The sequence below is a fragment of the Pseudomonas batumici genome (assembly GCF_036585405.1).
GTDB classification, from domain to species: Bacteria; Pseudomonadota; Gammaproteobacteria; order Pseudomonadales; family Pseudomonadaceae; genus Aquipseudomonas; species Aquipseudomonas batumici.
Genome location: NZ_CP144470.1, coordinates 2,507,972 through 2,563,984, shown reverse-complemented (window position 1 = coordinate 2,563,984; position 56,013 = coordinate 2,507,972). Strand labels below are relative to the sequence as shown.

General features: G+C 62.4%; 54 protein-coding genes and 3 pseudogenes (2 of these 57 only partly in view). 42 read left to right on the top strand and 15 right to left on the bottom strand.

Going from position 1 to position 56,013, the window contains the following annotated elements; genetic code table 11:
* Both NUH87_RS11605 and map read right to left on the bottom strand, forming a co-directional pair.
* Positions 1–29 carry the 5' portion of a [protein-PII] uridylyltransferase gene (locus NUH87_RS11605; protein WP_338526038.1) on the bottom strand. It extends 2,674 nt beyond the left edge of the window, so only the first 29 of its 2,703 coding nucleotides appear in the window; its start codon is at positions 27–29; its stop codon lies beyond the left edge, outside the window.
* A 57-nt stretch (positions 30–86) separates the two neighbouring features.
* Positions 87–868: pseudogene (gene map / locus NUH87_RS11600) on the bottom strand (type I methionyl aminopeptidase).
* A 395-nt stretch (positions 869–1,263) separates the two neighbouring features.
* Between map and rpsB the strand changes: the two are divergent.
* The 23 genes and pseudogenes from rpsB to ispD all read left to right on the top strand — a co-directional run bounded on the left by rpsB (position 1,264) and on the right by ispD (position 27,316).
* Positions 1,264–2,004 (top strand): 30S ribosomal protein S2, encoded by a 741-nt coding sequence (gene rpsB, locus NUH87_RS11595; RefSeq protein WP_040064754.1) that lies wholly within the window; start codon positions 1,264–1,266, stop codon positions 2,002–2,004.
* Positions 2,005–2,193: 189 nt separating this feature from the next.
* Complete coding sequence (tsf, locus tag NUH87_RS11590; RefSeq protein WP_338526037.1) at positions 2,194–3,057, top strand: translation elongation factor Ts; 864 nt, start codon at positions 2,194–2,196, stop codon at positions 3,055–3,057.
* A gap of 204 nt (positions 3,058–3,261) precedes the next feature.
* The gene (gene pyrH / locus NUH87_RS11585; RefSeq protein ID WP_338526036.1) at positions 3,262–4,005 is read left to right on the top strand and encodes a UMP kinase; all 744 of its coding nucleotides are present in this window, start codon (positions 3,262–3,264) and stop codon (positions 4,003–4,005) included.
* On the top strand, positions 4,002–4,559 hold the full coding sequence (gene frr / locus NUH87_RS11580) for a ribosome recycling factor (protein WP_040064758.1): 558 nt from the start codon (positions 4,002–4,004) through the stop codon (positions 4,557–4,559). Before pyrH ends, frr begins: the two co-directional genes overlap by 4 nt.
* Positions 4,560–4,575: 16 nt before the next feature.
* Positions 4,576–5,331, top strand: coding sequence for a polyprenyl diphosphate synthase (gene uppS, locus NUH87_RS11575; protein WP_338526035.1), 756 nt, complete (start codon positions 4,576–4,578; stop codon positions 5,329–5,331).
* Entirely contained in the window at positions 5,331–6,137 is an 807-nt protein-coding gene (locus NUH87_RS11570; RefSeq protein ID WP_040064760.1) for a phosphatidate cytidylyltransferase, read from the top strand. Before uppS ends, NUH87_RS11570 begins: the two co-directional genes overlap by 1 nt.
* Positions 6,134–7,324, top strand: coding sequence for a 1-deoxy-D-xylulose-5-phosphate reductoisomerase (ispC, locus tag NUH87_RS11565; RefSeq protein ID WP_338526034.1), 1,191 nt, complete (start codon positions 6,134–6,136; stop codon positions 7,322–7,324). The genes NUH87_RS11570 and ispC overlap by 4 nt, the downstream gene beginning before the upstream one ends.
* A gap of 45 nt (positions 7,325–7,369) precedes the next feature.
* Positions 7,370–8,722, top strand: a complete 1,353-nt coding sequence (gene rseP, locus NUH87_RS11560) for a sigma E protease regulator RseP (RefSeq protein WP_338526033.1) — start codon at positions 7,370–7,372, stop codon at positions 8,720–8,722.
* Positions 8,723–8,799: 77 nt separating this feature from the next.
* On the top strand, positions 8,800–11,187 hold the full coding sequence (bamA, locus tag NUH87_RS11555; RefSeq protein WP_338526032.1) for an outer membrane protein assembly factor BamA: 2,388 nt from the start codon (positions 8,800–8,802) through the stop codon (positions 11,185–11,187).
* Between the two features lie 45 nt (positions 11,188–11,232).
* Positions 11,233–11,736: an OmpH family outer membrane protein gene (locus NUH87_RS11550; RefSeq protein ID WP_338526031.1), complete on the top strand. Its 504-nt coding sequence runs from the start codon at positions 11,233–11,235 to the stop codon at positions 11,734–11,736.
* 3 nt (positions 11,737–11,739) lie between these two features.
* Positions 11,740–12,795: a UDP-3-O-(3-hydroxymyristoyl)glucosamine N-acyltransferase gene (lpxD, locus tag NUH87_RS11545; RefSeq protein ID WP_338526030.1), complete on the top strand. Its 1,056-nt coding sequence runs from the start codon at positions 11,740–11,742 to the stop codon at positions 12,793–12,795.
* Between the two features lie 105 nt (positions 12,796–12,900).
* Positions 12,901–13,341 carry a 3-hydroxyacyl-ACP dehydratase FabZ gene (gene fabZ, locus NUH87_RS11540; RefSeq protein WP_338526029.1) on the top strand — a complete coding sequence of 147 codons (441 nt, stop codon included), beginning with the start codon at positions 12,901–12,903 and terminating at the stop codon, positions 13,339–13,341.
* Positions 13,338–14,114 (top strand): acyl-ACP--UDP-N-acetylglucosamine O-acyltransferase, encoded by a 777-nt coding sequence (gene lpxA / locus NUH87_RS11535; RefSeq protein WP_338526028.1) that lies wholly within the window; start codon positions 13,338–13,340, stop codon positions 14,112–14,114. The genes fabZ and lpxA overlap by 4 nt, the downstream gene beginning before the upstream one ends.
* A 2-nt stretch (positions 14,115–14,116) precedes the next feature.
* Positions 14,117–15,246: pseudogene (gene lpxB, locus NUH87_RS11530) on the top strand (lipid-A-disaccharide synthase).
* 11 nt (positions 15,247–15,257) lie between these two features.
* Positions 15,258–15,872: a ribonuclease HII gene (rnhB, locus tag NUH87_RS11525; protein WP_338526800.1), complete on the top strand. Its 615-nt coding sequence runs from the start codon at positions 15,258–15,260 to the stop codon at positions 15,870–15,872.
* Between the two features lie 84 nt (positions 15,873–15,956).
* Positions 15,957–19,478: a DNA polymerase III subunit alpha gene (gene dnaE / locus NUH87_RS11520; RefSeq protein ID WP_338526027.1), complete on the top strand. Its 3,522-nt coding sequence runs from the start codon at positions 15,957–15,959 to the stop codon at positions 19,476–19,478.
* Between the two features lie 146 nt (positions 19,479–19,624).
* Positions 19,625–20,572 (top strand): acetyl-CoA carboxylase carboxyltransferase subunit alpha, encoded by a 948-nt coding sequence (locus NUH87_RS11515; protein ID WP_040064775.1) that lies wholly within the window; start codon positions 19,625–19,627, stop codon positions 20,570–20,572.
* Positions 20,573–20,614: 42 nt separating this feature from the next.
* The gene (gene tilS / locus NUH87_RS11510) at positions 20,615–21,943 is read left to right on the top strand and encodes a tRNA lysidine(34) synthetase TilS (protein WP_040064777.1); all 1,329 of its coding nucleotides are present in this window, start codon (positions 20,615–20,617) and stop codon (positions 21,941–21,943) included.
* A gap of 274 nt (positions 21,944–22,217) precedes the next feature.
* Positions 22,218–23,849, top strand: coding sequence for a CTP synthase (locus NUH87_RS11505; RefSeq protein ID WP_040064778.1), 1,632 nt, complete (start codon positions 22,218–22,220; stop codon positions 23,847–23,849).
* An 18-nt stretch (positions 23,850–23,867) separates the two neighbouring features.
* Entirely contained in the window at positions 23,868–24,713 is an 846-nt protein-coding gene (kdsA, locus tag NUH87_RS11500) for a 3-deoxy-8-phosphooctulonate synthase (protein WP_040064779.1), read from the top strand.
* A 156-nt stretch (positions 24,714–24,869) separates the two neighbouring features.
* Complete coding sequence (eno, locus tag NUH87_RS11495; protein WP_338526026.1) at positions 24,870–26,159, top strand: phosphopyruvate hydratase; 1,290 nt, start codon at positions 24,870–24,872, stop codon at positions 26,157–26,159.
* 171 nt (positions 26,160–26,330) lie between these two features.
* Positions 26,331–26,609, top strand: a complete 279-nt coding sequence (gene ftsB / locus NUH87_RS11490) for a cell division protein FtsB (protein ID WP_017127138.1) — start codon at positions 26,331–26,333, stop codon at positions 26,607–26,609.
* Positions 26,606–27,316 carry a 2-C-methyl-D-erythritol 4-phosphate cytidylyltransferase gene (gene ispD, locus NUH87_RS11485; protein WP_338526025.1) on the top strand — a complete coding sequence of 237 codons (711 nt, stop codon included), beginning with the start codon at positions 26,606–26,608 and terminating at the stop codon, positions 27,314–27,316. Before ftsB ends, ispD begins: the two co-directional genes overlap by 4 nt.
* A 21-nt stretch (positions 27,317–27,337) precedes the next feature.
* Here the strand turns inward: ispD and NUH87_RS11480 are convergent, their stop codons facing one another.
* Positions 27,338–28,234: a LysR substrate-binding domain-containing protein gene (locus tag NUH87_RS11480; RefSeq protein ID WP_338526024.1), complete on the bottom strand. Its 897-nt coding sequence runs from the start codon at positions 28,232–28,234 to the stop codon at positions 27,338–27,340.
* Positions 28,235–28,341: 107 nt separating this feature from the next.
* Between NUH87_RS11480 and NUH87_RS11475 the strand changes: the two genes are divergently transcribed.
* From NUH87_RS11475 to rpoS, 8 genes are all read left to right on the top strand, one after another.
* Positions 28,342–29,454: an S-(hydroxymethyl)glutathione dehydrogenase/class III alcohol dehydrogenase gene (locus tag NUH87_RS11475; RefSeq protein ID WP_040064787.1), complete on the top strand. Its 1,113-nt coding sequence runs from the start codon at positions 28,342–28,344 to the stop codon at positions 29,452–29,454.
* A gap of 8 nt (positions 29,455–29,462) precedes the next feature.
* Complete coding sequence (gene fghA, locus NUH87_RS11470) at positions 29,463–30,308, top strand: S-formylglutathione hydrolase (RefSeq protein WP_338526023.1); 846 nt, start codon at positions 29,463–29,465, stop codon at positions 30,306–30,308.
* Between the two features lie 53 nt (positions 30,309–30,361).
* On the top strand, positions 30,362–30,835 hold the full coding sequence (gene ispF / locus NUH87_RS11465; RefSeq protein ID WP_338526022.1) for a 2-C-methyl-D-erythritol 2,4-cyclodiphosphate synthase: 474 nt from the start codon (positions 30,362–30,364) through the stop codon (positions 30,833–30,835).
* The gene (gene truD, locus NUH87_RS11460) at positions 30,832–31,890 is read left to right on the top strand and encodes a tRNA pseudouridine(13) synthase TruD (protein ID WP_338526021.1); all 1,059 of its coding nucleotides are present in this window, start codon (positions 30,832–30,834) and stop codon (positions 31,888–31,890) included. Before ispF ends, truD begins: the two co-directional genes overlap by 4 nt.
* On the top strand, positions 31,878–32,627 hold the full coding sequence (gene surE / locus NUH87_RS11455) for a 5'/3'-nucleotidase SurE (protein ID WP_338526020.1): 750 nt from the start codon (positions 31,878–31,880) through the stop codon (positions 32,625–32,627). Before truD ends, surE begins: the two co-directional genes overlap by 13 nt.
* Positions 32,628–32,668: 41 nt before the next feature.
* The gene (locus NUH87_RS11450; RefSeq protein ID WP_338526798.1) at positions 32,669–33,304 is read left to right on the top strand and encodes a protein-L-isoaspartate(D-aspartate) O-methyltransferase; all 636 of its coding nucleotides are present in this window, start codon (positions 32,669–32,671) and stop codon (positions 33,302–33,304) included.
* Positions 33,305–33,502: 198 nt separating this feature from the next.
* Positions 33,503–34,399 carry a peptidoglycan DD-metalloendopeptidase family protein gene (locus NUH87_RS11445; RefSeq protein WP_338526797.1) on the top strand — a complete coding sequence of 299 codons (897 nt, stop codon included), beginning with the start codon at positions 33,503–33,505 and terminating at the stop codon, positions 34,397–34,399.
* 185 nt (positions 34,400–34,584) lie between these two features.
* Positions 34,585–35,511 (top strand): RNA polymerase sigma factor RpoS, encoded by a 927-nt coding sequence (gene rpoS, locus NUH87_RS11440; protein ID WP_422393936.1) that lies wholly within the window; start codon positions 34,585–34,587, stop codon positions 35,509–35,511.
* Positions 35,512–35,646: 135 nt separating this feature from the next.
* Here the strand turns inward: rpoS and NUH87_RS11435 are convergent, their stop codons facing one another.
* The gene (locus tag NUH87_RS11435; protein ID WP_040064798.1) at positions 35,647–35,847 is read right to left on the bottom strand and encodes an SEC-C metal-binding domain-containing protein; all 201 of its coding nucleotides are present in this window, start codon (positions 35,845–35,847) and stop codon (positions 35,647–35,649) included.
* 7 nt (positions 35,848–35,854) lie between these two features.
* Positions 35,855–36,334: an LEA type 2 family protein gene (locus NUH87_RS11430; protein WP_422393915.1), complete on the bottom strand. Its 480-nt coding sequence runs from the start codon at positions 36,332–36,334 to the stop codon at positions 35,855–35,857.
* A 134-nt stretch (positions 36,335–36,468) separates the two neighbouring features.
* Between NUH87_RS11430 and NUH87_RS11425 the strand changes: the two genes are divergently transcribed.
* Positions 36,469–36,972, top strand: coding sequence for a hypothetical protein (locus NUH87_RS11425; protein ID WP_040064800.1), 504 nt, complete (start codon positions 36,469–36,471; stop codon positions 36,970–36,972).
* On the opposite strand, the gene NUH87_RS11420 is transcribed toward NUH87_RS11425, so the two are convergent.
* Entirely contained in the window at positions 36,965–37,441 is a 477-nt protein-coding gene (locus tag NUH87_RS11420) for a YchJ family protein (RefSeq protein WP_338526018.1), read from the bottom strand. The two genes, NUH87_RS11425 and NUH87_RS11420, sit on opposite strands and share 8 nt — an antisense overlap.
* Positions 37,442–37,446: 5 nt before the next feature.
* On the bottom strand, positions 37,447–37,944 hold the full coding sequence (locus tag NUH87_RS11415) for a DUF6231 family protein (RefSeq protein ID WP_338526017.1): 498 nt from the start codon (positions 37,942–37,944) through the stop codon (positions 37,447–37,449).
* 109 nt (positions 37,945–38,053) lie between these two features.
* On the opposite strand from NUH87_RS11415, the gene NUH87_RS11410 reads away from it, so the two are divergent.
* Together NUH87_RS11410 and NUH87_RS11405 are read left to right on the top strand one after the other, a co-directional pair.
* A complete protein-coding gene (locus NUH87_RS11410) occupies positions 38,054–38,332 on the top strand; it encodes a DUF1145 domain-containing protein (RefSeq protein ID WP_338526016.1) in 279 nt (92 codons plus the stop codon).
* Positions 38,325–39,083, top strand: a complete 759-nt coding sequence (locus NUH87_RS11405) for a collagen-like protein (protein ID WP_338526015.1) — start codon at positions 38,325–38,327, stop codon at positions 39,081–39,083. The genes NUH87_RS11410 and NUH87_RS11405 overlap by 8 nt, the downstream gene beginning before the upstream one ends.
* Positions 39,084–39,253: 170 nt before the next feature.
* Here NUH87_RS11405 and NUH87_RS11400 read toward each other — a convergent pair whose 3' ends face one another.
* The gene (locus NUH87_RS11400; protein WP_338526014.1) at positions 39,254–39,718 is read right to left on the bottom strand and encodes a CopD family protein; all 465 of its coding nucleotides are present in this window, start codon (positions 39,716–39,718) and stop codon (positions 39,254–39,256) included.
* Positions 39,719–39,817: 99 nt separating this feature from the next.
* On the opposite strand from NUH87_RS11400, the gene dinG reads away from it, so the two are divergent.
* From dinG to pdxH, 5 genes are all read left to right on the top strand, one after another.
* Positions 39,818–41,962, top strand: a complete 2,145-nt coding sequence (dinG, locus tag NUH87_RS11395) for an ATP-dependent DNA helicase DinG (RefSeq protein WP_338526013.1) — start codon at positions 39,818–39,820, stop codon at positions 41,960–41,962.
* A 97-nt stretch (positions 41,963–42,059) separates the two neighbouring features.
* The gene (locus NUH87_RS11390; RefSeq protein WP_338526012.1) at positions 42,060–44,426 is read left to right on the top strand and encodes a beta-galactosidase; all 2,367 of its coding nucleotides are present in this window, start codon (positions 42,060–42,062) and stop codon (positions 44,424–44,426) included.
* Positions 44,427–44,601: 175 nt separating this feature from the next.
* Positions 44,602–45,747, top strand: a complete 1,146-nt coding sequence (locus tag NUH87_RS11385) for a serine hydrolase domain-containing protein (RefSeq protein WP_338526796.1) — start codon at positions 44,602–44,604, stop codon at positions 45,745–45,747.
* Positions 45,748–45,859: 112 nt separating this feature from the next.
* Positions 45,860–46,828, top strand: a complete 969-nt coding sequence (locus NUH87_RS11380) for an OmpA family protein (protein ID WP_338526011.1) — start codon at positions 45,860–45,862, stop codon at positions 46,826–46,828.
* A gap of 25 nt (positions 46,829–46,853) precedes the next feature.
* A complete protein-coding gene (pdxH, locus tag NUH87_RS11375; RefSeq protein ID WP_338526010.1) occupies positions 46,854–47,501 on the top strand; it encodes a pyridoxamine 5'-phosphate oxidase in 648 nt (215 codons plus the stop codon).
* Positions 47,502–47,584: 83 nt separating this feature from the next.
* On the opposite strand, the pseudogene NUH87_RS11370 reads toward pdxH, so the two are convergent.
* A pseudogene (locus NUH87_RS11370) lies at positions 47,585–47,818 on the bottom strand (hypothetical protein); the annotation flags it as partial.
* Positions 47,819–48,052: 234 nt separating this feature from the next.
* Here NUH87_RS11370 and NUH87_RS11365 point away from each other — a divergent pair.
* A complete protein-coding gene (locus tag NUH87_RS11365) occupies positions 48,053–48,517 on the top strand; it encodes a glycine zipper 2TM domain-containing protein (protein ID WP_040064810.1) in 465 nt (154 codons plus the stop codon).
* A gap of 108 nt (positions 48,518–48,625) precedes the next feature.
* Here the strand turns inward: NUH87_RS11365 and nhaA are convergent, their stop codons facing one another.
* The gene (gene nhaA, locus NUH87_RS11360; protein WP_338526009.1) at positions 48,626–49,807 is read right to left on the bottom strand and encodes a Na+/H+ antiporter NhaA; all 1,182 of its coding nucleotides are present in this window, start codon (positions 49,805–49,807) and stop codon (positions 48,626–48,628) included.
* Positions 49,808–50,124: 317 nt separating this feature from the next.
* On the opposite strand from nhaA, the gene NUH87_RS11355 reads away from it, so the two are divergent.
* Positions 50,125–51,222 (top strand): PLP-dependent cysteine synthase family protein, encoded by a 1,098-nt coding sequence (locus NUH87_RS11355; protein ID WP_338526795.1) that lies wholly within the window; start codon positions 50,125–50,127, stop codon positions 51,220–51,222.
* 77 nt (positions 51,223–51,299) lie between these two features.
* On the opposite strand, the gene NUH87_RS11350 is transcribed toward NUH87_RS11355, so the two are convergent.
* The 5 genes from NUH87_RS11350 to rimO form a co-directional block, all read right to left on the bottom strand.
* Positions 51,300–52,070: an SDR family oxidoreductase gene (locus NUH87_RS11350; protein WP_338526008.1), complete on the bottom strand. Its 771-nt coding sequence runs from the start codon at positions 52,068–52,070 to the stop codon at positions 51,300–51,302.
* A gap of 103 nt (positions 52,071–52,173) precedes the next feature.
* The gene (locus NUH87_RS11345; RefSeq protein ID WP_040064814.1) at positions 52,174–52,635 is read right to left on the bottom strand and encodes a DUF1456 family protein; all 462 of its coding nucleotides are present in this window, start codon (positions 52,633–52,635) and stop codon (positions 52,174–52,176) included.
* Between the two features lie 54 nt (positions 52,636–52,689).
* Positions 52,690–53,400, bottom strand: a complete 711-nt coding sequence (locus NUH87_RS11340) for an rRNA pseudouridine synthase (RefSeq protein WP_040064815.1) — start codon at positions 53,398–53,400, stop codon at positions 52,690–52,692.
* A 75-nt stretch (positions 53,401–53,475) separates the two neighbouring features.
* Entirely contained in the window at positions 53,476–53,925 is a 450-nt protein-coding gene (locus tag NUH87_RS11335; protein ID WP_338526007.1) for a GNAT family N-acetyltransferase, read from the bottom strand.
* 109 nt (positions 53,926–54,034) lie between these two features.
* The gene (gene rimO, locus NUH87_RS11330) at positions 54,035–55,372 is read right to left on the bottom strand and encodes a 30S ribosomal protein S12 methylthiotransferase RimO (RefSeq protein ID WP_338526006.1); all 1,338 of its coding nucleotides are present in this window, start codon (positions 55,370–55,372) and stop codon (positions 54,035–54,037) included.
* A gap of 301 nt (positions 55,373–55,673) precedes the next feature.
* Here rimO and NUH87_RS11325 point away from each other — a divergent pair, with 301 nt between their 5' ends.
* Positions 55,674–56,013, top strand: partial view of a potassium transporter Kup gene (locus NUH87_RS11325; protein ID WP_338526005.1) — the start only. The gene runs 1,559 nt beyond the window's last position; only the first 340 of its 1,899 coding nucleotides appear in the window; its start codon is at positions 55,674–55,676; the stop codon falls past the right edge of the window.

The following is a 56,013-nucleotide window of genomic DNA, read 5'->3' as shown; positions in this document are numbered from 1 at the left end:
TCGAAGAGTTCGGGGTCCACCTGCGGCATCGATTGGCTTTCCTTGAGGTCTATAGGCGTTCTATATAAAGCGGCAGGTGCAAGGGATCAGGCCGAGACGCGGGGGATGGTTTCATCGCTGCGCAGGGTGAAGATCTCGTAGCCGGTGTCGGTGACCAGCAGGGTGTGCTCCCACTGGGCCGACAGCTTGCGGTCCTTGGTGATCGCGGTCCAGCCGTCACCCAGCACCTTGGTGTCGGCCTTGCCCTGGTTGATCATCGGCTCGATGGTGAAGGTCATGCCGGCCTTGAGTTCCATGCCGGTGCCGGCGCGGCCGTAGTGGAGGATCTGCGGTTCTTCGTGGAACACCTTGCCGATGCCGTGGCCACAGAACTCGCGAACCACCGAGAAACCGTTCTTTTCCGCGTGCTTCTGGATGATTTCGCCGATGTCGCCCAGGCGGCAGCCGGGCTTGACGATCTCGATGGCCTTGTACATGCATTCCTGGGTGACCTGCGACAGGCGTTCGGCCCAGACCGGCACGTTGCCGACGTGGAACATCTTGCTGGTGTCGCCGTGGTAGCCGTCCTTGATCACGGTCACGTCGATGTTCACGGTGTCGCCGTCCTTGAGCGCCTTGTCGCTCGGGATGCCGTGGCAGACCACGTGGTTGACCGAGGTGCAGATCGACTTCGGGAAACCCTTGTAGTTGAGCGGGGCGGGAATGGCCTGCTGCACGTTGACGATGTAGTCGTGGCAGATACGGTCCAGTTCCTCGGTGGTGACGCCGGGCTTGACGTATTCACCGATCATTTCCAGCACATCGGCAGCCAGGCGGCCAGCGACACGCATTTTTGCGATGTCCTCGGGGTTTTGAGGGTGACGGTCATACAGGCTCTCTTTCTACGCGCCGGGCGCGAATAAACACGAAGTGGGACTGAAATGGCGGTGCCGCGACGGCCGGCCGGGGTTTTCAGCCCCTTGATAGCGCGATTCTACCAGACGGACGGGGTAAACCATGAGCGTCCGGCCATCGCTTCTCTCTATGGGGTGGGGCCATTCTGGCCTGAATCCGGGGCGCGCGCAAAAGCCCGGAGCGGGAAATGCGAATGCGGGTTTCGTTTTGGGCGTTGCTGTGGTATAAAATGCGCCGCTTTCCGGGGATAGCCCCGTGAAGCTTAAATCCACACACGTGTCGACACGATGACCTGGGTGCCTTCAGCTGATGCTGCTGGTTGGTCATTGGGATACGTGGAGGCCAAACCCGACTTATCAAGGAACTATCATGTCCCAAGTCAACATGCGCGATATGCTGAAGGCCGGTGTGCACTTCGGTCACCAGACCCGTTACTGGAACCCGAAAATGGGCAAGTACATTTTCGGCGCGCGTAACAAGATCCACATCATCAACCTTGAAAAAACCCTGCCGATGTTCAACGAAGCTCTGACCTTCGTAGAGCGCCTGGCCCAGGGTAAAAACAAGATTCTGTTCGTCGGCACCAAGCGTTCCGCCGGCAAGATCGTTGCTGAAGAAGCAGCACGTTGCGGTTCGCCGTACGTCGATCACCGCTGGTTGGGCGGCATGCTCACCAACTTCAAGACCATCCGTGCTTCCATCAAGCGTCTGCGTGACCTTGAAGTACAAGCCGAAGACGGTACTTTCGCCAAGCTGACCAAGAAAGAGGCGCTGATGCGCACTCGCGATCTGGAAAAGCTGGATCGTTCGCTGGGTGGTATCAAGGACATGGGCGGTCTGCCTGACGCACTGTTCGTGATCGACGTTGACCACGAGCGCATCGCGATCACCGAAGCCAACAAGCTGGGCATCCCGGTCATCGGCGTAGTCGATACCAACAGCAGCCCGGAAGGCGTTGACTACATCATCCCAGGCAACGATGACGCCATTCGCGCCATCCAGCTGTACATGGGTTCGATGGCTGACGCTGTGATCCGCGGTCGCAACAACGTTGCCGGTGGCACCGTCGAGTTCGCTGCTGAAGAAGCACCGGTCGCTGCAGCTGAGTAATTGACGCCCTGGCGTTGACTCAGTAAGCAAAAAGGGGGCTTGGCCCCCTTTTTGCCACCTCGAAAACCGTTTGTCGGTGGTGCCGCTACAGCCTTTGTAATGTGCAGCCGCTACAACGGGGTCGGGAAGAATTGAACGCCCGTTCGATCGGGTGGAATGGTTGATAACCTATCCAAGAGGAATTTTGAAATGGCAGAGATTACTGCAGCGTTGGTCAAAGAACTGCGCGAGCGTACCGGCGAAGGCATGATGGACTGCAAGAAAGCCTTGACCAAGGCTGGCGGCGACATCGAGAAAGCCATTGATGACATGCGTGCTTCGGGTGCCATCAAGGCCGCCAAGAAAGCCGGCAACATTGCCGCTGAAGGCGCGATCGCCATCAAGGGCGACGGCACGGCTGCCGTGATCCTGGAAGTGAACTCGCAGACCGACTTCCTGGCTCTGCAGGACGACTTCAAGGCTTTCGTTGCTGCCAGCGTTGAAAAAGCTTTCGCTGACAAACTGACCGACGCAGCTCCGCTGATCGCGGCTCAAGAGCCGGCGCGTGAAGCCCTGGTTGCCAAAGTAGGCGAAAACGTCAACATCCGTCGCCTGGCTCGTATCGAAGGTGACGTGGTCGGCGCTTACCTGCACGGCAACAAGATCGGTGTGGTTGTGGCCCTCAAAGGCGGCAACGAAGAGCTGGCCAAAGACGTTGCCATGCACGTTGCGGCGACCAACCCTGAGTTCCTGCTGCCATCGCAGGTTTCCGCTGAAGCCATCGAACGCGAAAAAGGCGTTTTCCTGAGCCTCAACGAAGACAAGATCAAAGGCAAGCCAGCTGAAATCGTTGAAAAAATGGTCGGCGGCCGTATCAGCAAGTTCCTGGCCGAAGCCAGCCTGGTTGAGCAAGCTTTCGTCAAGAACCCGGAAGTCACCGTCGGTGCCCTGGTCAAGAAAGAAGGCGCTGAAATCGTTTCCTTCACTTACTTCAAGGTAGGTGACGGCATCGAGAAGCCAGTCGACAACTTCGCTGAAGAAGTGGCTGCTCAAGTGGCTGCCAGCAAGCAATAAGACGGTTTTCAACTGTCGACCCAAGAGGCTGCCCGCTTACGCGCGCAGCCTCTTTTCAAATGGGAGGAGAGGTTTCTCTTCTTTCTTTCGGAACCGGTTTACAAAGTCGTGTTCTGATGGCGCAGTAGTAGCGCCAAGCTAGAGTAAGCGCAGGCTGCAAACAGCTCGCAAGATTTTTTTAAAACGCCGCAGGAGAGATTCGCAATGGCTCAGCAGGGCAGTGGTTATCAAGCTCGCTATAAACGCATTCTACTCAAACTTAGCGGCGAGGCCCTGATGGGCTCGGAAGAGTTCGGGATCGACCCGAAGGTTCTGGATCGCATGGCGCTGGAAGTCGGCCAACTGGTCGGCATCGGTGTACAGGTCGGTCTGGTGATCGGTGGCGGCAACCTGTTCCGCGGCGCCGCCTTGAGTGCCGCCGGGATGGATCGCGTCACCGGCGATCACATGGGCATGCTGGCCACTGTGATGAACGCGCTGGCGATGCGCGACGCGCTGGAACGTGCGAATATCTCTGCCATCGTGATGTCGGCTATTTCCATGGTCGGTGTGACCGATCACTATGATCGCCGCAAGGCCATGCGCCACCTCAACGGCAAGGAAGTGGTGATTTTCGCGGCCGGCACCGGCAATCCGTTCTTCACCACGGATTCGGCGGCCTGCCTGCGTGCGATCGAAATCGATGCCGATGTGGTGCTCAAGGCGACCAAGGTCGATGGCGTTTATACCGCGGACCCATTCAAAGACCCGCATGCCGAGAAGTTCGATCATCTGACCTACGATGAAGTGCTGGATCGCAAGCTGGGTGTCATGGACCTCACCGCTATCTGCCTGTGCCGCGACCACAAGATGCCGCTGCGCGTATTTAACATGAACAAGCCCGGCGCCCTGCTGAACATCGTGCATGGCGGCGCTGAAGGAACTCTGATCGAGGAAGGCGAACAATGATCAACGAAATCAAGAAAGACGCTCAAGAGCGCATGAAGAAGTCCCTGGAGTCCCTGGCCCACGCGTTTGGCCGGATTCGTACCGGGCAGGCTCACCCGAGCATCCTGGAGGGCGTGATGGTGCCTTATTATGGCGCGGACACCCCGATCAAGCAGGTGGCCAACATCACCGTCAAGGACGCACGCACCCTGCAGGTCGTGGCGTTCGAGCGCAACATGCTCGGTGCCGTGGACAAGGCGATCGGCAGTGCGGGCCTGAACCTCAATCCGACCAACCTGGGCGAACTGCTGCTGATCTCGATGCCGGCGCTGACCGAAGAGACCCGTCGTGGTTTCACCAAGCAGGCGCGTGAAGAGGCGGAAAACGCTCGCGTTGCCGTGCGCAATATCCGTCGCGACGTGCTCGGCGACCTGAAGGACCTGGTCAAGGAAAAAGAGATCAGTGAAGACGAAGAGCGTCGTGCGGCTGACGATATCCAGAAGCTGACCGACAAGTTCGTGGCGGAAATCGAAGTGGCCGTGAAGCAAAAAGAAGCGGACCTGATGGCCGTATAAGGGTCAGGACGTTTTCATGGAAAAGACCAAGCAGGCTGTGCCGTCCGCGGTGCCGCGCCATGTTGCGATCATCATGGACGGCAATAACCGTTGGGCGAAGAAACGCTTTTTGCCCGGTGTTGCCGGGCACAAGGCTGGCGTCGACGCGGTGCGCGCCGTCATTGAAGTGTGTGCCGAGGCCGGGGTCGAGGTATTGACCCTGTTCGCGTTCTCCAGCGAGAACTGGCAGCGCCCCGCCGATGAAGTCAGTGCCTTGATGGACCTGTTCTTCAAGGCGTTGCGCCGCGAGGCCAAGCGTCTCAACGAAAACAATATCAGCCTGCGGATCATTGGCGACCGCTCGCGCTTCCACCCTGAGTTGCAGGCGGCCATGCGCGAGGCGGAAGCGGCGACGGTCGGCAGCAATCGCTTCATTCTGCAGATCGCCGCCAACTACGGCGGGCAATGGGATATCGCCCAGGCGGCCCAGCGCCTGGCCCGTGAGGTGCAGGCCGGGCACCTGCGTCCGGACGATATTACCCCGCAACTGCTGCAGACGTGCCTGGCGACCGGCGACCTGCCGTTGCCGGACCTGTGTATCCGCACCGGTGGCGAGCATCGCATCAGCAATTTCCTGCTGTGGCAGCTGGCGTATGCCGAGCTGTATTTCTCCGACCTGTTCTGGCCGGACTTCAAACACGAGGCCATGCGCACCGCGCTGGCTGATTTTGCTTCCCGCCAGCGTCGTTTCGGTAAAACGAGCGAACAGGTCGAAGCGGGAGCCCGGGTTTAATGCTCAAGCAACGCATCATCACGGCACTCATCCTCCTGCCGATTGCCTTGTGCGGGTTCTTCCTGCTCGAAGGTGCCGGCTTTGCGCTGTTCATCGGCCTGGTCGTCACCCTCGGCGCCTGGGAATGGGCGCGCCTGGCGGGGTTCGAGGCGCAGCCGGCCCGGGTGGGCTATGCGGCGCTGGTCGCGGTGCTGCTGTTCTTCATGTACATACTGCCCACCCTGGCACCCTGGGTGTTGGGGGCGGCGGTGTTGTGGTGGGGCCTGGCGGCATTCCTGGTGCTGACCTATCCGCGTACCAGCGTCCACTGGTCGACGACCGCCAGCAAGCTGGTGATCGGCTTCCTGATCCTGTTGCCGGCCTGGCAGGGGCTGATCCTGATCAAGCAGGAGCCGTTGGGCAACTGGCTGATCATGGCGGTGATGATCCTGGTGTGGGGCGCGGATATCGGTGCCTACTTTTCCGGCAAGGCCTTCGGCAAGCGCAAGCTGGCACCGTCGGTCAGCCCGGGCAAGAGCTGGGAAGGCGTCTACGGCGGCCTGGTCGTGAGCCTGGTGATCACCGCGGTGGTCGGGATCGTGCGCGGCTGGGGTGCGGGGCAGATGATTGCCAGCCTGCTGGGCGCGGCGCTGATCGTGGTGATCTCGGTGGTCGGTGACCTGACCGAGAGCATGTTCAAGCGCCAGTCGGGGATCAAGGACAGCAGCCATCTGCTGCCCGGACATGGCGGTATCCTCGATCGCATCGATAGCCTGACGGCGGCCATTCCGACCTTCGCCGTGCTCCTGTGGATCGCCGCATCGTGAGCCGGCCACAGCAGGTTACCGTGCTGGGCGCCACCGGCTCCATCGGCTTGAGCACCCTGGATGTCATCGCGCGCCATCCGCAGCGTTACCAGGCCTTTGCCTTGAGCGGTTTCAGCCGGCTGGCGGAGCTGTTCGCCCTGTGCGTGCGGCATCGCCCTCGTTACGCGGTGGTGCCTGAGGCGGCCGCGGCCCGTGGCCTGCAGGCGCAATTACGCGAAGCCGGCCTGGCGACCGTCGTGCTGGTGGGCGAGGCGGGGCTGTGCCAGGTCTCGGCCGATCCCGAGGTCGACGCGGTGATGGCGGCGATCGTCGGCGCGGCCGGCTTGCGTCCGACCCTGGCGGCGGTCGAGGCGGGCAAGAAGATCCTGCTGGCCAACAAGGAAGCGCTGGTGATGAGCGGCGCGCTGTTCATGCAGGCGGTGCGCAAGAGCGGTTCGGTGTTGCTGCCGATCGACAGCGAGCACAATGCGATTTTCCAGTGCCTGCCCCAGGATCATGCCCGCGGCCTGGCGGCGGTCGGTGTGCGCCGGATTCTTCTGACGGCCTCCGGCGGCCCCTTCCGACAAACGCCGCTGGAGGCATTGGCCGGTGTCACCCCCGAGCAGGCCTGTGCCCATCCCAACTGGTCGATGGGGCGCAAGATCTCGGTCGACTCGGCGAGTATGATGAACAAGGGCCTGGAACTGATCGAGGCGTGCTGGCTGTTCGATGCCAAGCCCGCCCAGGTCGAGGTGGTGGTCCACCCGCAGAGCGTGATCCACTCGCTGGTCGATTATGTCGACGGTTCGGTGCTGGCGCAGTTGGGCAACCCGGACATGCGCACGCCGATCGCCAATGCCCTGGCCTGGCCTGAGCGCATCGACTCCGGGGTGGCGCCGCTGGACCTGTTTGCCGTGGCGCGGCTGGATTTCGAGGCGCCGGACGAGCAGCGCTTTCCCTGCCTGCGTCTGGCCCGCGAGGCCGCCGAAGCCGGTGGCAGTGCGCCGGCGATGTTGAATGCGGCCAATGAAGTGGCGGTGGCGGCATTTCTTGAACGGCGCATCCGCTACCTCGAGATCGCGAGTATCATCGAAGAGGTGTTGAATCTGGAGCCGGTGGTCGCGGTCAATGAACTCGACGCGGTATTCGCGGCAGACGCCAAGGCTCGGGCCCTGGCTGAACAGTGGCTCAGTCGCCACGGGCGCTGAATCTGCCTTCGGGCCTGTCGGCACCTGGGATTGCGGAGAAAGTAAATGAGCGCGCTCTATATGATAGTCGGCACCCTGGTGGCCCTGGGCGTGCTGGTGACCTTCCACGAGTTCGGCCACTTCTGGGTGGCCCGTCGTTGCGGTGTCAAGGTCCTGCGTTTTTCCGTGGGCTTCGGCATGCCGCTGCTGCGTTGGCATGATCGCCACGGTACCGAGTTCGTGGTAGCCGCCATTCCGTTGGGCGGCTACGTGAAAATGCTCGACGAGCGCGAGGCTGAAGTACCGCCGCATCTGCTCGACCAGGCGTTCAACCGCAAGTCGGTCCGCCAGCGTATCGCGATCGTGGCTGCCGGCCCGATTGCCAACTTTCTCCTGGCTATCGTGTTTTTCTGGGTCCTGGCGATGCTGGGCAGCCAGCAGGTGCGTCCGGTCATCGGTGCCGTGGAAAGCGGCAGCCTGGCCGAGAGGGCTGGGCTGAGCAGTGGTCAGGAAATTGTCGCCATCGATGGCGAGCCCACCACCGGCTGGGGCGCGGTCAACCTTCAACTCGTGCGGCGCCTGGGGGAGAGCGGCACCTTGCAGTTGCGGGTCCGTGAGCCCGGCACCACGGCCGACTCGCCGCGCGAACTGGCGCTGGATCACTGGTTGAAAGGGGCCGATGAGCCCGATCCGATCAAGGCCCTGGGGATTCGTCCTTGGCGTCCGGCGCTGCCGCCGGTGCTGGCCGAACTCGATCCGAAAGGCCCGGCCCAGGCCGCCGGCTTGCGGACCGGCGACCGTCTGCTGGCCCTGAATGACCAGTCCCTGAACGATTGGCAGCAGGTGGTGGATTGGGTCCGTGTACGTCCTGATACCAAAATTGTGCTGCGCGTCGAGCGCGATGGTGCTCAAATCGACGTCCCGCTGACCCTGGCCAGCCGTGGCGCCGGCAAGGCGGCGAGCGGTTACCTGGGAGCGGGGGTCAAGGCGGTGGATTGGCCGCCGGAGATGGTCCGTGAAGTGAGTTACGGTCCCCTGGCCGCCATTGGCGAGGGCGCACGACGCACCTGGACCATGAGCGTCCTGACCCTGGACTCGCTGAAGAAAATGTTGTTCGGCGAGCTCTCGGTAAAAAACTTGAGCGGACCGATAACCATTGCTAAAGTGGCGGGCGCTTCGGCCCAGTCGGGCGTCGCTGACTTCCTGAATTTCCTGGCTTATCTGAGTATCAGCCTCGGGGTTCTGAATTTGTTGCCCATCCCGGTACTGGATGGGGGGCATTTGCTGTTTTATCTGATCGAGTGGGCGCGTGGTCGTCCCTTGTCGGATCGGGTGCAAGGTTGGGGGATGCAGATCGGGATCAGTTTGGTGGTTGGGGTGATGTTGCTTGCCCTGGTCAACGATCTGGGTCGACTGTAACGCTTCGCGAAAAAATTGCGAATCTGCCGCATTGTGCGGCAGTTTGTTCATTGCCAGTTGGAATAAGAAAGGACTTCATGAAACGTCTGCTGCTAACTGCGGTCCTCACCGTATTGATGATCGCTGAAGTTCACGCCGAGTCCTTCACTATCTCCGATATTCGCATCAATGGCCTCCAGCGGGTATCCGCCGGTAGCGTCTTTGGTGCGTTACCGTTGAATGTCGGGGAGCAAGCGGATGACCGTCGCCTGGTGGAATCCACTCGTGCGCTGTTCAAAACCGGTTTCTTCCAGGATATCCAACTGGGGCGCGAAGGTAACGTCCTGGTCATCACGGTCGTTGAACGACCTTCGGTGGCCAGCATCGATATCGAAGGCAACAAGGCGATCTCTACCGACGACCTGATGAAGGGTCTGAAGCAGTCCGGCCTGGCCGAGGGTGAAATCTTCCAGCGTGCGACCCTTGAAGGCGTGCGTAACGAGCTTCAGCGCCAGTATGTGGCCCAAGGCCGCTACTCGGCCGAGGTCGAGACCGAAGTCGTTCCCCAGCCACGTAACCGCGTTGGCCTGAAGATCAAGATCAATGAAGGCACCGTCGCCGCGATCCAGCACATCAACGTGGTGGGCAACACGGTATTCAAGGACGAAGACCTGATCGACCTGTTCGAGCTCAAGACCACCAACTGGCTGTCGTTCTTCAAGAACGATGACAAGTACGCCCGCGAAAAGCTGTCCGGTGACCTGGAGCGCCTGCGTTCCTACTACCTGGACCGTGGCTATATCAACATGGATATCGCCTCGACCCAGGTGTCCATCACCCCGGACAAGAAAAGCGTCTACATCACCGTCAACGTCAACGAAGGCCAGAAGTACAAGGTCCGTGACGTGAAGCTCAGCGGTGACCTGAAAGTCCCTGAAGACCAGGTCAAGTCCCTGCTGCTGGTGGAGAAGGGCCAGGTGTTCTCGCGCAAGCTGATGACCACCACCTCGGAACTGATCACCCGCCGCCTGGGTAACGATGGCTATACCTTCGCCAACGTCAACGGTGTACCGACGCCGCACGATGACGATCACACCGTCGATATCACCTTCGTGGTCGACCCGGGCAAGCGTGCCTACGTCAACCGTATCAACTTCCGTGGCAACACCAAGTCCGCGGACGAGGTGCTGCGTCGTGAAATGCGCCAGATGGAAGGCGGTTGGGCTTCCACCTACCTGATCGACCAGTCCAAGACCCGTCTCGAGCGCCTGGGCTTCTTCAAGGAAGTGAATGTCGAGACCCCGGCCGTTCCGGGTGTCGACGACCAGGTCGATGTGAACTATGCCGTGGAAGAACAGGCGTCGGGCTCGATTACCGCCAGCGTCGGTTTTGCCCAGAGCGCCGGTCTGATCCTGGGTGGCTCGATTACCCAGAACAACTTCCTCGGTACCGGTAACAAGGTCAGCATCGGCCTGACCCGCAGCCAGTACCAGAGCCGCTACAACTTCGGTTATGTCGACCCCTACTGGACGCCGGACGGTGTCAGCCTGGGTTACAACGTGTTCTACCGCACCACCGACTACAGCCAGCTCGATGTCAGCGTCGCCAGCTATGCCGTCGACAGCCTGGGCGCCGGTGTCAGCATGGGCTATCCGATCAACGAGACGTCGCGCCTGACCTTCGGCCTGACGGCCCAGCAGGACAAGATCAAGACCGGCCTGTACACCGTTGACGAAATCTTCAACTTCGTGAATACCCAGGGCGACCAGTTCCTGAACTACAAGGCCTCGGCCGGCTGGTCGGAATCGACCCTGAACAAGGGCGTCCTGGCGACCCGTGGTCACTCCCAGAGCCTGACCCTGGAAAGCACCATCCCGGGCAGCGACCTGTTGTTCTTCAAGCTCGACTACCGCGGCCAGGTATTCGCGCCGTTGAGCGACACCTACACCATGCGGTTCCACACCGAATTGGGTTATGGCGACGGCTACGGTTCGACCAGCGGCCTGCCGTTCTATGAAAACTACTATGCGGGTGGTTTCAACTCGGTACGTGGCTTCAAGGACAGCACCCTCGGTCCTCGCGGTACACCGAGCCGTGGCGTTGATGTGACCGGTAACGCCGGTACGGTTGCCGATACGAGTACGAACCCGTTGCCGTTCGGTGGTAACGTGCTGATCCAGGGTGGTGCGGAGCTGCTGTTCCCACTGCCGTTCGTGAAAGACCAGCGTTCGTTGCGCACCTCGTTGTTCTGGGACGTGGGTAACGTGTTCGACTCCAAGTGCGAGCAGGTCAAGAACACCAACGGCACGCTGTCCCAGACCCAGTGCAACGACATCAGTTTCAGCAACATGGCCAGTTCCGTGGGTGTGGGCCTGACCTGGGTGACTGCCCTGGGACCATTGAGTTTTGCCGTGGCGGCGCCGATCAAGCAACCGAACAACGCTGAAACCCAAGTGTTCCAATTTTCCCTCGGTCAGACCTTCTAACGGCCTGACCCAAGATAACGACAATGGATTTTGTAGGAGTTTATCGTGCGTAAGTTGACTCAACTGGTTCTGCTGGCCACCGTTCTGGTCGCGACCCCGGCCTTTGCCGAAATGAAAATCGCGGTCCTGAACTATCAGATGGCCTTGCTGGAATCCGACGCAGCCAAGAAGTACGCCGTCGATGCCGAGAAGAAATTCGGCCCGCAACTGACCAAGCTCAAGGCCCTGGAAAGCAGCGCCAAGGGTATCCAGGACCGTCTGGTGTCCGGTGGCGACAAGATGCAGCAAGGCGAGCGTGAGCGCCTTGAGCTGGAATTCAAGCAAAAGGCCCGTGACTTCCAGTTCCAGTCCAAGGAACTGAACGAGCAAAAAGCCGTTGCTGACCGTGAAATGCTCAAGCAGCTCAAGCCAAAGCTGGACAGCGCCGTGGAAGAAGTCATCAAGAAAGGTGCCTTTGACCTGGTGTTGGAGCGTGGCGCGGTGATCGACGTCAAGCCGCAGTACGACATCACCCGTCAGGTGATCGAGCGCATGAACCAGCTGAAGTAATCCATGACAGCGACCATCAAGCTCGGCCAATTGGCCGAGATCCTCGGTGCCACCCTGCGTGGCAACGAGGAGAAGCCAATCACTGGGCTAGCCACCTTGCAGGAGGCTGGCCCAGCTCAGTTGAGCTTTCTGGCAAATCCCCAGTACCGTAAATACCTCGCTGACAGCCAGGCCGGCGCCGTGCTGCTCAAGGCCGCCGATGCCGAAGGTTATAGCGGCGATTCACTGGTGGTGGCCGACCCTTACCTGGCCTATGCGCGTATTTCGCACCTGTTCGATCCCAAGCCCAAGGCGCCTGCCGGGATTCACCCGAGCGCGGTGATCGCTGCCGATGCGCAGGTCGATCCGGCCGCCAGTATCGGTGCCTTTGTGGTGATCGAGAGCGGTGCGCGTATTGCCGCCGGCGTCACCGTCGGGGCCCAGTGCTTTATTGGCGCCCGCTGTGAAATCGGCGAAGGCGGTTGGCTGGCGCCACGCGTGACGCTTTACCATGACGTGCGCATCGGCAAGCGCGTGGTGATCCAGTCCGGTGCCGTGCTCGGCGGCGAAGGTTTCGGTTTCGCCAACGAAAAGGGTGTCTGGCAGAAGATTGCCCAGATCGGCGGCGTGACCATCGGTGACGACGTGGAGATCGGCGTCAACACCGCCATCGACCGCGGTGCCCTGGCCGATACGATCATCGGCAATGGGGTCAAGCTCGACAACCAGATCCAGATCGCCCACAACGTTCAGGTGGGGGATCACACGGCCATGGCCGCCTGCTGCGGGATTTCCGGCAGCACCAAGATCGGCAAGCACTGCATGCTCGCCGGTGGCGTCGGCCTGGTGGGGCATATCGAGATCTGCGATAACGTCTTCCTCACCGGGATGACCATGGTGACCCACTCGATTACCGAGCCGGGCGCCTATTCTTCCGGCACGGCGATGCAGCCGGCCGCCGAGTGGCGCAAGAGCGCGGCGCGTATTCGCCAGCTCGACGACATGGCACGGCGGTTGCGGCAGCTGGAAAAGCGGGTAGGGGACGTGACCCCGGACGGTAATGCTTCATCAGATGGCTGAAACCATTTTCCATATCAAGTAGCCGTTAGACTGTCTCCTTGATTTGCTAGAGGAGCACGCGCCGGTTGCGCGCTCCCACTCTATTACTACAGGCTTCCCCACGAAATGATGGACATCAAAGAGATTCGCGAATACCTGCCTCACCGTTATCCGTTCCTGCTGGTGGACCGGGTGGTGGAACTGGATGTCGAGGCCCAGCGCATTCGTGCCTACAAGAATGTCAGCATCAACGAGCCTTTCTTCAATGGCCATTTCCCGGCGCATCCGATCATGCCGGGCGTGCTGATCATCGAAGCCATGGCTCAGGCTGCCGGCATCCTGGGTTTCAAGATGCTGGATGTGAAGCCTTCCGACGGCACCCTGTACTACTTCGTCGGTTCCGACAAGCTGCGCTTCCGCCAGCCGGTGCTGCCGGGTGACCAGTTGATCCTCGAAGCCAAGTTCATCAGCTGCAAGCGCAAGATCTGGAAGTTCGAGTGCCAGGCTTCGGTTGACGGCAAGCCGGTCTGCTCGGCCGAGATCATCTGTGCGGAACAGAGCGTATGAGTTTGATTGACCCTCGCGCAATCATCGATCCGACGGCCGTACTGGCCGACGGCGTTGAGGTCGGCCCCTGGTCGATCGTCGGCGCAGGTGTGGAAATCGGCGAGGGGACAGTGATCGGGCCGCATGTGATCCTCAAGGGCCCGACCCGGATCGGCAAATACAACCGTATCTACCAGTTTTCCTCGGTGGGCGAAGACACCCCCGATCTCAAGTACAAAGGCGAAGAGACACGCCTGGTCATCGGTGACCACAACGTTATCCGCGAGGGTGTGACCATCCACCGGGGCACGGTACAGGATCGTTCGGAAACCACCCTGGGCGACCACAACCTGATCATGGCCTACGCGCATATCGGTCACGACAGTGTCATCGGCAACCACTGCATCCTGGTCAACAACACCGCGTTGGCCGGCCATGTGCATATGGACGATTGGGCGATCCTGTCGGGTTTCACCCTGGTCCATCAGTTCTGCCATATCGGTGCCCACAGCTTTTCCGGCATGGGCACCGCCATCGGCAAGGATGTTCCGGCCTACGTCACGGTGTTCGGCAGCCCCGCCGAAGCCCGCAGCATGAACTTCGAAGGCATGCGCCGTCGTGGTTTCAGCGAGGAAGTGATCCATGCCCTGCGCCGGGCCTACAAGGTGGTGTACCGCCAGGGGCTGACGGTGGAGCAAGCCGTCGCCGAACTGGCCGAACCCGCCGCGCAGTACCCGGAAGTGGACGTGTTCCTCAAGTCGATCCAGTCCTCGACCCGCGGCATCACCCGCTGATCATGGCGACTTTGCGTATTGCGCTGGTCGCCGGGGAAGCCTCCGGCGATATTCTCGGTTCCGGTCTGATGCGGGCGCTCAAGGCCCGGCATCCCGAAGTCGAGTTCATCGGGGTCGGCGGCCCGCTGATGCAGGCCGAAGGCCTGGTGTCCTATTTCCCCATGGAGCGCTTGTCGGTCATGGGTCTGGTGGAGGTGCTGGGTCGCCTGCCGGAGCTGCTCAAGCGCCGCAAGTTGCTGATCCAGACACTGATCGCCGAAAAGCCCGATGTGTTCATTGGCATCGATGCGCCGGATTTCACCCTGAATATCGAACTCAAGCTGCGGCGTGCCGGGATCAAGACCGTGCATTACGTCAGTCCGTCGGTCTGGGCCTGGCGGCAGAAGCGGGTGCTGAAGATCCGCGAAGGTTGCGACCTGATGCTGACGTTGTTCCCGTTCGAAGCGCGGTTCTATGAAGAGAAGGGCGTGCCGGTACGGTTTGTCGGGCATTCCCTGGCCGATGCCATTCCCTTGCAGGCCGACCGTGCCGCGGCCCGGGCGGAACTCGGCTTGCCAGACGGTCCCCTGGTGGCGTTGATGCCCGGCAGTCGCGGTGGCGAGGTCGGGCGCCTGGGGGCTTGTTCCTCGACACGGCGCAACGGCTGCGGGAGATGCACCCCGGGATTCGTTTCGTCATGCCTTGCGCCAGCCCGCAGCGGCGCACCCAGATCGAGGCCTTGCTGGTCGGTCGCGACCTGCCGCTGACCCTGCTCGACGGTCAGTCCCACAAGGCCCTGGCCGCCTGCGACGCGGTGTTGATCGCCTCCGGTACGGCGACGCTGGAGGCGCTGTTGTACAAGCGTCCGATGGTCGTCGCCTATCGCCTCGCGCCGCTGACCTTCTGGATTCTCAAGCGGCTGGTGAAAAGCCCCTACATCTCCCTGCCCAACCTGCTGGCCCAGCGTCTGCTGGTGCCCGAGTTGCTGCAGGATGACGCCACGCCCGAAACCCTGGCGCAGACCCTGTCGCCGCTGATCGAAGGCGGCGAAGAGCAGACCCGTGGCTTCGACGAAATCCACCGCACCCTGCGCCTGGACGCCTCGAACCAGGCCGCCGACGGGGTGTTGAAGCTGATCGGCAAAACATTGTGAGTAACCTGAAGATGCAGATGGGCTTGGATTTCACCCTGGTGGCCGATGCCGAAGACCTGGTGGCCGGTGTCGATGAAGTCGGCCGTGGCCCGCTCTGCGGCGCAGTGGTCACCGCGGCGGTGATCCTCGATCCCAAGCGTCCGATCCTTGGCCTGAACGATTCGAAGAAACTCACCGAAGCCCGGCGCGAAAAGCTCTACGACGAAATCCGTGAAAAGGCCCTGAGCTGGTGCATCGCCCGTGCCGAGGTGGAGGAAATCGACGAGCTGAATATTCTGCATGCCACCATGCTGGCCATGCAGCGGGCGGTCGAAGGCCTGCATATTCAGCCAAAGCTGGCGATGATCGACGGTAACCGCTGTCCAAAACTGCCGATGCCGGCCGAAGCGGTGGTCAAGGGCGATAGCAAGGTGCCGGCCATCGCGGCGGCGTCGATCCTGGCCAAGGTCAGTCGCGACCGTGAAATGGCGGCTTTCGAAGCGATCTACCCGGGCTATGGCATCGGCGGGCATAAAGGCTATCCGACACCGGTGCACCTGGAAGCCTTGAACCGGCTGGGGCCGACGCCGATTCATCGGCGTTCGTTCGCGCCCGTGCGCCTGGCGTATGAGGCTCTTGAACAGTAGAGCGAACTTTAACGCTGCTGATGTTTTAGCCAAGGCCCGGTACAATCCGGGCCTTGTTGTTCTTACAGATTAGACAGGATCACTATGCCGGCTTCATTCGTTCATCTACGCCTGCACACTGAGTACTCCCTGGTCGACGGCCTGGTCCGGATCAAACCGCTGGTCAAGGCCTTGGCCGGCCTGAACATGCCCGCCGTGGCGGTGACCGACCAGAACAACATGTGTTCCCTGGTCAAGTTCTACAAGACCGCCATGGGGGCCGGGATCAAGCCGATCTGCGGTGCCGACCTGTGGCTGTCGAACAAGGACCCCGATGCGCCCTTGAGCCGCATCAGCCTGCTGGTGATGAACGCCGTCGGCTACCGCAACCTCACCGAACTGATTTCCCGCGGCTTTATCGACGGTCAGCGCAACGGCATGATCATCATCGAGCGCGAGTGGGTGGCCGAGGCCAACGAAGGCCTGATCATGCTCTCGGCGGCCAAGGAGGGCGAGATCGGCATGGCCCTGCTCGGCGACAACGCCGCCGAAGCCGAGGCCCTGGCCCGCGACTGGATGGCGGTGTTCCCGGACCGTTTCTACCTGGAAATCCAGCGCACCAACCGCCCCAACGACGAAGAGCAGTTGCACGGTGCCGTGGCCCTGGCCGACAAGCTGGGCGCGCCGCTGGTGGCGACCAACGATGTGCGCTTCATCAAGCAGGAAGACTTCGAGGCCCACGAAACCCGCGTCTGCATCGGTGAGGGCCGGGCCCTCGACGATCCGCGCCGTTCGAAGAACTACAGCGACCAGCAATACCTCAAAAGCGCCGAGGAAATGGCCGAGCTGTTCAGCGACCTGCCTGACGCCCTGGAAAACACCGTCGAGATCGCCAAGCGCTGCAACATCGAAGTGAAGCTGGGCAAGCACTTCCTGCCCAACTTCCCGATCCCCGATGGCATGACCATCGACGAGTATTTCCGCAAGGTGTCCTTCGACGGCCTCGACGAGCGCCTGTCGGTGCTGCTGCCCAGGGACACCACCGAAGATTACGACGCCAAGCGTCAGGTCTATGTCGACCGGCTGAATTTCGAGCTGGATATCATCATCCAGATGGGCTTCCCCGGTTACTTCCTGATCGTGATGGACTTTATCCAGTGGGCCAAGAGCAACGGCGTGCCGGTCGGTCCCGGCCGGGGTTCGGGTGCCGGTTCCCTGGTGGCCTACGTGCAGAAGATCACCGACCTCGACCCGCTGGAATACGACCTGCTGTTCGAACGTTTCCTCAACCCGGAACGGGTTTCCATGCCCGACTTCGACGTCGACTTCTGCATGGACGGTCGCGACCGGGTGATCGACTACGTGGCCGAGAAGTACGGCCGCAACGCGGTGAGCCAGATCATCACCTTCGGTTCCATGGCCGCCAAGGCGGTGGTGCGTGACGTGGCGCGGGTGCAGGGCAAGTCCTACGGCCTGGCGGACCGCCTGTCGAAGATGATTCCCTTCGAAGTCGGCATGACCCTGGAAAAAGCCTACGAGCAGGAAGAAATCCTCCGTGACTTCATCAAGGTCGATGAAGAGGCGGCGGAAATCTGGGAGATGGCGCGCAAGCTCGAAGGCGTGGTGCGTAACGTCGGTAAACACGCCGGTGGCGTGGTGATCGCACCGACCAAGCTGACCGACTTTTCGCCGATCTATTGCGACGAGGAAGGCGACGGCCTGGTGACCCAGTTCGACAAGGACGACGTGGAGGCGGCCGGCCTGGTGAAGTTCGACTTCCTCGGCCTGCGGACCCTGACGATCATCGACTGGGCGTTGAAGACCATCAACCGCGATCGCGCCAAGGTCGGCGAGGCGCCGCTGGATATCGCCTTCATCCCGTTGGACGACAAGCCGACCTACAGCCTGCTGCAGAAAGCCGAGACCACGGCGGTGTTCCAGCTTGAATCCCGGGGCATGAAGGAGCTGATCAAGAAGCTCAAGCCCGACTGCCTGGAAGACCTGATTGCACTGGTGGCCCTGTTCCGTCCGGGCCCGTTGCAGTCCGGCATGGTGGATGACTTCATCAACCGCAAGCACGGTCGCGCCGAACTGGCGTACCCGCATCCGGATTACCAGTACGACGGCCTCCAGCCGGTTCTGGCACCGACCTACGGCATCATCCTGTATCAGGAGCAGGTGATGCAGATTGCCCAGGTCATGGCCGGTTATACCCTGGGCGGTGCGGACATGCTGCGCCGGGCCATGGGTAAAAAGAAACCCGAGGAGATGGCCAAGCAGCGTGGCGGCTTTATCGAAGGGTGCGCCAGCAACAATATCGATGCCGACCTGGCCGGTAACATCTTCGACCTGGTGGAGAAGTTCGCCGGTTACGGTTTCAACAAATCCCACTCCGCCGCCTACGGGCTGGTGTCCTACCAGACTGCCTGGCTGAAGGCCCATTACCCGGCGCCGTTCATGGCCGCGGTACTCTCGGCGGATATGCACAACACCGACAAGGTCGTGACCTTGATCGAGGAAGTGCGCACCATGAAGCTGCGTCTCGACGCGCCGGACGTGAACGCCTCGGAGTTCAAGTTCACGGTGAACGACGAGGGCCGGATCATCTATGGCCTCGGTGCCATCAAGGGCGTCGGCGAAGGACCGGTGGAAGCGATTACCGAGGCGCGCCAGGACGGTCCGTTCAAGGACCTGTTCGATTTCTGCGCCCGGGTCGACCTCAAGCGTATCAACAAGCGCACCCTGGACGGGCTGATCCGCAGCGGTGCGCTGGATCGTCTCGGCCCGCATTTCCATGACGAGTCGAAGGCCTACCACGCCAATATCGACCGTAACCGCGCCGTGTTGCTGGCGGCGATGGAGGAGGCGATCAAGGCCGCCGAGCAGACCGCGCGCACCCATGACAGCGGCCATGCCGATCTGTTCGGCGGGCTGTTCGTCGAAGAGGATGCCGATGTCTACGCCAATCACCGCAAGGCCAAGGAGCTGACCCTCAAGGAGCGCCTGAAGGGCGAGAAGGACACCCTGGGCCTGTACCTCACCGGTCACCCGATCGACGAGTACGAAGGCGAGATTCGCCGCTTCGCCCGTCAGCGCATCATCGACCTGAAGCCGGCGCGCGATACCCAGACCGTGGCCGGGATGATCATCAACCTGCGGGTGATGAAGAACAAAAAGGGCGACAAGATGGGCTTCATCACCCTGGATGATCGCTCGGCACGGATCGAGGCCTCGCTGTTCGCCGATGCCTTCATGTCGGCCCAGTCTCTGTTGCAGACCGACGCCATGGTGGTGGTCGAGGGCGAGGTCAGCAACGACGACTTCTCCGGCGGTTTGCGCCTGCGGGTCAAGCGCGTGATGAGCATGGAGGATGCCCGGACCAACCTGGCCGAAAGCCTGCGCCTGAAGGTGCGCAGTGCAGCGCTCAAGGGCGATCAGCTGCGCTGGCTGGGCGAGTTGCTCGGCAAGCACCGCGGTGCCTGCCCGATCACCCTGGAGTACACCGGCGCCGACGCCAAGGCCTTGTTGCAGTTCGGCGAGAGCTGGCGGATCGACCCGGCGGACAGTCTGATTCAGGCATTGCGTGACCAGTTCGGGCGAGACAACGTCTTCCTCCAATACCGTTAGGACGGTGGCGCATGCTGCGTTCCGACCTTGACCCTATTTTAATCTCGACCTGAGCGCGCCATATCCCGTAAGGTAGGGCGCGATACAGATCAATCGGCCGGCCAGGCTGTGTAAAAACTACTGTGCTCGACCCAAGACGGATGCTTATGAACCCGAATTTTCTTGATTTCGAACAGCCGATCGCTGACCTGCAAGCCAAGATCGAAGAGCTGCGCTTGGTCGGTAACGACAATTCGCTGAATATCGGCGATGAGATTTCCCGCCTGCAGGACAAGAGCAGCACGCTGACCGAAGATATTTTCGGCAAGCTGACCAGCTGGCAGATCGCGCGTCTGGCGCGCCACCCGCGTCGTCCCTATACCCTGGACTACATCGACCACATCTTCACCGAGTTCGACGAACTGCACGGCGACCGGCATTTCGCCGACGACGCGGCGATTGTCGGCGGTATTGCCCGCCTGGACGACCAGCCGGTGATGGTCATCGGTCACCAGAAGGGCCGCGAAGTGCGTGAGAAGGTCCGTCGCAACTTCGGCATGCCGCGTCCGGAAGGCTATCGCAAGGCTTGCCGCCTGATGGAAATGGCCGAGCGCTTCAAGATGCCGATCCTGACCTTCATCGACACCCCGGGCGCCTACCCGGGCATCGACGCCGAAGAGCGCAACCAGAGCGAAGCCATTGCCTGGAACCTGCGGGTGATGGCGCGGCTGAAAACGCCGATCATCGCCACCGTGATCGGTGAGGGTGGTTCCGGCGGTGCCCTGGCCATTGGCGTGTGCGACCAGTTGAACATGCTGCAGTACTCCACCTACGCGGTGATATCCCCGGAAGGCTGTGCCTCGATCCTGTGGAAAACCGCCGAGAAGGCTCCGGATGCGGCCGAAGCCATGGGCATCACCGCCGAGCGCCTCAAGGGCCTGGGCATTGTCGACAAGGTGATCGCCGAGCCCCTGGGCGGTGCGCACCGCGATCCGGCCGCGGCCGCGGCGTCGATCCGTGCTGAACTCAGCGCGCAGTTGGCTATGCTGAAGAAGTTCGACAACGATGCGCTGCTGGCTCGTCGTTACGAGCGTCTGATGAGCTACGGTCTCTGATAGCGCGCGTTATCGTTCGTGAGCCAGCGCGGGGGGCAACCCATGCGTCAGCCTGATATCGATTTGCCCTCCAGGCTGCTCGAAGCCCTTTCGCCCTGGCGCACTGCCCAGACCTGGCGGATCGGCTTCTCCGGCGGCCTGGACTCCACCGTCCTGCTGCACCTGCTCGCCACCCTGGCGAAAACCCGGCCCCTGCCCAGGCTTGCCGCCTTGCATGTCCATCACGGACTGCAGGCGGTCGCCGACGGCTGGCCGGCCCATTGCCAGGCGGTCTGCGATGAGCTGGGGGTGCCTTTGCAGGTCATCCGGGTCAGCGTGCAACTGGGCGCCAGCCTGGAACGCGCCGCCCGCGATGCCCGCTACCTGGCCTTTGCCGGCGTCACCCAGTTGCATGACGTGCTGCTGACTGCCCAGCATCGTGAAGACCAGGCCGAAACCTTGCTCTTCCGTCTGTTGCGCGGTGCCGGGGTGCGCGGCCTGGCCGCCATGCCGGCGCAGCGCGAGGTCGGGGGTGGCTATCTGGTGCGGCCGTTGCTGGATGTCTCCCGGGCCGAACTCGAGCGCTATGCCCATAAGCATGGCCTGCGCTGGATTGAAGACCCGTCCAATGCCGACCAGCAGTTTTCGCGCAACTTCCTGCGCCAGCAGACATTCCCCGGGCTGACCGAGCGCTGGCCGCAGGCGGTGACCAGCATGGTGCGCAGCGCCGCGCACCTGCGCGAAGCCCAGGAACTGCTCGACGAACTGGCCGAAGTCGACCTCGATGATGCCTTGGCGCATTCCCGACACGTCTGGCTGGGCATGCCGTCGCTGGCCCTCGACGCCTTGATCGACCTGTCCCCGGCCCGGCAGCGCAACGCCCTGCGGCATTGGCTGGCACCGCTGACCCGGCTGCCGGACAGCGACCACTGGGCCGGCTGGGACGATCTGCGCGATGCCGCCCACGACGCCCGGCCCAAATGGCGCCTGGCCGAGGGCGAGCTGCACCGGGCCGACGAGCACCTGTGGTGGTTGAGCGGTTCCTGGTTGCGCCAGCCGCTGGCGGATATCGCCTGGAACTGTCCGAGTCGTCCGCTGGAGCTGCCGGACAATGGCGAGCTGCTGGTGGTTGGCGAGGCGCCGGCAGGTCCCTTGCAGGTGCGCTATCGCCAGGGCGGCGAAGTGCTGCACCTGCCGGACCGCGGACACCGTGATCTGAAGCGCCTGCTTAACGAAAGCGGCGTGCCCTGGTTTGTCCGCGGCCGATTGCCGCTGCTCTACCGGGGCGAGGAGTTGCTGGCCGTGGCGAACCTGCCGGGCCTGGACGGCGGGGCCTTGGGCGACTGGCATTTACATTGGCAGCCACCTTCGAGCGATCAAGGTTTGAGCTGAAAGGTGCTTTCCGGTAGACTACGCTCCCTTCTTGATACAACTTCTGTGGATTGCCAGCAATTGCAGGAGTTGCCGATTACCAGGCTGTCTTTGCCGGGCGATTCCAAAAAATGTGTAGCGCGTACCGTACTGCGGGTTTTGACCCGTGGACCGTTTCAACGCAGCAGTTTTTCGAAAGGTGCACTGTGATGATCGCAGGTAATCGGGGGCTTCGGCCTTCCTTCGCTTTCCCCGGCGGCTCGGACCGCTTTAACGCAGACTTCTAGGGTTTTTCATGACGCGCTACATATTCGTCACGGGCGGTGTTGTTTCTTCATTGGGGAAAGGCATTGCCTCGGCTTCATTGGCGGCCATCCTGGAGGCGCGGGGGCTGAAAGTCACCATGCTCAAACTGGACCCGTACATCAACGTCGATCCGGGCACCATGAGCCCGTTCCAGCACGGTGAAGTCTTCGTCACCCACGACGGTGCCGAGACCGACCTGGACCTGGGTCACTACGAGCGGTTCATCCGCACCACCATGACCCAGAACAACAACTTCACCACCGGCCGTGTCTACGAGCACGTGCTGCGCAAGGAACGTCGTGGCGACTACCTGGGCGCCACCATCCAGGTGATCCCGCACATCACCGACGAGATCAAGCGCCGCATCATCAAGGGCGCCGGCGATGCCGACGTGGCCCTGGTGGAAATCGGCGGTACCGTGGGCGACATCGAGTCGCAACCGTTCCTCGAAGCCATCCGTCAGTTGCGTTTCGAAGTCGGTGCCAAGCGCGCGATGCTGATGCACCTGACCCTGGTGCCGTACATCGCCACCGCTGGCGAAACCAAGACCAAGCCGACCCAGCACTCGGTCAAGGAACTGCGTTCCATCGGCCTGCAGCCGGACGTGCTGGTCTGCCGTTCCGACCATCCGATCGATGTCTCGTCGCGTCGCAAGATCGCCCAGTTCACCAACGTCGAAGAGCGAGCGGTGATCGCCCTGGAAGACGCCGACACCATCTACAAGATCCCGGGCATCCTGCACTCCCAGGGCCTGGACGATTTCGTCGTCGAGCGTTTCGGCCTGCAATGCGGCGGTGCCGACCTGTCCGAGTGGGAAGCGGTGGTTGACGCCAAGCTGAACCCGGAACACGAAGTCACCATCGCCATGGTCGGCAAGTACATGGAGCTGCTGGACGCCTACAAGTCGCTGATCGAAGCGATGAGTCACGCCGGCATCACCAACCGTACCAAGGTCAACCTGCGTTACATCGACTCCGAAGACATCGAAAACCAGGGCACCGCGCTGCTCGAAGGGGTCGACGCGATCCTGGTTCCAGGCGGCTTCGGTCTGCGTGGCGTGGAAGGCAAGATCACCGCCGTCCAGTACGCTCGGGAAAACAAGGTGCCTTACCTGGGTATCTGCCTGGGCATGCAAGTGGCGGTGATCGAGTTCGCCCGTAACGTGATGGGTTGGAAAGACGCCAACTCCACCGAGTTCGATCGCAGCAGCGCTCACCCGGTGGTCGGCCTGATCACCGAGTGGGAAGACGCCACCGGCGCGGTCGAGACCCGTACCGAAAGCTCCGACCTGGGCGGCACCATGCGCCTCGGCGCCCAGGACTGCCTGCTCGAAGCCGGCTCCCTGGTGCACGACTGCTATGCCAAGGACGTGATCGTCGAGCGTCACCGTCACCGCTACGAAGTGAACAACAAGCTGCTGCCGCAGATCATCGAAGCCGGCCTGAAGATTTCCGGTCGTTCCGGTGACGGCGCGCTGGTGGAAGTGGTCGAGGCCCCGGATCATCCATGGTTCGTCGCTTGCCAGTTCCACCCCGAGTTCACCTCGACCCCGCGCGACGGCCATCCGCTGTTCAGCGGTTTCGTCAAGGCGGCCTTGGCTCAACACCAGAAGAACGCGTGATCTCGGAGAGATAGAAGCATGGCCCAAAAGATCATCCGCGTAGGCGACATCGAGATTGCCAACGACAAGCCGATGGTGCTGTTCGGCGGCATGAACGTGCTGGAAAGCCGTGACATGGCGATGCAGGTCTGCGAGGCGTACGTGAAGGTCACCGAAAAACTCGGTATGCCCTACGTGTTCAAGGCCAGCTTCGACAAGGCCAACCGCTCCTCCGTCACCTCCTACCGTGGCCCCGGCCTGGAAGAAGGGATGCGGATCTTCGAGGACATCAAGCAGGCGTTCGGCGTGCCGATCATTACCGACGTCCACGAGCCGGCCCAGGCCGCCGTGGTCGCCGAGGTCTGCGACATCATCCAGTTGCCGGCCTTCCTGTCGCGCCAGACCGACCTGGTGGTGGCCATGGCCAGGACCGGCGCGGTGATCAACATCAAGAAGGCCCAGTTCCTCGCGCCCCAGGAAATGAAACACATCCTGAACAAGTGCGTGGAAGCGGGCAACGACCAGTTGATCCTCTGCGAGCGCGGTTCGAGCTTCGGCTACAACAACCTGGTGGTCGACATGCTCGGCTTCGGGATCATGAAGCAGTTCGAATACCCGGTGTTCTTCGACGTGACCCACGCCCTGCAAATGCCGGGCGGTCGTTCGGATTCCGCCGGTGGTCGTCGGGCCCAGGTTACCGACCTGGCCAAGGCCGGCATGAGCCAGGGCCTGGCCGGGCTGTTCCTGGAAGCGCATCCGGATCCGGACAACGCCAAGTGTGATGGTCCTTGCGCCCTGCGTCTGGACAAGCTGGAACCGTTCCTGACCCAACTCAAGGCTTTGGATGAACTGGTGAAGAGTTTTCCGACGGTAGAAACCGCGTAATCCTTAAATCTCCGGTAAAGTACCGCACGATTCAAGGCTCTGAACCCAGGTTCAGAGCCTTTTCGTCTGCAAGACTGCCCGTTTTCATTCGCTTGCCGACGATAAAAAATTTCCTTCAGCTGCGTCGTTTTCGTCAACTTTGGAGTGTTTACAACAATGGCAAAAATCGTCGACATCAAAGGTCGTGAAGTCCTCGACTCCCGTGGCAACCCCACCGTGGAAGCGGATGTGCTTCTGGACAACGGCATCATCGGCAGCGCCTGCGCGCCGTCGGGTGCCTCCACCGGCTCGCGTGAAGCACTTGAGCTGCGTGATGGCGACAAGAGCCGTTACCTGGGCAAGGGCGTGCTGAAGGCCGTCGGCAACATCAACGGCCCGATCCGTGACCTGCTGCTGGGCAAGGATCCAGCCGACCAGAAGGCCCTGGACCACGCGATGATCGCGCTGGACGGTACCGAGAACAAGGCAAGCCTGGGCGCCAACGCCATCCTCGCCGTGTCCCTGGCTGCCGCCAAGGCCGCCGCCCAGGACCAGGACCTGCCGCTGTACGCGCACATCGCCAACCTCAATGGCACGCCGGGCGTCTACTCGATGCCGGTACCGATGATGAACATCATCAACGGCGGCGAGCATGCCGACAACAACGTCGACATCCAGGAATTCATGGTCCAGCCGGTGGGCGCCAAGTCCTTCTCGGAAGGCCTGCGCATGGGCACCGAGATTTTCCATCACCTCAAGGCCGTGCTGAAGGCCCGTGGCCTGAGCACCGCGGTGGGTGACGAAGGTGGTTTCGCACCGAACCTGGCGTCCAACGAAGATGCCCTGAAAGTCATCGCCGAAGCCGTCGCCAATGCCGGTTACAAGCTGGGCACCGACGTGACCCTGGCCCTGGACTGCGCGGCCAGCGAATTCTTCGAAGACGGCCAGTACAACCTGTCCGGCGAAGGCCAGGTGTTCAGCGCCGAAGGTTTCGCCGAGTACCTGAAAGGCTTGACCCAGCGCTACCCGATCATCTCCATCGAAGATGGCCTGGACGAGTCCGACTGGGCCGGCTGGAAAATCCTCACCGACAAGATCGGCGAGAAGACCCAGCTGGTGGGCGACGACCTGTTCGTGACCAATACCAAGATCCTGAAAGAAGGCATCGACAAGAAGATCGCCAACTCGATCCTGATCAAGTTCAACCAGATCGGTACCCTGACCGAAACCCTGGAAGCCATCCAGATGGCCAAGGCCGCCGGCTACACCGCGGTGATCTCGCACCGTTCCGGTGAAACCGAGGATTCGACCATCGCCGACCTGGCCGTGGGCACCGCCGCGGGCCAGATCAAGACCGGTTCGCTGTGCCGTTCCGATCGCGTTTCCAAGTACAACCAACTGCTGCGTATCGAAGAGCAACTGGGCGCCAAGGCCAAGTACAACGGTCGCTCCGAGTTTCGCGGTTAAGCGGTAGATGGTAAAAAGACACCGGATTGTGTCGGAAAAGTCGCTATGGCGAGTTTTTTACCACTAATCTGATGCTTTGAGAGCACAAGCCTGGTTCTTCCAGGCTTCGTGCTATCAGTCGGTTCGAAATGGTTGGCATGGCTGTCTTTTCCACTGGATAACTGAAATTCGATGCGCAGTCCCAATTGGTTGTTCCTCGTTCTGCTCTTGCTGCTGGCTGGCCTGCAGTACCGCCTTTGGGTGGGCAATGGGAGCCTGGCGCAGGTGGCCGACCTGACACAGCAGATTGCCGACCAGCACGCCGAAAACGAGCGTCTGCTGGAGCGCAATCGCGTTCTCGACGCGGAAGTTCTTGAACTGAAAAAAGGCATGGAGACCGTGGAAGAACGCGCTCGCCATGAACTGGGCATGGTCAAGGACGGTGAAACCCTCTATCAGTTGGCGCAATGACTGACTTTTCTCTACCGGCCTTCTGGGCCGTGATTCCTGCCGCGGGCGTGGGTGCCCGTATGGCCGCGGACCGCCCCAAGCAGTATCTGTCACTGGGCGGGCGCACGATTCTCGAACACAGCCTCGGCTGTTTTCTCGATCATCCGGGCTTGAAGGGCCTGGTGATTGCCTTGGCTGCGCAAGATCCCTACTGGCCGGGCCTGCTCTGTGCCACTGACCCGCGTATCCAGCGGGTCGATGGCGGCGGCGAGCGGGCCGACTCGGTCCTCAATGCCTTGTTGCACCTGCATACCCTGGGGGCGGCGGACAATGACTGGGTGCTGGTCCACGATGCGGCACGGCCGAATCTGTCGCGTCACGACCTCGACACCTTGCTGGCCGAACTCGCCGATGATCCGGTGGGCGGCTTGCTGGCCGTGCCGGCCCGGGACACGCTCAAGCGCGTGGACAAGCAGGGGCGGGTGCTGGAAACCGTCGACCGGGCCTCGATCTGGCAGGCCTACACGCCGCAGATGTTCCGCCTGGGCGCCTTGCATCGGGCCCTGGCCGACAGCCTGGTGGCCGATGCGACCGTCACCGATGAAGCCTCGGCGATGGAATGGGCCGGGCAGGCACCACGCCTGATCGAAGGGCGTTCGGACAATATCAAGGTCACCCGTCCCGAAGACCTGGAGTGGTTGCGTTTGCGCTGGGCGAACCGGCGCTGAGCCGGCTTCCACAAAAACGGGTCAAACAGCGTATTCGGGCCGCTTGGCCAAGCCTTCCTTGAGGTAGTCCACCAGCTTGCGCACCTTCGGTGACAGGTGCCGCTGTTGCGGATACAGCGCCCACACCGCGGTGTTCGGCGGTTGATGGGCTTCGAGCAGGGAAATCAGCGTGCCGTTGTACAAATGCTCCAGCACGTAATAGTCCGGTAACTGGCACAACCCGACCCCTTGCAGCGCCGCATCCAGTACCGCCTGGCCGCTGTTGCAGCGCCAGTTGCCCTGCACCCGTTGGGAAAACTCCCGGCCGTCCTGCTCCAGTTGCCAGATATCCGAACTGCCGATCAGGCAGTTATGCCGGCTCAGTTCCGACAGGCTATGGGGGCGACCATAACGCGCCAGGTAGGACGGCGACGCGCACAGGTACATCCGCCGTGGCGCCAGCCGGGTCGCCACCAGTCGTGAATCCTGTAGGCGACCCAGCCGAATCGCCAGGTCCAGCCCTTCATGCACCAGGTCCAGGGTGCGATTGCTCAGCTCGATATCCACCCGCAGTTGCGGATACAGCCCCATGAAGGTGGTGACCAGCGGCACGATGAAGCGCTCGCCGTAGGCCACGGCGCAGGTCATGCGCAACATGCCCTTGGGCTCGCTGGTCAGGTCGCCCACCGCCCGCAGGGCCTCTTCGCGACCATCCTGAAGGCGCTGGCAATGCTGCAGAAAAGTCTGCCCGGCTTCCGTCAGCGTGACACGCCGCGTACTACGGTAGAGCAGGCGGGTTTGCAGGCGCTCCTCGAGCCGGGCGATCTGCCGGCTGATGTGCGAAGAAGACACCCCCAGGCGCTCTGCCGCCGCGGTGAACTGGCTGCACTCGGCCACGGCGACAAACTCGTCGATGCCTTCCCAGCGGTTTTCGCTCATTCGATTATCCCTGTGCAGCAATAATGTTTTGCTTTTGGCTAGATTATTCACCAATAGTCGATGATTTACACTTGGGCCTTTCGTATCCACTTTTCAGGAGTTGCCGGATGATCAAGTCACGTGCTGCCGTTGCCTTCGAGGCCAAGAAACCCCTCGAGATCGTCGAAGTCGATGTCGCCCTGCCCAAGGCCGGCGAAGTGCTGTTGCGTGTCGTGGCCTCCGGCGTTTGCCATACCGACGCCTACACCCTGTCCGGTGCGGACCCGGAAGGCATCTTCCCGGCGATCCTCGGTCATGAAGGCGGCGCGATTGTCGAGGCGATCGGCGAAGGCGTGACCTCGGTGGCGGTGGGCGACCACGTCATCCCGCTCTACACCCCGGAATGCGGCAAGTGCAAATTCTGCCTGTCGGGCAAGACCAACCTCTGCCAGGCCATTCGCGCCACCCAGGGCAAAGGCCTGATGCCGGACGGCACTTCGCGTTTCTCCTACAAGGGCGAGACGATTTTCCACTACATGGGCACCTCGACCTTCTCCGAGTACACCGTGCTGCCGGAAATTTCCGTGGCCAAGATTTCGAAAGACGCCCCGCTGGAGAAGGTCTGCCTGCTGGGTTGCGGCGTCACCACCGGGATCGGCGCGGTGATCAACACCGCCAAGGTCAAGCCGGGCGACACCGTGGCGATCTTCGGCCTGGGCGGCATCGGCCTGTCGGCGGTGATCGGTGCGGTCAAGGCCAAGGCCGGGCGCATCATTGCCATCGACATCAACCCGGCCAAGTTCGAAATCGCCCGGCAACTGGGCGCCACCGATTGCGTCAACCCGAAAGACTTCGATCGGCCGATCCAGGAAGTGATTGTCGACATGACCGATGGCGGCGTGGATTTCTCCTTCGAGTGCATCGGCAATGTGCAACTGATGCGTGCCGCGCTGGAATGCTGCCACAAGGGCTGGGGCGAGTCGGTGATCATCGGCGTGGCCGGTGCCGGCCAGGAAATCGCCACCCGTCCGTTCCAGTTGGTGACCGGGCGCGTCTGGCGCGGTTCGGCCTTCGGTGGCGTGCGCGGGCGCAGCGAGTTGCCGAGCTACGTGGAGATGGCGCAGACGGGCGAGATCCCGCTGGATACCTTCATCACCCACACCATGGGCCTGGAAGATATCAACAAGGCGTTCGACCTGATGCATGAAGGCAAGAGCATTCGCAGCGTCATCCATTTCTGAGGTCGGTCATGAGCCTGGAAAACCTGTCCTGCCAGAAAAGCTTCGGCGGCTGGCACAAACGCTACAAGCATCATTCCGAAGTCCTCGGCTGCGACATGGTGTTCGCGGTCTATCTGCCGCCTCAGGCCGAGCAGGGCGGCAAGCTGCCGGTGCTGTACTGGCTGTCCGGCTTGACCTGCACTGACGAGAATTTCATGCAGAAGGCCGGCGCCCAGCGCCTGGCGGCCGAGCTGGGGCTGATCATCGTGGCGCCGGACACCAGCCCGCGCGGCACCGACGTGCCCGGCGACCCGGACAAGGCCTGGGACTTCGGCCTGGGCGCCGGCTTCTATCTCAATGCCACCCAGCAACCCTGGGCCCAGCACTACCGGATGCACGATTACGTGGTGCATGAGTTGCCGGCTCTGGTCGAGGCGCATTTCCCTGCCTCGGACAAGCGCGGCATCAGCGGGCATTCCATGGGCGGACATGGTGCGCTGGTCTGCGCCTTGCGCAACCCCGGGCGTTATCAGTCGCTGTCGGCCTTCGCGCCGATCAGCAACCCGATGGATTGTCCCTGGGGGCAGAAGGCCTTTTCCCGTTATCTGGGCGAAGAGCGTTCGCGCTGGCGTGAGTGGGATGCCTGCGCGCTGATCGCCGAGGCCGCCGAAAAGCTGCCGATCCTGGTGGATCAGGGCGATCGCGACGATTTCCTGGCCAACCAGCTCAAGCCCGAGGCGCTGCAGCAGGCGGCGAAGCTGGCGCAACATCCGCTGACCTTGCGGTTGCAGCCGGGCTACGATCACAGCTATTTCTTCATCGCCAGTTTCATCGATGATCATCTGCGACATCACCACGCAGCTCTTAGCGGTTAATCTCCGGCAAAATAGGTAGAATCACGCCCTGACTTACATCGGGGCGTTTTTTTATGCGTATTGGCCACGGCTATGATGTGCACCGTTTCGCCGAAGGCGACTTCATTACCCTGGGCGGCGTGCGGATTGCGCACCACCACGGACTGCTCGCCCATTCCGACGGCGACGTTCTGCTGCATGCCTTGAGCGACGCACTGCTGGGGGCGGCGGCCCTGGGCGACATCGGCAAGCATTTTCCGGACACCGACCCGAGCTACAAGGGCGCCGACAGCCGTGTGCTGCTGCGTCACGTGGTATCGCTGATCAAGGCCCTGGGCTGGAAAGTCGGCAACGTCGATAACACCATCGTTGCCCAGGCGCCGAAAATGGCCCCGCATATCGAATCGATGCGCGCGCTGATTGCCGCGGATCTTGAAGTTGAGTTGGATCAAGTGAACGTCAAAGCCACTACCACCGAAAAGCTCGGTTTTACCGGCCGTGAAGAAGGCATCGCGGTGCATAGCGTCGCCTTGTTGCTGCGCGCATGACCGAACTGGAACTGCTGGGCCCGCGTGCCTATGGCGATGTCCTGGGCAGCGCGGTGCTCAAGGCCACGGCTGAAGACTTCCAGGTCGATGAAGTCCTCGATATCCCGTTGACCGGGGAAGGCGAGCACCTGTGGCTGTGGGTGGAAAAGCGCGGCTTGAATACCGAGGAGGCCGCCCGGCGTATCGCCAAGGCCGCCGGCGTGCCGTTGCGCACGGTCAGCTATGCGGGCCTCAAGGACCGCCAGGCCCTGACGCGCCAGTGGTTCAGCGTGCAACTGCCGGGCAAGGCCGATCCGGACCTTTCGGCGGCGCAGAACGACAGCCTGATCATCCTCAAGACCGTCCGGCACAAGCGCAAGCTGCAACGCGGCGCCCATGCCGCCAACGGCTTCACCTTGCGCCTGACCCAATTGAACGCGGACAAGGACGGCCTGCAGCAACGCCTCGAGCAGATCGCCCGGCAAGGTATTCCGAATTATTTCGGTGCCCAGCGTTTCGGTCATCTCGGTGGTAACCTGGGCGAGGCCCGTGCCTATGCGGCCCGCCAGGCCTTGCCCGAACAGCGCAATGTGCGTTCGCGGCTGCTGTCCACGGCCCGCAGCTACCTGTTCAACCAGGTGCTGGCGGCGCGGGTTGCCGATGGCAGTTGGAACCGCGCCCAGGTCGGCGACCTGCTGGCGTTCACCGACAGCCGCAGTTTCTTCCCGGCCACCGAGGCCGAGTGCAGCGACCCGCGCCTGGCCATTCTCGACCTGCACCCCACCGGTCCGCAGTGGGGCGAAGGCCCGTCACCTGCGTCGGGCGCGACCTTTGCGCTGGAACAGGCGGTGGCCGAACGCGAGGCTGAACTGTGCCAATGGTTGGTCAAGGCCGCCATGGAACACGAACGTCGCATCCTGCGGCTGCCCATTGGTCGGCTGTCGTGGCATTATCCCGAGTCTGACATTCTGCAACTGGAATTCGTCCTTCCGGCCGGATGCTTCGCCACTGCTTTGGTGCGCGAACTCGTCGATCTGGTGCCGGCAGGGCAGACGGACAGCTCATGCGTATTCTGATTTCCAACGATGATGGGGTTTTCGCACCCGGTCTCGCCGCGCTGCATGCCGCGCTGGCGGACTATGCCGAGTGCACGGTGATTGCCCCGGACCAGGACAAAAGCGGTTCCAGCAGTTCGCTGACGCTGGACCGTCCGCTGCACCCCCATGCATTGCCCAACGGCTTTATCAGCCTCAACGGCACACCCACCGACTGCGTGCACCTGGGGCTCAATGCCTTGCTGGAGCAGGAGCCGGACATGGTGGTGTCGGGTATCAACCTGGGGGCCAACCTGGGGGATGACGTGCTGTATTCCGGTACGGTGGCGGCGGCCCTGGAAGGGCGCTTCCTGGGGCGGCCTTCGTTTGCGTTCTCGCTGGTCTCGCGCCAGGTCGACAACCTGGCCACCGCCGCGCATTTCGCCCGGCTGCTGGTACAGGCCCATGAAGGGCTGGCACTGCCACCACGGACGGTGCTCAACGTGAATATTCCCAACCTGCCCCTGGAGCGCATTCGCGGTATCCAGCTCACGCGCCTGGGGCACCGTGCCCGGGCGGCGGCACCGACCCGGGTGGTCGACCCGCGGGGCAAGGCCGGTTACTGGATCGCCGCCGCCGGCGATGCCGAAGACGGCGGTCCGGGCACCGATTTCCATGCCGTGATGCAAGGCTTTGTCTCGGTAACGCCGCTGCAACTGGATCGCACCTTCAACGGTGCCTTCCAGTCGCTGGGCGGTTGGCTGGAGGGACTGGCCTGATGACCCGTGAGCAAGACGACCTGATGCGCCGCGGTATCGGCATGACCTCCCAGCGAACCCGCGAACGCCTGATCCAGCGGCTTTATGAAGAGGGCATCTCCAACGCCCAGGTGCTGGAAGTGATTCGCCGCACGCCCCGGCACCTGTTTGTCGACGAAGCGCTGGCCCATCGCGCCTACGAAGACACGGCGCTGCCGATCGGCAACAACCAGACCATTTCCCAGCCTTACATGGTGGCGCGCATGAGCGAGCTGCTGCTGGAGGCCGGGCCGCTGGACAAGGTCCTGGAAATCGGCACCGGCTCCGGCTACCAGACGGCGGTGCTGTCGCAGCTGGTGGAACGGGTGTTTTCGGTGGAGCGGATCAAGGTCCTGCAGGACCGGGCCAAGGAGCGCCTGGTCGAGCTCAACCTGCGCAACGTGGTGTTCCGCTGGGGTGACGGCTGGGAGGGCTGGCAGGCACTGGCGCCCTACAACGGCATCATTGTCACCGCCGTGGCCACGGATGTTCCGCAGGCGTTGCTCGATCAACTGGCTCCGGGCGGACGCCTGGTGATTCCGGTGGGCTCCGGCGAAGTCCAGCAACTGATGCTGATCGTCCGTGAAGAACAGGGTTTTTCCCGTCATGTATTAGGCGCGGTACGTTTCGTCCCGCTGCTCAACGGACCGCTGGCCTGAACATTTGTTGAACGGCAATGAATTCTGTTTAAGGTCGTAGGTCTTAGAGCGGGACCTGCCACGGCACGAATGTTTAAAATGCCCGGCGTTTTGCGATTTGGCTTTGTTGTCCGTGAAATTCCAACAGCCAGTTATACTTACGCGACATTATCGCCTGTACAGGCACTCTTATTTCAGCCACCACAAAGGGAGCGGCGGGTGAGTCTCACAGTCATTCGGCAGCGTATGGGTAAAGCAAGCGTTCAGCGCCTGATGATCGGCCTTGCCCTCAGTGCTTTACTGGCTGGTTGCTCCAGTGCTCCAAAAGGCGGCGTGCGCGTCGTCGATCGTAACGGCAATAATACAACCGCCAGCGCGGCACCGCAGAAGCCGATGACCACCACCGGCCAGCATGTGGTCGCCCGTGGCGATACCTTGTTCTCGATTGCCTTCCGCTACGGTTGGGACTGGAAAGCCCTGGCCGCGCGCAACAATATTCCCGAGCCCTACACCATCCGCGTCGGTCAGGCGATTCGCTTCGACAGCCGTTCAAATTCAACGCCGGCGGCTGTCGCCTCGACCTCGTCCGCCTCCACGTCCACATCGGCGCCGACGGCTTCGCCCTCGGGTAAATTCACCATCACCCGGCGTCCGGCCAACTCACCGGCGGCCCCCTCGACGGCGTCACAACCCGCGGCCCAGACGGCTCCAGTGGAAACCCCGGCGGCGCCCGCCGGCCCCGCGCCGAAGGGCTGGGCGTGGCCTTCGAACGGGGTCCTGATTGGAAAATTTTCTTCAAACGGCAGTTTGAATAAAGGTATTGATATCGCCGGGGATTTGGGACAGCCTGTTTTAGCTGCGTCTGATGGGTCAGTGGTTTACGCCGGGAGTGGGTTACGGGGCTACGGCGAGCTGGTCATCATCAAACACAGCGATACCTACGTCAGTGCTTACGGCCACAACCGTAGGCTGTTGGTTCGGGAGGGGCAGCAGGTCAAGGTCGGACAGACAATTGCCGAAATGGGGTCAACTGGTACAGACCGGGTGAAACTGCATTTTGAGATTCGCCGCCAGGGGAAACCCGTAGACCCACTGCAATTCCTGCCGCGTCGTTGATCCGTTTTCCAGCCTGTTCTCCTGATGTAGCGGGAACAGGTTCCAGCGTTGCCAAGGATAAAGGCGTCGCTCGAGCTTGAGGTCGAACTCACCAAAGGACTATAACAATGGCTCTCAGCAAAGAAGCGCCGGGGTTTGACATCGATGATGAGGTGCTCCTTATGGACTCCGACATCGTCATGGATATGATGCCGGAGGACGACAGTTCTCCAGCCCCAGTTCGTGCCAAGACCAAAAATGCTGCTTCGCTCAAGCAGCATAAGTACATTGACTACACGCGGGCGCTGGATGCGACCCAGTTGTATCTCAATGAGATCGGTTTTTCCCCCTTGTTGTCCCCGGAAGAAGAAGTTCATTTTGCGCGCCTGTCGCAAAGTGGCGATCCCGCGGGCCGCAAGCGCATGATCGAAAGCAACCTGCGCCTGGTGGTGAAAATCGCCCGACGCTACGTCAATCGCGGTCTTTCCCTGCTGGACCTGATCGAAGAGGGCAACCTCGGCTTGATCCGGGCCGTCGAGAAATTCGACCCGGAACGTGGCTTTCGCTTCTCGACCTACGCCACCTGGTGGATACGCCAGACGATTGAACGGGCGATCATGAATCAGACCCGGACCATTCGCCTGCCGATTCATGTGGTCAAGGAATTGAACGTCTATCTGCGGGCGGCCCGGGAGCTGACCCAGAAGCTCGATCACGAACCTTCCCCGGAAGAAATCGCCAGCCTGCTGGAGAAACCGGTGGGTGAGGTCAAGCGCATGCTCGGCCTGAATGAGCGGGTGTCTTCGGTGGACGTGTCCCTGGGGCCGGACTCCGACAAGACGCTGCTCGATACCCTCACCGATGAACGGCCTACCGATCCCTGCGAGCTGCTTCAGGACGATGACCTGTCCCAGAGCATCGACCAGTGGCTGTCGGAATTGACCGACAAGCAGCGTGAGGTGGTGGTACGGCGCTTCGGCCTGCGCGGGCACGAGAGCAGTACCCTGGAGGATGTCGGTCTGGAGATCGGCCTGACCCGCGAGCGCGTTCGGCAGATCCAGGTCGAGGGCCTCAAGCGCCTGCGCGAGATTCTCGAGAAGAACGGCTTGTCCAGCGAAGCGCTGTTCCAGTAGCGCTTCATCCACCTGTGGGGGCTGGCTTGCCAGCGATGGCGTGCGCGCGAGCGACGCAAGGCTCAAGGGCCCCATCGCCGGCAAGCCGGCTCCCACAGGTTTCGCGTTCTCAATAAAAACGCATTCCTTCGGGCCTCAGGCCCCGTGGCACTTCTTGAACTTCTTGCTGCTGCCGCACGGGCAAGGATCGTTGCGACCCACGTCTTTCAGCGCGTTGCGTACCGGCTCCTGGTGAGCGTGACCGCAGTTCGGGCCGTGGACGTGGCCATGGTCGTGATCGTGGTGGTCATGATCATGGTTGCAATCAGGGCCGTGGACATGGGGTTGCTGGGTCATGCTGGTGTCACTCCGCAGTAATTTCGGCGGGAATTATCTCGCCTTTACGCTCCAGGTGCACGTCATGACTGAACAATAGTCCGGTTTCCAGCTCGCCTTCCAGTCGGTAGGGGATAGGCTCATGGGGATGCTTCAGGCGCTTGGTCAGGTCGCGCAGGTGTTCCCAGAGATTGGTCCTGGCCGGGATCACCAGGGACGCGTGGTTGTTGGCTTCCACGGTGAACCAGCCCTCGGACTCGCCTTCGCTCAGCAGCCAGCCGTCGAGGTAGAGGCGATAGTGCAGGCTGCGCACGGTCAGGCTGTCGTCGTTGGGGTTGTCGACGCGAAAGTGCAGGCGAAACTTCTGTTGCACCAAGCGGGCCTTGACCAGTTCGACGCGCACCAGGCGAACCTCGGGATCGCGGGCGCTCGTATCGAACCAGGACGCGCAGCCGGAAAGCGTCAACAGCACAAGCAGACCGAGCATGCCTAATGTTCGTGAATACATGGGGTTCCTCCCGCCGAGGCCCCAGCATAGCAAGCCTGTGACAGAAAAAGCTCATGGTTGTGGCGGTAAATCCACCTGGGTGATACTGCCGATCATTCGCGCAACGGATCAGCCTGGCGCACAGGAGTGGGGTCATGAGTCTTTACGAGATTGTCTTCAGTGGCGAGTCGCTGCCCGGGGCGCCGCTCGATCAGGTCCGGAACAACCTGGCCCGTCTGTTCCAGGCCGATGCCCAGCGTATCGAACTGCTGTTTTCCGGGCGGCGCCTGGTCCTCAAGAGCAATCTCGATGCCGCCGCCGCCGAAAAATATCGGGCCACGATCGAGCGGGCCGGGGCAGTGGTCGCGGTGGTCGAGATGGCCGTGGAGGAAATCGAGATGGCGCCGCCGCCCGTGGTGCCTGGCCGGGCCCGGGTGGTGCCGCGCGATGCCTATATGGCCGCGTTCAGCGAGGTCGATGCGCCGGACTTCGGGATCGCCGAGGTGGGCAGCGACATGCAGGACCCCAAGCCCGAGCCGGTCGTCGTGGCGTTGGATCTGTCGGCGTTCAGCGTGGCGCCGGTGGGCGCCGACATGGGACAACTGCCGGCTGCGCCCGTCGTCGCGCTACCCGATATTTCACACCTGAGCCTCAGTTGAGCAGGTAGCTGGCGCAGCACTTCTTGTATTTCTGCCCGCTGCCGCAAGGGCAGGCGTCATTGCGCCCGGCCTTGAGGGGCACGGTGGGGTCGATGAAATACCAGCGCCCGCCGGTTTGCACGAAGGACGACTTTTCCCGATGGCTGTGCTCGCCGCTGCCGTCGTGCCAGCGGGCGGTGAAGGTCACGAACGCATGTTCGGGCTGGCCGCCGAAGACTTCCGAACTTTCCACCTCCAAACCCAGCCAGGTGCTCTGTGCGCTCCATTCGCCGATGGCCTGGCGGTCCAGCCCGGGTTGTTGCACCGGCAGCGTGGTGCCCACCAGGTAGTCGACCAGTCCCAGCACATAGGCGCAGTAGCGCGAACGCATCAGGGCTTCGGCGCAGGGCGCGGGATGGCCCGCGTGATAATGGCCGCAGCAGGCCTCCAGCAGGTTGCCGCTACCGCAGGGACAGATGGATGTGCTCACGGGAATCACCACCAGTACTTACCGAAATTTTCCGGATTGGCCCAGAACTTGGCGTTCAGCCAGTCCGGCACCTGTTTGTATTCCTTCAAATCATAGGTGAACAACCTCAGTACCTGCCCGTCGCGGGTAAAGCGTTCGGCGCTTTGCATGGCCAGGGCGAAGAAGTCGCTGTCCTGCCAGCCGCTGGCGGCCATGTCCACCAGCACCGCCAGGCGGCTGGCATTGAGGTTGCGAATGCCGCCGAGCAATTGCCGGCCGTCACGCTTGGGCAGGTGCTCCAGGCAGTCGACCACCAGCGCCAGGTCGAAGCGTCGGGCGGCCAGGGCGTCGGGCAGGGCGCCGGGTTCGGCGAAGGCCACCTGGGTTTCGGGGTGCGCCGCCTGGAACGCCTCAAGTGCCGGAAAGCTGCCAGCCCCTACGAGCAGCAGGGTTTGCGGGGCGTAACGGTCCAGCAGGGCCGCCAGCGCTTGCTGGGGTGTGCGGGCGGAAGGGCTTTCTAGCATCGGGATTCCTCGGTCGGAACGGCAAAGACGGGCGAATTTTCAACGGCCACTGGCAAACTGTCCTGACTCGCCTTACTGTGCGCCAAAGAATAACTCATCAGGGGGGCGTATGAAGGTGCTTTGGGGGCTGGGCAAGGTGTTGACGCTGGTGTTCTGGCTGGTGGTGCTGGTCAACCTGGTGCATCCGCTGATCAATCCGTTCCGGGTTCTGGTGGATCTGGCGGGGAGCATGCTGTTGTTGACGCATCTGCTGGAGATCATGTTGTTCAACGGTAGCGTGCAGGACCGGGCCCATCCCTGGCGCGATCGGCTGCAGATCCTGGTGTTCGGCATGTTCCACCTGCAAGTCCTGCCTTTGCCCAATCGTGAGGAGCGCCAACATGCGTAGCCTGTGTCTGCTGGCTGCCTTGTGCAGCCCCCTGGCGTTTGCCCAGGCCGTGACCGTCGAAACCAATTCCATGCTGCGTTTGCCCGGCAATGCCCCGGTGCTGCAACTGGAACGCCTGGACGTTGCCGATTTCGGCACCTTGCTGGTTCCCGCCAGCGTGACGCAACTGAATATCGGCGAACTGCACCTGGGGCATGAGGCGCGTATTGCCATTGTGCCGAGCGAGCAGGCTTTCGCGCTCAAGGCTGGCCGTGCCGAGTTGGGCAGCGGCAGCCAGATCAGTGCGCGCGGGGCGCCGGGCACCTACCAGAAAGCCCCTTCGCCGGGACGTAATCTGGATCTGCGGATCGACGCGCTCAGCGGCTCCTTGTTGTCGGTGGATGCCCGGGGTGGTGCGGGCGTGCCGGGGTACGTCGGGCTCGATGGGGCGAATGGCGACGAGCCGGGATGTACCTGGGGCGCGGCCGGGCAGGGCGCGGACGGCGACAACGGCGGCGATGGTCATCCGGGAGCGCCGGGGGCGCAGGTTCGGCTGCAGTTGCCGCGCAATTACCCGGCGGCGCAGATCCAGGTGCTGGTCGATGGCGGTACGGGAGGTCTTGCCGGAGCGGCGGGGCGTCCGGGCGCGGGCGGCAAGGCCAAGGGCTGCTTCGTGTACCAGACCGAGGGTGGCAAGCCGGGTCGTCCGGGCTTGGCAGGCAAGCCGGGGCCGGCTGGACCGGCGGGTAGTGTGACCGTTCAGCGGCTGTAACACAGCACTTAAAACACCACGCCCCTTGTAGGAGCGAGCTTGCTCGCGATGGACGTCAACGATAACGCGGGAAGCCTGATGCCCCGCGGTGCCTGGACGATCATCGCGAGCAATCGAGCGTCGACCGGCTGCTCCTACAGTCGGTATTGCATTACACCAATAATCAGCATTCAAAAGCTCGGGCGTGCCGCCGCAATGGCCACCAGCACCAACCCGATCAGCAGATTGATCCCCACCAGCCGGCGAATCCGCCCCAGTGCTGCAGCACCCGCCGCCCAGTCCTGGGCCTCCACCGCCCGGCGCAAATCCGGCAATTGCAACGACTGGATACGAATAAACAGTGCAAGCATCACGATGTACAGGCCCATCATGACCTGCACATAACGCGGTGCGGTCTCGAAGCCGCTGAAGCGCAACTGGATCATCCCCACGCCGCTGATCGGCAGGAGCACCACCGCGACCCAGACCCAGACGAAGAACCGCTGGAATACCTGGACCCACAGCTTCAGCCGGGCTGGCCCCTCCAGCGCGGCCATGGCCGCCGGGCGCAGGATCATCCAGGCGAAGAACATACCACCGACCCAGACCAGTGCGGCCAGGACATGCAAGCTGTAGACGAGGGCAAAAGCGGTCATTCAGGTACTCCGTGCGGCACGCGAGGATTTGGCGGGGTATGATAGCCGTCTATTCGAACCACTGAAAATTTATCCAGCGTTTCTTGCGCCCGAAGACTCATGATCAGCACCGAACTCAAAACCACGATCCAGGGCGCCTATTCGCGTTTTCTCGAAGCCAAGGGCCTCAAGCCGCGTTACGGCCAGCGCCTGATGATCGCCGAAGTGGCCAAGGTCCTCGGCGATATCGACACCGATGACGAAGGCCGGCGCAGCGGCGACCCGGCCGTGGTCGCGGTGGAAGCCGGCACCGGTACCGGCAAGACCGTGGCCTACAGCCTGGCGGCGATTCCCACCGCCAAGGCCGCCGGCAAGCGCCTGGTGATTGCCACCGCCACCGTCGCGCTGCAGGAGCAGATCGTCTACAAGGACCTGCCCGACCTGATGCGCAACAGCGGGTTGAACTTCAGCTTCGCCCTGGCCAAGGGGCGCGGGCGCTACCTGTGCCTGTCCAAGCTCGACATGCTGTTGCAGGAAGGCCACGCGCAGACCGCCACCGCCCAGTTGTTCGAAGAGGAAGGTTTTCGCATCGAGGTCGACGAGGCCAGCCAGAAGCTGTTCACCAGCATGATCGAGAAGCTGGCCGGGAATCGATGGGACGGCGACCGTGACAGTTGGCCCAGCGCCCTGGAAGACGCCGATTGGGCGCGGCTGACCACCGATCACAGCCAGTGCACCAACCGCCATTGTCCGAACTTCGGTCAGTGCGCCTTCTACAAGGCCCGCGAAGGCATGGGCAAGGTCGATGTGATCGTCACCAACCATGACATGGTTCTCGCCGACCTGGCCCTGGGCGGTGGCGCGGTGCTTCCCGACCCGCGCGACACCCTGTACGTGTTCGACGAAGGCCACCACCTGCCGGACAAGGCCATCGGCCACTTCGCCCACTACACGCGACTGCGTTCCACCGCCGACTGGCTGGAGCAGACCGCCAAGAACCTGACCAAACTGCTGGCCCAGCATCCGCTGCCCGGCGACCTGGGCAAGCTGATCGAGCAGGTGCCGGAACTGGCGCGGGAGATCAAGACCCACCAGCAGTTCATGTTCAGCGCCTGTGAACAACTGGCCGATTTCAAGACCGGCGAGGACACCGAGGGCCGCGAGCGGCCACGCCATCGCTTCGTCGGTGGGGTGATTCCGGAACATATCCGTGAGATGGGCATCGAGCTGAAGAAAGGCTTCGCCCGCCTCAACGATCTCTTTACCCGCCTGACCGAGTTGCTCAAGGAGGGCATGGACGGCGAGGTCAATATCGGTATCGCCAGTCACCAGGCCGAGGAGTGGTACCCGCTGTTCGGCAGCCTGCTGTCCCGGGCCCAGGGCAACTGGGAGCTGTGGACCGCCTTTACCGCCGAAGACCCGGAAGACAATCCGCCCATGGCCCGCTGGCTGAGCCTGGCCGAGAGCGGCGCGCTGTTCGACATCGAGGTCAACGCCAGCCCGATCCTGGCCGCGGAAATGCTCCGGCGCAACCTGTGGAACGTGGCCCATGGCGCCCTGGTGACGTCGGCGACCCTGACGGCGCTGGGCACCTTCGAGCGCTTCCGCATGCGTGCCGGCCTGCCGAAGAAGGCCGTGACGGCAGTAGTGCCCAGCCCCTTCCATCATGCCGATGCCGGCGTGCTGCGGGTGCCGGATCTCAACGCCGATCCCCGCGACGCCATGGCCCATACCGCGGCGATCATTCGCGACCTGCCGGAGCTGGTGGAAGGTTCCAAGGGCACCCTGGTGCTGTTCTCCTCGCGCAAGCAGATGCAGGACGTGTTCGACGGCCTGGATCGCGACTGGCGCAAGCAGGTGTTCATCCAGGGCAACCTGTCGAAGCAGGAGACCCTCAACAAGCACAAGGCCCGGGTCGACGGCGGTGACTCCAGCGTGCTGTTCGGCCTGGCCAGCTTCGCCGAAGGGGTGGACTTGCCCGGTGCCTACTGTGAACACGTGGTGATCGCCAAGATTCCCTTCTCAGTCCCGGACGATCCGGTCGAGGCGGCGCTGGCCGAGTGGATCGAGGCCCGGGGTGGCAATCCGTTCATGGAAATCTCCGTGCCGGACGCCTCCCTCAAGCTGGTCCAGGCCTGCGGTCGCCTGCTGCGTACCGAGGCGGACCGGGGCATCATCACCTTGCTCGATCGGCGTTTGATCACCCAACGCTACGGGAAAGCTATCCTCAATGCCTTGCCGCCGTTCCGGCGGGAAATTTCTTAATGTGATGTAGGCTAAATTACCAATTTCGTTGTCTACGGATGGCGCCCTTTGGCGCCACGCTGGCCTTCGACTGGCCGTAAGGGAGAGTTTGATTCATATGATTGGCCGTACGCTGCCCGCCGTTTTCGCCTTGTTGTTCGCTGCGCCGCTATGGGCTGCGCCGGCGGGGCAACAGACGTTGTTCAACTTCGTTCGTCCCGCCGACGTGGTGCAGGTGGCAACCGTGGATGCCAGCCTGCCGCAATACAACGCGGAGCAGACGGCTGAAGGCGAAGTGCTGCGGCGGATCACCTTCAATCCGGCAGCGCGCCCGAGCCTGCGCCTCACGCCCCAGACCGGGGCCTGGGACTGGTCACAGGCGGGTGCCATGAGCCTGCGGATCCAGAGTGCGATGGATTGGGCGCTGACCCTCGATGTGACGATCCAGAGCAGTGACGGCAAGACCCTCACCAGCCGCGTGGCTCTGCCGGCCGGCCCCGCCCAGACCTTGCTGGTGCCCCTGCAGGCCAGTTCGCCGTTGAGCCAGGGCATGCGCGCCGGTCCACCGATGCCGATGACCGTTGATGGCCAGCGGGTGTTGCTGGCCAGCAGCCAGGGCGCACTGGACCGCCAGCAGGTGGTGTCCGTGACCCTGTCGATGGACGCGCCCAAGGTCGCCCAGAACATCCTGCTGGAACGTTTCGGCGTGCAGGCCGGCGACGATGTGACCAAGGCCGTCTATGGCGCGCTGGTGGATGGCTACGGCCAGTCGACCCGGGCCAGATGGCCGGAAAAAGTCAGCAGTGACGATCAGCTCAAGGCCGCGGCGAGCAAGGAAAGCCAGCAACTGAAAACCTGGCTGGCCGAACGCGAGCACAGTGCCCGGGACAAGTTCGGCGGTTCGCTCAAGGGGCCACTGTTCGAGGCCTCGGGCTTCTTCCGGACCGAAAAGCGCGACGGTCGCTGGTATCTGGTGACGCCGGAAGGGCATCCATTCTATTCCCTGGGCGTGAATACCGTGACCGCCCACGACCAGCCGACCTATGTCGAAGGTCGTGAAGAGATGTTCAGTGACCTGCCCAAGGAGGGTGAACCGCTGGCCGCCTACTACGGCAAGGCCGACAACAGCATCGCCACCGGGGCCTCCCAGGGGCGGGCCTTCAAGTCCGGACGCTGGTTCGATTTCTATGGCGCCAACCTGCAACGGACCTATGGCTCGCCGTGTGTCGCGGCGGAGTCGGAGCAGCCCAAGGTGCCGTGCGCCCCGGGCCTGGACGCGCAGCGCTGGCAGAAACACACCCTGGACCGCCTGCAGGCCTGGGGTTTCAACACGGTCGGCAACTGGAGCGATCCGGCCCTGGGCCTGAACGACCGTGTGCCTTACACCTTGCCGCTGTCCATCGTCGGCGATTACGCCAGTATCAGCACTGGCGGCGACTGGTGGGGCGGCATGCCCGACCCGTTCGATCCGCGTTTTGCCATGGCTACCGAACGCGCGGTGGCGATTGCCACCCGCGACCATCGCGACGATCCCTGGCTGGTGGGCTATTTTGCCGACAACGAACTGGCCTGGGCCGCCCATGGCGATGATCCGAAGTCCCGTTACGCCCTGGCCTACGGCACCTTGCGCATGACCACCGACGTACCGGCCAAGCGTGCCTTCCTCAAGCAGTTGCGTGACAAGTACCGCAACCAGCAGGGCCTGTCCAAGGCCTGGGGCGTGGAGATTCCCACCTGGGAGCAGATGGAGGACCCGGGCTTCGAGGCGCCGCTGCCGGATCCCGCGCACCCGCAGATCGAGGCGGACCTGAAGTATTTCCAGAAAGTGTTTGCCGATACCTACTTCAAGACCATTTCCGACTCGCTGAAATGGCATGCGCCGAACCACCTGTTGCTTGGCGGTCGTTTTGCCATCAGCACCCCTGAGGCCGTGGCTTCCTGTGCCCAGTACTGCGATGTGTTGAGTTTCAACTTCTACACCCTCAAGCCCCAGGACGGTTACGACTTCGATCAGTTGGAGGCGTTGAACAAGCCGGTGCTGATCACTGAATTCAACTTCGGCTCCAGGGACCGCGGTCCGTTCTGGGGCGGGGTAACGGAACTGGCCCGGGAAGAAGATCGTGGCCCGGCCTATGCGGCGTTCCTCAAGCAGGCGGTGGCCGAGCCGTCGGTCGTCGGTGTGCACTGGTTCCAGTACCTCGACCAGCCGGTGACCGGTCGTCTGCTGGACGGCGAAAACGGTCATTTCGGTCTGGTGGGCATTACCGATGTGCCGTTCCAGGGCTTTGTCGAGAGCGTGCGCAAAAGCAATCTGCAGGCCCTTGCGCTGCTCGACAAGGAAGCCGAGAAAGCCAAGGTGGAAGCGCAGCAGAAAGCCGCCAAGGGCATCGACCAGGAAGAAGACAGTGGCGCCAAGGGGCGCTCGGGCAGTGCGGGCGGGGAAGAGGCCGGCCATCCCGGCGGCCATTCCGGCAACGGCCAATGATCGGCTGTTCCTGCACAGGGGGCGAGGTGTTTTCGGTGGATCATTCCAATTCGTGCAACGTCTGACAGTTCTTGCAAGGCGTTACGAATTGTCTGATCCACGTCTGTTCCCAAACCCATCAATCGCTGGAACAATGCAGGCCATTTTGTAAGGTGTTGCGGTGGGAGATTCACGGGTGCAGATTCAGGGTCATTTCGAGCTTCAATTCGAAGCGGTGCGCGAAGCCTTCGCGGCCCTTTTCGACGATCCCCAGGAGCGCGGTGCCGCGCTCTGTATCCAGATCGGCGGCGAAACCGTAGTCGATCTCTGGGCCGGCACCGCCGACAAGGACGGGGCCGAGGCCTGGCACAGCGACACCATTGCCAACCTGTTTTCCTGCACCAAGACCTTTACTGCCGTCACTGCGCTGCAATTGGTGGCCGAGGGTAAGCTGCAGCTGGATGTCCCGGTTGCCCACTATTGGCCCGAATTCGCGGCCGCCGGCAAGGCCGGCGTCACCCTGCGCCAACTGCTCTGCCATCAGGCCGGGCTGCCCGCCCTGCGCCAGTTGCTGCCCCCCGAGGCGCTGTACAACTGGCAGACCATGGTTGACGCCCTGGCGGCCGAAGCACCTTGGTGGACGCCCGGCGAGGGCCATGGCTACGCCGCGATCACCTATGGCTGGCTGGTGGGCGAGTTGCTGCGGCGTGCCGACGGTCGCGGGCCGGGTGAGTCCATCGTGGCGCGGATTGCCAAGCCGCTGGGCCTGGACTTCCATGTCGGCCTGGCGGACGCAGAGTTCCATCGCGTGGCGCATATCGCCCGGGGCAAGGGCAATGTCGGCGACGCGGCGGCCCAGCGCCTGCTGCAGGTGACGATGCGCGAGCCCGAGGCGATGAGCACCCGGGCTTTCACCAATCCACCGTCGATCATGACCAGCACCAACAAGCCGGAGTGGCGACGCATGCAGCAGCCGGCCGCCAACGGCCATGGCAACGCGCGCAGCCTGGCGGGGTTCTACAGTGGGCTGCTCGACGGCCGTCTGCTGGAGGCCGACATGCTGGATGAACTGACGCGCCAGCACAGCCTGGGCATGGACAAGACCCTGCTGACCCAGACCCGTTTCGGCCTGGGCTGCATGCTCGATCAGCCGGACGTGGCCAACGCCACCTTCGGCCTGGGCGCAAAAGCCTTCGGTCACCCGGGGGCCGGTGGCTCCGTCGGTTTTGCCGACCCCGAGCACGATGTCGCCTTCGGGTTCGTGACCAATACCCTCGGTCCTTATGTCCTGATGGACCCGCGGGCACAGAAGCTGGTGCGGATTCTAGCCGCCTGTCTGTAGAATGCCCGCATAAAGTCATAGGCCGGAACCCTGTGACTTTTTTGCTTTCTATTACACTGTTCCATAGGGCCTGACGGCCCTTGTTTCTCTATCTCATTTTGTGGATCTCCCCATGTCATCGAACAAGTCTCTCGCCCTGGCCATCTGTCTGATTGTGACCGGTTGCGCGCAAACTCCACAAAGTGCGGACAAACCCGTGCCACTGGCCACGGCGGTTGCCGCCGCGACGACTCCGGCGCCACAGGCGGATTCCGCCACCCATTGGTGGTGGCCGTTCGGCAGCTCGGACAACAAGGCCGACGGCAAGCAAACTACCCAGCCGCCGGTCAAGGCCGTGCCAATGCCCGACCCGAAAATCACCCAGGCCTGGCTCGACGATTACGAGCCGCGCCTGCGTACCGCGATCCAGAACTCTTCCCTGAAGCTGGAACGGCGTGAAAACGTGCTGGTGGTCATTGCCCCGGTAGACGGTTTCTACAATCCCAAGCGTCCGGAGCTGTTGCTGCCGGCCACCCTCGGTCCCTTCACCCGCATCGCCAAGACTGTCGAGGGTGACCCCAAGACCGCCGTGGTGATCCTGGGGCATGGCGACAACAGCTCCAGCGCCGAATCGACCAAGGCCCTGAGCCAGCAACAGGCCCAGTCCGTGGCGGCGATTTTCGGCCTCAGCGGCCTGCATCGTGATCGCCTGATGCTGCGTGGCATGGGCTCGGACATGCCGCGTGCCGCCAATGACAGCAGTGACGGTCGCGCGTTGAACCGTCGCGTGGAAATCATCCTGACCCCGCAGAACACCATGGTTGCGCTGCTGAGCAAATACAGCATTCCGGTTCCACCTCCGGCGCCGGTCACCCAGGTAGCGGCTGCGGATGCCAAGCCGGCAGCTGCCACGGCGCCTGCGGCGAAGAAAGCCGCGGCATCGACCAAGAAGGGCAAGGGCAAGGCCGCGGCCAAGAAAGCTCCGGTCCACAAGAAAGCGCCGGTCAAGAAAGCGGCGGCAACCAAGGCCGCGGCGGACAAGGACAAGGCAGCTGCGCCGGCGAAGAAAGACGCCGGCACCGACAGCTCGACCAAGAACTGACCTGACGATCGAGAAGGAACGCGTCATGACTCACGCCCTGGCGGATATGCGCCGCGACTACACCCGTGACGGTCTCACCGAGGCCCTGGCCCCGGCCGAGCCGTTCGCGTTGTTCCATCAGTGGTTCGCCGAGGCGGTGAAGACCGAGCAGGTGCCCGTCGAGGCCAATGCCATGACCCTGGCGACGGTGGACGAGGAAGGGCGCCCGCATTGCCGCATCCTGTTGCTCAAGGGGCTGGACGAGTCGGGGTTTACCTTCTTCACCAACTACGACAGCGACAAGGGCCGGCAACTGGCGGCCCGCCCATTTGCGGCGATGACCTTCTTCTGGCCGACCCTGGAGCGCCAGGTGCGGATCGAGGGGCGGGTGGTCAAGGTCTCGGCACAAGAGTCGGATGCTTACTTCAAGGTGCGTCCGCTGGGCAGCCGGCTGGGGGCCTGGGCCTCGCCGCAGAGTCAGGTGATTGCCGGCCGGGAGGAACTCGAGGGTTTGCTCAAGAACACCGAAGCGCGCTTCAGCGATACGCAGCCCCATTGCCCCGAGCATTGGGGTGGTTATCGTCTGCTGCCGGAGCGCATCGAGTTCTGGCAAGGTCGCGCCAGCCGCCTGCATGACCGCCTCGACTACCGTCTGGAAGAGGCGGGCTGGACACGTCGGCGCCTCGCACCTTAGTGGCGCGAGCCGTTCGCGGTTTGATCAGGCGGCGTTGCAAGAGCGTTCGCCTGATCCCTCCCTGGCAAATCCTTGTCCAGGCCCTGATCCGGATAACCTGCAGCCGCGGCCTCAAGCCATTGCTGCAAGTCCCGGCGCTTGACGTGTCGCGACCTGGCCGCAGCCAGGCATTCGAGCATGAACTTTTTGTGTAATTCGTTGTCTCCCGCTAGCGATAACGCCAGATCGCGGTCCATCCAACGTCTGATCCTGATATACAGCCAGCCGTGGAAATACAGTCCGGCTGCCGTAGCGATTGCGATGATGAAGTAGTCCATGTCGTTGGTTCTTGGCCGGTTGCGGTGGTTGTCGTAGCGATTCAGTTGTCGCTGATTGTTTCAACTGCTGGGCAGCCCGGGCAGGCGGATCGAAATCGCGCTACCCTATATCCCCGCTCATTTGGGCACCGTGGCTGTACGGGTGCTGAATGAAAACCATTTTATCCGTGCGCTGCCGTGACAGGGATCAAGCTGCGGAGTTTAATTAAAGTCATATCCTATGGAGTTGATCCTATGCGTAAGTCTGTTTTGTTGATTGCTTCCTTCTCCACGATGGCCATGCTGTTGGGTGGTTGCGCCAGCAGCCTGACGGGCGATTCCTATTCCCGTGACGAAGCGCGTCGCGTCCAGACCATCCGCATGGGCACCATCGAGTCGCTGCGTCCGGTGAAAATCGAAGGTACCAACTCGCCAATCGGTGCCGGTGCCGGTGCAATTATCGGTGGCGTCGGCGGCAGCGCGATCGGCGGTGGCCGTGGCAGTATCGTGACCGCGGTGGCCGGTGCGGTGGCCGGTGGCGTGCTGGGTAACATGGCTGAAAAAGGCCTGACCAGCGCCCAGGGTGTTGAAATCACCGTTCGTGAAGATGACGGCAGCATGCGTGCCTATGTTCAAGAAGTGCAGCCGAACGAAATCTTCCGGGTTGGCGAGCGCGTGCGTATCGCCACCGTTGGCGGCACCAGCCGCGTGACCCACTGATTTCACTCTCCGCTGTCAAAAGAAAACCCCGGCCAGGGAACTGGTCGGGGTTTTCTTTTTTTGCGTTGCTGGCCTGGAGGTCGCTACGAACCTTGTAGCAACCGGCCTTCAGGTCGTGCTGGATTTGCGACTGGCCGCCGCCGTCACGGCATAGCCGATCAGTGCCGCCAGGATCGAGCCGGTGAGGATGCCCATGCGGTCCATGCCCGCGTAGTCGCTGCTGCCCGGAATAAAGGCCAGGGAGCCGACGAACAGGCTCATGGTGAAACCTATCCCGCACAGGATCGCCACGCCGAACAGTTGCCCCCAGTTGGCCCCGTTCGGCAGCGCCGCCAGACCGGCCTTGACCGCCAGCCAGGTCAGGCCGAAGACACCGACCGTCTTGCCGATCAGCAGGCCCGCGGCGATGCCCATCGGCACGTGATGGGTAAAGCTTTCCAACTGCACACCGGCCAGGGAGACGCCGGCATTGGCAAAGGCGAACAGCGGCAGGATGCCGAACGCCACCCACGGATGCAGCGCATGCTCCAGGCTCAGCAGCGGCGAGCTTTCGGCGTTGCGGGTGCGCAACGGGATGCAGAACGCCAGGGCCACGCCGGCCAGCGTGGCGTGCACACCGCTCTTGAGCACGCAGACCCAGAGAATCAGGCCGATCACCAGATAGGGCCCGAGCTTGACCACGCCCAGGCGATTCATCGCGATCAGTGCCACCAGGCAGGCCCCCGCCAGCATCAGCGACAGCGTCGACAGTTCATGGGAGTAGAAGATCGCGATGACGATGATCGCGCCCAGGTCATCGATGATCGCCAGGGTCATCAGGAACAGTTTCAGCGACACCGGCACACGCTTGCCGAGCAAGGCCAGTACCCCGAGGGCGAAGGCGATGTCGGTGGCCATGGGAATCGCCCAGCCGCCGAGGGCTGCCGGATTGTCACGGTTCAGGAACCAGTAGATCAGCGCCGGTACCACCATGCCGCCGATGGCCGCCGCGCCCGGCAGCACGACCTGGGACGGCTTGGACAGGTGACCTTCGAGGAGCTCGCGCTTGACCTCCAGGCCGATCAGCAGGAAGAACAGTGCCATCAGGCCGTCGTTGATCCACAGCAGCAAGGGCTTGGCGATTTTCAGGGCGCCGACCTGAGCCACCACCGGCACATCCAGCAGGCCGCCGTAGAGGTGCGACAGCGGCGAGTTGTTGATGATCAGGGCCAGGGCTGCAGCGGCAATCAATAGCAGACCGCTGGCAGCTTCCAACTGAAAGAAACGGGTGAAAGTGCTACGCAGAGGCAAGGTCGCTCTCCATCGGTGAATGCAAAAGGTAGGACACCCTAACCCGTACTGTTAGTTGTTAAAACAAAAATTATATTCTTTTTTGTTATAAGTGGGTGCTTGAGGGGTGGATGGCAAAGAGCCTAGCAGTTATGTGTCTAAATGCGTCTTCACTGTATCTGTGCGCTACGTAGGAAACTTCCTATAGTGAGGGGATGACCGCGGTGGGGCCTGTCAGAGACCCGATCTTTCTTTATCCTCCAACGGTTTGGCCATGGGCCAGTGGCGCAGCCAGCCGTCAGTGTTTTCGAGCACATCCGTTCCAAGACGAGTAATCCATCATGATCGACAACCGACAGTGGGCCCGGGAAGCTATCCGGATCATTGAAGCCGACTTCCAGCGCAGTGCCGATACCCACTTGATCCCGTTGCCGCTGCCGGGTCTGCCGGGCATCGAGCTGTACTTCAAGGACGAATCCAGCCATCCGACCGGCAGCCTGAAGCACCGTCTGGCGCGTTCGCTGTTCCTCTATGCACTGTGTAATGGCTGGTTGCATCCGGGAGCGCCGGTGATCGAGGCGTCCAGCGGCTCGACGGCGATTTCCGAAGCCTACTTCGCGCGCCTGCTGGGCTTGCCCTTTATCGCGGTGATGCCGGCCACCACCTCCCAGGAAAAGATCGCGCAGATCGCCTTCTACGGCGGCAAGAGCCACCTGGTGCAGGATCCGACGCAGATCTATGCCGAGTCCGAGCGCCTGGCCCGGGAGAGCGGCGGTCATTTCATGGACCAGTTCACCTATGCCGAGCGGGCCACGGACTGGCGGGCGAACAACAACATCGCCGAGTCGATTTTCCAGCAACTGCGTTTCGAGCGTCACCCGGAACCGAGCTGGTTGATTTCCAGTCCCGGTACCGGCGGGACCACGGCGACCCTCGGTCGCTATGTGCGTTATCGCCAGCATTGCACCCGGGTGTTGTGCGCCGATGCCGAGCGTTCGGTGTTCTTCGATTTCTACCAGACCGGCGATGCCGGGCTGCGCCTGGACTGCGGTTCGCGGATCGAAGGGATCGGGCGTCCGCGGGTCGAGGCGTCGTTCCTGCCCACGGTGATCGATGCCATGGTCAAGGTGCCGGATGCCTTGTCCCTGGCGGCCATGCACTACCTGGCGCAGCACCTGGGGCGTCGGGTCGGGGGTTCCAGCGGTACCAACCTGATCGGCGCGTTGATGGCGGCGCGGCAGATGGTCCAGGCGGGGGAGAGCGGTTCGATCGTGGCGATCCTGTGCGATGGCGGCGAGCGTTACGCCACCACCTACTACGATCCGCAATGGCTGGCGGCGCAGGGGTATGAGCTGGACGAGCTGATCGAGACCGTGGCGGCCTGTGTCGAGCGCGGCGAGGCGCTGCCCGAGAGCGTGCTGCGGGCCGGGATCTGATTCAAGCGGTCTTCCTGGAGAACTGACATTTGTGGCGAGCCCACTCGCCACAAGTTAGCCCTCGGCAGTTCCTATAGTTACAAGCTGAACCCACCATCCAGCGGGATGATATTCCCCGTCATGTAAGCCCCGGCGGTACTCGCCAAACTGATCGCCAGCGCCGCCATTTCCTCCTCGCGCCCCCAGCGCTGCATGGGAATCAAGGCCGTATCCTCGGCCAGCGCCTGCTCGTCGTTGCCGATGTGCTGGGTCATCTTGCTCGGGAAACGCCCCGGTGCGATGACATTGACGTTGATGTGCTGGCTGACCAGTTCCCGCGCCAGGATCCGTGACAACTGATGCAGGGCGGCCTTGCTCGGGCCGTAGGCATAGGCCTCTTCGCCGAATGACGAAATCCCCGCCACCGAACCGATATTGATGATCCTGGCCGGGTTCGCCGCCGAACCGGCCTTGCGCAGCAACGGCAGGAACTGCTGGATGCAGTTGAAGACCGAGGTCACGTTCAGTTGCATGACCTTCTCCCAGCCTTTCACCGGATAGCTTTCCAGCGGGGCACCCCAGGTGGTGCCGGCGTTGTTGACCAGGATATCCAGCCGATCGATCTGCTCACCCAGGCGTGTCGCCAAGGCCTGCACGCCTTCCTCTGTCGCCAGGTTGGCGGCCAGGGCCTGGCAATGGCCCAGGGCGCCGAGTTCCTCGGCGGTCTGCTGGCAGGCCTGGACATCCCGGGCACAGACGTAGACCTGGGCACCGGCCTCGACAAAGGCCTTGGCGATCATCTTGCCGATACCGCGGGTACCGCCGGTCACCAGCGCGGTGCGGCCTTGCAGGGAGAAGTAAGGGTGCATGGCGAATCCTGAGTGCTAAAGGTGTCCATACCCTAGCCGCCAGGTGTCAAAAGCGGAGCCACTATTGGGCGGCGCAATGATGCGCCATGCACGTCGGCGTGGATCAGCCGCGAACGCGCAGCGTCAGGCCCTTGAGGAAGTTGCGCAGCAACTGGTCGCCGCAGGGACGGTAGTTGGTGTGGCCGAACTTGCGGAACAGCGCGCTCAGCTCGGGCTTGGACACCGGGAACTCGGCGGCCTTGAGAATGGCGTGCATGTCGTCTTCCTTCAGTTCGAAGGCGACCCGCAGTTTCTTCAGGATGATGTTGTTGGTCACCGGCAGCTCGATCGGCAACGCCGGCCGGCTTTCGTCCTTGCCGCGCTTGAAGATCACCAGGCCGTCGAGGAAATGCGCCATGACCTCGTCCGGGCAATGCACGAAGCCCTCTTCCTCATCCTTTTTCAGGTAGGTGACGATAGCCGCCTTGCTCACTTCGAAGCCGGTCAACTTGATGATCTCGACGACCTTGCTGTCGCTGATGTCGAGCATGTAGCGCACGCTGCGCAGTACATCGTTGTGAATCATGTGAGCCATCCGTAAGAGGTGGGCGCCGCGCGTCTGGCGCGACGTTGAAAGGGGTTAGAATTTTTCCTTGGCCGACAGATAGCGCCATTGGCCCACGGGCACCTTGCCGATGGAAACGCCACCGATACGGATCCGGCGGATGGCCACGACCTTGAGCCCGACGGCCTGGCAAAACAGCGCGATCACCCCCGGTTGCGGATTTTTCATCGCGAAACGCAGGCGGTTCTCGTTCTGCCAGCTGGCCTTGACGGCGGGCAGCTCGCGGCCCTTGTAGGTCAGGCCATGGCTCAGGCGGTTGAGGCCGTGCTCGACGATGTCGCCACTGACCTCCACCACATATTCCTGCTCGATCTTGGCGGCGTCGGCGGTGAGCTTGCGCAGGATTTTCCAATCCTGGGTGAACACCACCAGGCCGCTGGCGCCGGCTTGCAGGTCGGCGCCAGCGGTCAGGCGCAGGAAATGCCCCTTGAGCGGGCGCTTGCCATAGCGGTGTTCCTCGCTGAGCGTATCGGCGCGCAGCAGTTGCAGCGCGCTGTCGAGGTCCAGGCCGGCCGGTTGATGCAGCAGCAGGGTGACCGGTTCCGGCGCGGTGGCCTTGGCCTCGGGGTCCAGTTCGACTTTCTGGGCCGCGACCTTGTACTGCGGTTCGTCGATGACTTCGCCATCGACCGTGACCCAGCCGCCTTCGATGAACAGTTCGGCCTCCCGACGGGAGCAGCCGACCAGTTCGATCAGGCGTTTGGAGAGGCGAATGGGTTCAGACATGACGGCGGCCGTAAAAAAGGGGGGCGGCTATTGTACCTGCCTGGCGCCGGTTAAGCCCGGCAACATTTGTCGCACTCAGCGTTTCAGGCGCAGATGCAGCAAAGGGTACGGCTGGCCCATGCCATCCTTCTCCGACCGACCGATGACCTCGAAGCCCTGCTTGAAATAGAAACCGATCGCCTGGGGGTTCTGTTCGTTGACGTCCAGTTCGTCGGCATTCAGGTGCTCGATGGCATAGCTGAGCAGTTGTCTGCCCAGGCCTTTGCCACGCTCTTTCGGGTCGATGAAGAGCATTTCGATCTTGCCCGCCGCGACCCCGGCGAACCCGGTGATGCGTTGGCGTGAGTCGCGGGTACAGACCAGCATGACCGCATCCAGGTAATGGGTCAGCAGCATGTTCCTCAACAGTTCGATGTAGCTGTCCGGCAGGAAATCATGGGTGGCGCGCACCGAAGCTTCCCAGAGACGGGCCAGCTCCGGGTAGTCGCCGGGCTTGGGGGTGTGGATGACCGTGAGCTGGCGCATGCAGCAGGCTCCTTGCGTCGCTGTCGTTGTTGTTCATGAGCCAGACTATAGACGTAAAAAAGCCCCGCATCTCGTTGAAAGGGCGGGGCTTTTCAGGTTTTTTTCGTGCTTAGATCGTTTCAGCCCACAGGTCGTATTCGTCGGCATCGGTGACACGGCACCAGACCTTGTCGCCGGGCTTGAGATCGCCCGCGCCGTCGATGAACACGTTGCCGTCGATTTCCGGGGCGTCGAAGAAGCAACGACCGACCGCGCCTTGTTCGTCGACCTCGTCGATCAGCACTTCGATGTCGCGGCCGATGCGCAGTTGCAGGCGGGCGCTGCTGATGGCCTGCTGATGGGCCATGAAGCGCTCCCAGCGCTCCTGCTTGACGTCATCCGGGACCACGTCCAGGCCCAGGTCGTTGGCTGGCGCGCCTTCGACCGGCGAGTACTGGAAGCAGCCGACGCGGTCGAGCTGGGCTTCGGTCAGCCAGTCGAGCAGGTACTGGAAGTCCTCCTCGGTTTCGCCGGGGAAACCGACGATAAAGGTCGAACGGATGATCAGGTCCGGGCAGATCTCGCGCCAGTTCTTGATCCGCGCCAGGGTCTTGTCTTCGAACGCCGGGCGTTTCATCGACTTGAGCACTTTCGGGCTGGCGTGCTGGAACGGGATGTCCAGGTACGGCAGGATCTTGCCGGCGGCCATCAGCGGGATCAGCTCGTCGACATGGGGGTACGGGTAGACGTAGTGCAGGCGCACCCACACGCCCAGGGTGCTGAGGGCTTCGCACAGCTCGGTCATGCGGGTCTTCACCGGCGCGCCGTTCCAGAAGCCGGTGCGGTACTTCACGTCGACGCCGTAGGCGCTGGTGTCCTGGGAGATCACCAGCAGCTCCTTGACCCCGGACTTGACCAGGCGCTGGGCCTCGTCGAGGACATCGCCCACCGGACGGCTGACCAGCTTGCCGCGCATCGACGGGATGATGCAGAAGCTGCAGCTGTGGTTGCAGCCTTCGGAAATCTTCAGGTACGCGTAGTGGCGTGGCGTCAGCTTGATGCCCTGTGGCGGTACCAGGTCGATCAGCGGGTTGTGGTCCTGGCGCGGCGGTACGACTTCGTGCACGGCGCTGACCACCTGCTCGTACTGCTGCGGGCCGGTCACGGCCAGTACGCTGGGGTGCACGTCGCGGATGTTGCCTTCTTCGACGCCCATGCAGCCGGTGACGATCACCTTGCCGTTTTCCTTGATGGCTTCGCCGATCACTTCCAGGGACTCGGCCTTGGCGCTGTCGATGAAGCCGCAGGTGTTGACCACCACGACATCGGCGTCCTGGTAGGTGGACACCACGTCATAGCCTTCCATGCGCAGTTGCGTCAGGATGCGCTCGGAGTCGACCAGAGCTTTCGGGCAACCCAGGGATACGAAGCCGACCTTCGGGTTGGCTGGCGCGGTAGGGGTGGACATGTCTAACCTCGGTATAGGGTGTCGAGCCGCTTGGGGCAAGGGCATCGCTTGGGCGCTGGCGCGCCTCTGATCAAAAAGTGCGCAATTCTAGCGATGGCTGAGGCACTTGACCAGCTTTATGCGGGGAAATGCGACGAGTGCTGCGCTATGCTTCGCACCAATGCGAGACGCTGTCATTTTTTGTTTCAAAATAACCGATGACTTGTAAATCGTCGGCAACTGTAAGAAAAACAGCGCATGCTGCAAAAAAAAGCATAGTGCTTCTTGAAAGAAGCCTTGGTCCGGGGTGTAGGAGTAGTTGATGGGTGGTCACGCAGTGAGTGAGGGGCAGGGGCACTCGACGGCAAAGCCGTTGGGTATGCTGGTAGCGGCGGTAGGGGTGGTGTACGGCGACATCGGCACCAGCCCGTTATACACCCTCAAGGAGGTGTTCACTGGCGGTTACGGGGTGCAGGTCAGCCCGGACGGTGTCCTGGGGATTCTGGCGCTGATCTTCTGGTCGCTGGTCTGGGTGGTTGCGATCAAGTACGTGTTGTTCATCCTGCGTGCCGACAACCAGGGCGAAGGCGGGATCATGGCCCTGACCGCGCTGGCGCGGCGGGCGTCGGCGTCCTACCCGAAATTGCAGTCGGTGCTGGTGA

Excerpts from the sequence above, each read along its gene's own strand:
- rpsB (WP_040064754.1), top strand. The coding sequence starts at position 1,264 with ATGTCCCAAGTCAACATGCGCGATATGCTGAAGGCCGGTGTGCACTTC.
- tsf (WP_338526037.1), top strand. The coding sequence starts at position 2,194 with ATGGCAGAGATTACTGCAGCGTTGGTCAAAGAACTGCGCGAGCGTACC.
- pyrH (WP_338526036.1), top strand. The coding sequence starts at position 3,262 with ATGGCTCAGCAGGGCAGTGGTTATCAAGCTCGCTATAAACGCATTCTA.
- frr (WP_040064758.1), top strand. The coding sequence starts at position 4,002 with ATGATCAACGAAATCAAGAAAGACGCTCAAGAGCGCATGAAGAAGTCC.
- uppS (WP_338526035.1), top strand. The coding sequence starts at position 4,576 with ATGGAAAAGACCAAGCAGGCTGTGCCGTCCGCGGTGCCGCGCCATGTT.
- NUH87_RS11570 (WP_040064760.1), top strand. The coding sequence starts at position 5,331 with ATGCTCAAGCAACGCATCATCACGGCACTCATCCTCCTGCCGATTGCC.
- rseP (WP_338526033.1), top strand. The coding sequence starts at position 7,370 with ATGAGCGCGCTCTATATGATAGTCGGCACCCTGGTGGCCCTGGGCGTG.
- bamA (WP_338526032.1), top strand. The coding sequence starts at position 8,800 with ATGAAACGTCTGCTGCTAACTGCGGTCCTCACCGTATTGATGATCGCT.
- lpxD (WP_338526030.1), top strand. The coding sequence starts at position 11,740 with ATGACAGCGACCATCAAGCTCGGCCAATTGGCCGAGATCCTCGGTGCC.
- fabZ (WP_338526029.1), top strand. The coding sequence starts at position 12,901 with ATGATGGACATCAAAGAGATTCGCGAATACCTGCCTCACCGTTATCCG.
- lpxA (WP_338526028.1), top strand. The coding sequence starts at position 13,338 with ATGAGTTTGATTGACCCTCGCGCAATCATCGATCCGACGGCCGTACTG.
- rnhB (WP_338526800.1), top strand. The coding sequence starts at position 15,258 with ATGCAGATGGGCTTGGATTTCACCCTGGTGGCCGATGCCGAAGACCTG.
- dnaE (WP_338526027.1), top strand. The coding sequence starts at position 15,957 with ATGCCGGCTTCATTCGTTCATCTACGCCTGCACACTGAGTACTCCCTG.
- NUH87_RS11515 (WP_040064775.1), top strand. The coding sequence starts at position 19,625 with ATGAACCCGAATTTTCTTGATTTCGAACAGCCGATCGCTGACCTGCAA.
- tilS (WP_040064777.1), top strand. The coding sequence starts at position 20,615 with ATGCGTCAGCCTGATATCGATTTGCCCTCCAGGCTGCTCGAAGCCCTT.
- NUH87_RS11505 (WP_040064778.1), top strand. The coding sequence starts at position 22,218 with ATGACGCGCTACATATTCGTCACGGGCGGTGTTGTTTCTTCATTGGGG.
- kdsA (WP_040064779.1), top strand. The coding sequence starts at position 23,868 with ATGGCCCAAAAGATCATCCGCGTAGGCGACATCGAGATTGCCAACGAC.
- eno (WP_338526026.1), top strand. The coding sequence starts at position 24,870 with ATGGCAAAAATCGTCGACATCAAAGGTCGTGAAGTCCTCGACTCCCGT.
- ftsB (WP_017127138.1), top strand. The coding sequence starts at position 26,331 with ATGCGCAGTCCCAATTGGTTGTTCCTCGTTCTGCTCTTGCTGCTGGCT.
- ispD (WP_338526025.1), top strand. The coding sequence starts at position 26,606 with ATGACTGACTTTTCTCTACCGGCCTTCTGGGCCGTGATTCCTGCCGCG.
- NUH87_RS11480 (WP_338526024.1), bottom strand. The coding sequence starts at position 28,234 with ATGAGCGAAAACCGCTGGGAAGGCATCGACGAGTTTGTCGCCGTGGCC.
- NUH87_RS11475 (WP_040064787.1), top strand. The coding sequence starts at position 28,342 with ATGATCAAGTCACGTGCTGCCGTTGCCTTCGAGGCCAAGAAACCCCTC.
- fghA (WP_338526023.1), top strand. The coding sequence starts at position 29,463 with ATGAGCCTGGAAAACCTGTCCTGCCAGAAAAGCTTCGGCGGCTGGCAC.
- ispF (WP_338526022.1), top strand. The coding sequence starts at position 30,362 with ATGCGTATTGGCCACGGCTATGATGTGCACCGTTTCGCCGAAGGCGAC.
- truD (WP_338526021.1), top strand. The coding sequence starts at position 30,832 with ATGACCGAACTGGAACTGCTGGGCCCGCGTGCCTATGGCGATGTCCTG.
- surE (WP_338526020.1), top strand. The coding sequence starts at position 31,878 with ATGCGTATTCTGATTTCCAACGATGATGGGGTTTTCGCACCCGGTCTC.
- NUH87_RS11450 (WP_338526798.1), top strand. The coding sequence starts at position 32,669 with ATGACCTCCCAGCGAACCCGCGAACGCCTGATCCAGCGGCTTTATGAA.
- rpoS (WP_422393936.1), top strand. The coding sequence starts at position 34,585 with ATGATGCCGGAGGACGACAGTTCTCCAGCCCCAGTTCGTGCCAAGACC.
- NUH87_RS11435 (WP_040064798.1), bottom strand. The coding sequence starts at position 35,847 with ATGACCCAGCAACCCCATGTCCACGGCCCTGATTGCAACCATGATCAT.
- NUH87_RS11430 (WP_422393915.1), bottom strand. The coding sequence starts at position 36,334 with ATGTATTCACGAACATTAGGCATGCTCGGTCTGCTTGTGCTGTTGACG.
- NUH87_RS11425 (WP_040064800.1), top strand. The coding sequence starts at position 36,469 with ATGAGTCTTTACGAGATTGTCTTCAGTGGCGAGTCGCTGCCCGGGGCG.
- NUH87_RS11415 (WP_338526017.1), bottom strand. The coding sequence starts at position 37,944 with ATGCTAGAAAGCCCTTCCGCCCGCACACCCCAGCAAGCGCTGGCGGCC.
- NUH87_RS11410 (WP_338526016.1), top strand. The coding sequence starts at position 38,054 with ATGAAGGTGCTTTGGGGGCTGGGCAAGGTGTTGACGCTGGTGTTCTGG.
- NUH87_RS11405 (WP_338526015.1), top strand. The coding sequence starts at position 38,325 with ATGCGTAGCCTGTGTCTGCTGGCTGCCTTGTGCAGCCCCCTGGCGTTT.
- NUH87_RS11400 (WP_338526014.1), bottom strand. The coding sequence starts at position 39,718 with ATGACCGCTTTTGCCCTCGTCTACAGCTTGCATGTCCTGGCCGCACTG.
- dinG (WP_338526013.1), top strand. The coding sequence starts at position 39,818 with ATGATCAGCACCGAACTCAAAACCACGATCCAGGGCGCCTATTCGCGT.
- NUH87_RS11390 (WP_338526012.1), top strand. The coding sequence starts at position 42,060 with ATGATTGGCCGTACGCTGCCCGCCGTTTTCGCCTTGTTGTTCGCTGCG.
- NUH87_RS11380 (WP_338526011.1), top strand. The coding sequence starts at position 45,860 with ATGTCATCGAACAAGTCTCTCGCCCTGGCCATCTGTCTGATTGTGACC.
- pdxH (WP_338526010.1), top strand. The coding sequence starts at position 46,854 with ATGACTCACGCCCTGGCGGATATGCGCCGCGACTACACCCGTGACGGT.
- NUH87_RS11365 (WP_040064810.1), top strand. The coding sequence starts at position 48,053 with ATGCGTAAGTCTGTTTTGTTGATTGCTTCCTTCTCCACGATGGCCATG.
- NUH87_RS11350 (WP_338526008.1), bottom strand. The coding sequence starts at position 52,070 with ATGCACCCTTACTTCTCCCTGCAAGGCCGCACCGCGCTGGTGACCGGC.
- NUH87_RS11345 (WP_040064814.1), bottom strand. The coding sequence starts at position 52,635 with ATGATTCACAACGATGTACTGCGCAGCGTGCGCTACATGCTCGACATC.
- NUH87_RS11340 (WP_040064815.1), bottom strand. The coding sequence starts at position 53,400 with ATGTCTGAACCCATTCGCCTCTCCAAACGCCTGATCGAACTGGTCGGC.
- NUH87_RS11335 (WP_338526007.1), bottom strand. The coding sequence starts at position 53,925 with ATGCGCCAGCTCACGGTCATCCACACCCCCAAGCCCGGCGACTACCCG.
- rimO (WP_338526006.1), bottom strand. The coding sequence starts at position 55,372 with ATGTCCACCCCTACCGCGCCAGCCAACCCGAAGGTCGGCTTCGTATCC.